Raw genomic sequence first — 57,671 nt, forward strand, 5'->3', positions numbered from 1 at the left:
CATCAAAAAAAGAGGCTGTATAAAACAATTACAACGCTGATGATAGAATAAAAAAGAAAAAATGATACTCGAAGACAATAAAATCTATTCCCATCCCTAAGGCAAAATCATTTTCAGGAACACCCTAGTAAACATGGATAGCAATACTCAATTACTGTATAACCACCTTTGTCCTCACTATCTGAGCACCTGAATTTATTTCAACAATGTAAGTGCCTTTTGGCCATTGGCTTACGTCAAAGGATTTTGAAACCGTGTTTGGAAACGCTGATATATTAGCTTCAGAATATATCCGGCCCTCTATGGTTGAAATTTTCACATAAGCATCCTGTGCAATATTCTTTATTTCAATTATAAAACTCTCATTGGCAGGATTTGGGTAGAGTGCATAATTTATGGAAGTTGGATTATTGATTCCAATATATTCTATAACAGTGGTAACCATGGTATCCCGCCCTGTACATCCGTTTGATCCGTTAAGTGAATAGATGATCTGATAAGGGCCACCAACACCTGCCAGCAACGGATTAAATACATTTCCATCAATACCTGGTCCGGAAAACGTACCACCCGAAGGTTCACCAAAGAGGGTATCCGGAGGGCTCTTCCGGTAATAGAATGGTTCCAATCCTGAAAGAGAAACTGTGGGAGTTGGTTTAGCATTAACGGTGATAGATATGGAAGTATCGCACTGGTTATTTATTTCAGTGGCTGTTACCAGAAAAGATATGCTGGTATTAATGGGAACTGAAATAGTATCATTTGCTCCATCAGCCGGAATCATTCCGGGCAAAATGGGTGTCCACTGATAGTTAAAGGCACCCGGTCCCAGGTTTTCAGCTACAAGCATTGTCCGTTCACCGGCACAAACATTAGCTGGATCTGCATGAGCTTTTATTTTCGAATGATAGATAACTGCAACAACCGGAGTTCTGGGGCCCGCACATCCTGACTCATTTGACTCCACCCAAAATGTAGTGGTGGACGTTAAAAAGGGTGTGGTAAAAGGGGAGCCGGATCCCAGCTTATTGCCCCCTGTTTGTGAATCGTACCAATTTAAAGTTCCTGTGCCAGTTGCCGTAAGCTGCCCCTGGCCTGCATTACAAATTGAGGCGCCAGTTGCAATGGGAGCCTCGACAATAATGACATCGATCGTAACTGAATTGGAGAAAGCAACTTCTCCACCGGAACTGCAGGTAACTTTAGTTCTATATTGCGTAGATTGATCAAGTGCAGGTGTGCTATATATATTAGACGTTGCATCAGAAATATCTATCCAGGAAATACCATCTGTTGATTGCTGCCATTGCAGGTTAACACCTTCCTGGTCTGAATATCCGGTTGCAGTAAGTGTGGCGGAATTTCCAATCCCGCATAATTGAGACACGTTTGCCTGCACAGTACCCGCCTCTGGTGTTCCAGTACAAGCCGTTTCAGAAACAAAATTAATAAGGTAGTCTTCTGTCTCACCGTATATCAGCACATCGCAAGCATCATTTTTTGTTAAAGTAGTATCATATGAACATCGAATGCGCATGCGGTGAAAACCAAGGTCTGATTTATCCGATATAGTAATGGAGCCGATAAATTTACTTGAATCGGCGGTGTCGGTAGAGTATACAAATTCCCCGGCATCATCAAAGTTTCCATTATTGTTATAATCAATCCATACCCCAAAGCCTTCGGGTTCAGGGCCTGACTGTAAGGTAATCGGGTAGATTTTACCCGGTATAACCGCAGTGGTAAAAGAATTTACAGGTGAGTAAAGCGTATAGTCAAACGCTTGTCCACTGCAGCCACTTCCAATATTGGAAAGTGTATTAAACGTGACATTATCAATATAGTCACCGGATAAACATAAATTAATAAAATCGCCCGTACAAAAAGAATTTACAACTGTAAAACCGGCCGGAGCCGTAACAGAAGGGATAATGGTGCCTGTGGTTCCTGTAAAAGTAACAGAGGTAATTTCGGCATCCAGGTAATCCCCACCGATCGCCGTGCTTGTTAAATCATATGCAAGCCAGAAATAGTTATTACCAGGCTGCAGCATCTGGGTTCCATTAATTGATCCCGATGAAACCGGCGTAGATCCGAATAATAAATTTGATGAAAAAGCAGAATCGCTGCCTGTCCAATATATCTTGGCTTTAAGCACGTCAGCTTCATAATCGGTAGTGCCATTACTATTAAAAGTAAATGAGGTAACGCTAAATGGATCTGAACTGCCTGTTGTAACTATCTTAATTCCAATTATTCTTTGGCTCTGATTGCCAGGGCCCGCTGTAAGGTTAGGAGGCTGAAAAGCGGTACAGGATAAGAGTGACATCTGTACACCAGCAGTAACAGCAACTGTGTAATCGTGAGTTTCACCGTAAGTATATAGAGCACATGGATCCATAAGCGGAACATTATATGCATCCCTTACGCGTAAACGGTGACTACCAATTGTTGCGGTTGAGGGGAGTGTAAAGCTTACAGAGTAATCCTGAAAACGGCTGACACAATGAAAGCCAGAAATAATTTGTTCAGCGGAATCAAAAATGTTATCATTATTATAATCAATCCAGGCAGTTATATAATCGCCAGGCCATCCTACACTAAAGGTCATGGTATACGTAACTCCTTGCTGCAAGGTGGTAGAAAGACTCGTATAATCTGAATAGCCCGCTTCCCCGGTGGCACAGCCAGAAGCCATCTGTTGAATGGAACCCAGGTAGAAATCATCTATGTAATCATCATCTGTACAACCCTGATCGTATAAACCCGAGGTACAATACTGAGCATTAGCATCTTTGATAAGTGGGAAGAAAAAGGCAATAACTGTAATAAATAAAGCGTAACGGGAAAATTTCATAAGTGAACAGACGTTAAAAAATAAATATGTGTATTAAAAAATAAATATTTTAAAGAAAACCCCAATTATACGAGAAAAATACCTTCGAAAAAAATTAAGCCTGATTGATATGGGACCTGTAAAGGAATGCTCAGACAACAATAATATTCATTAGTTTAATCAATAAAGCAATTACTTTACAGGTGAGCATAAATTACTCCTGCAATCAATGCGAACAGAACAAGAACAGGCACTTTGATTCTGGTAAAGTTTAATAAAAGAAAGGTAGCGATTACAACTATAATATTAATGATGTGAAATTCTACATTTGTATAAAGAATGGCAGCTGCAGAAAATATTAATCCCACCGATGCTGCATTAATTCCCTCCAGTGAGCGCCGTACGAAAAAATAGTTTTTCAGGTATTCCCATAAAGGATAAATAATAAATGCCATTAAAGCGCCCGGAAGAAATATCGCCACTATACCGATAATGCATCCCATTAATTGAAACGGCGCGCCCATACCTTTTAAAGCCATTCCTCCCGTGAATGCTGCAAAAGCAAATGATGGCCCTGGAATAGCCTGACTTATTGCTAACCCTGAGACAAATTCATCGGGAGGCATATAATGACGGTGTTTCACAAACTGCTCAAACATCATAGGAACCAGAACATTACCACCGCCAAAGGTGATGGTGCCAAACCGGAAAAAATTTTCAAATAAAATAAAGGGAAGATCTTTAGTTACCAGCGCCAGTAGCCCTACTATTATAAAAATGCAGATAAATAATCCCAATCCGAAATAGACGTGCTTCCAGTTAACAACCCCGGAATGTGTTTCTTTTACCGTTTGAGCCTTGCCGGTAATATTAGTAACTATCGCGGCACCGATCAGCACTAATGGGAAGGTCCAGGGTGTGGTAATAGATAAGGCAACAATGATTGCTAGTGACATTATTATTATCCCGGTGCGGTTCTTTATTAGCTGGACTCCCAAGCTATAACCTGCGTAAGCTATTATGCCTATAGCCATAGGCTGAATAAAAATTAAGAAGTTGGTAGGCAGATCGCGGGTTTCAAAAATAGAAAAGATCAGTACAGTAAAAGACATTATTGCTGAAGCTGGCAGAATCCATATCAATAAGGACAGAAGCGCCAGTATAAATCCACCTTTCTTCTGAGATAATACAATAATGGTTTGAGTAGAAGCCGGACCAGGCAGCATCTGGCAAAGCGCATTTACCTCAAGGAGTTCATCATCAGTAAAATACCTTCTTTTCTTTACGAGTATATTGTGCATTACTGCTAAATGACCCTGGGGCCCGCCGAATGAAGTTACAGCGACTATAAAAATGTCCTTAAGATAAATAAGGTCACGTGCCCGCATTATTTGGCTTTTTTCAAACCAATTTCAATAAGGCGTTCATCTAAATATTCGCCTGCACTGGTAGGATCATATTTGCGTGAATTTTCAAGAGAAACACAAGTGCTGAGGCAGTCAAGCCTCATTTCGCTTCTGGGATGAAGGAAAAAAGGAATAGAATAGCGGGAAGATCCCCACATTTCTTTTGGAGGATTTACTACTCTGTGAGTGGTGGACCTTAAACGGTCGTTTGTCAACCGCTGAAGCATATCTCCTACGTTTACTACAATTTGGCCTGGTAAGGCAGTAACCGGAATCCAATCATCATTCTTTGACTGAACTTCTAACCCTTCTGCCGAGGCCCCCACGAGCAAAGTAATAAGGTTGATATCTTCGTGCTGCTCTGCACGCAAAGCGGATTTAGGGTCATCAATTATTGGCGGATAGTGGATGGCGCGAAGAATACTGTTTCCATTATGGATTTTTTTATCGAAATAATTTTCAGGAAGTTCCAGATAGATGGCGATTGCATTAAGAAGATGCCTGCCGCAAATTTCGAAGCTCCGGTAAGAATTTACACCGATTTCATTAAAGCCCGGCAATTCTTCCACCCAAACATTTTCCGGATATTGTGAGGCAATCGCATCTCCATCGGAAACTATTTGTCCGAATTGCCAGAACTCCTTCAGATCGGCTACATTACTGCCTTTAGCATGTTCTTTTCCAAAAGAAGTATATCCTCTTTGTCCTGCCAAATCCGCCCGTTCATACTTCTTCTTGATATCATAAGGCAGCGAAAAAAACGCTTTCACTTCACGGTATAATTCTTCAATCAGCTTTTCGCTGATACCATGATTTTTTACAGCTACAAATCCTACTTCGTGATATGCATCACCTAATTCCTGCACAAACCTCTTTTTCCTGCTATCGCTGCCAGAAACAAATTCTGCAAGATCAACCACCGGAATTGATTCCATATTTCGCTTTTTTTAAAGTGAATAAAGTTAGCGGAATAAGTTAAAAAGTCAAATGATTTTCAGGTAGTCCGTTCTGTAGCGAAGCACAGTACATATATAAATCAACCGGCAGCATTTATTTCAGTGGTTTATATTTTGATGCTGTTAAAATTTTTTGTGCATCCTGCTCAGCCATTAACTGGTTTAATTCAATGGAAGAATTTTCTCTCATATATTTTGAAATGATACGCCACCCTAACCAGCTTCCTATATTACCCGGAGCTTCCGGCGGCATACCTGAAGTATTTGGCCCCTCACTTACATATTTTTCATATTCAAGGGCATCCTGACTGTACAATAGTTTTTTTGAAATGAAAAATTTCCAAATTTCCTTTTCATTCTCATTAAGCCATTTCAGATTACCAGCTGAAAACCCGGTAATGATTGAATCAGGTACCCCGGTCATCAGTTTTTGTTTCAGGTAAAGAATTTTTCCTTTATATAGCATCGCGTCCAGCAAAGCTTTCGACGCGTTGCTTGGTTCATAATTTCCTGTGAGAAAAACTTCTATAGCATTGGAAGCCATATATTCTGAACGGAATCTTCTTAACAAATACTGCGGGATAGGATCTGCCTCATTTTGATATAGTGGGAAATCAGGCCCCAGGTATTTATCCGTGCTGATGCAAATAAGGTCGTCCCCTATTGTAAAAGCAGGAGGTGCATTAATCACCAATGCTATTACAGGAATTTTAGCATCCGGAAAATAGTATTTATAATACTTAAATGCGGTTTGTAATTGCTTTTGTAAAAATGAAAGATCATTATATCTCCGCATCGAGGAATCATACAAAGCTTGAGAATAGGGATGCATTACATAATGGAGGATACTGTCTTTAACGTTAAGAGAAGAATTTTCATTTACCTTCCATCCGATCAGCTGTTCAAAATAAAAAGGAAACAATACCGGATATTTTATCTGAAGGGAATCAATCCTGTATTTATAGTTGGAAGTATCGATGGCAAATAAATCTTTATCGAAGCGCAGTAACTTCAGGTTGATTTGTATATTCGAAATATCAGGCTTCTGGTTTTTACAGGCAAAAAATAAGGCAGAGAAAAAAAAAGATCTAATGAGAAATGCTGTTAAAAGGTTACTGCGTCTGTTTATAAAATGAATGACTATTCTATAATTTTTTAAAATTGAAGCATTCCGACTATTCACCTTTAAATTGTGGTTTTCTTTTTTCCATAAACGCCGCTACTCCTTCTTTGTTATCAAAAGTAGAAGCTGCAATATCCTGGCAATATGCTTCATAATCGAGCATTGTATTCAAGTCTGAATGCATGGCTTTGTTCATCATCTTCTTCATTAATCCAATTGCTTTTGTCGGGGCATTTGCAAAATAATTGGTATAAAAATCTATGGCAGTATCCAACTCTTCCGCTTTTACAACTTTATTAATAATACCCAATTGAAGACCTTCAACTGCTGTCATTTTTGTTCCCATTGCAGCAACCTCGAATGCTTTTTGATACCCAATCAACCTTGGAAGGAAATAAGATGAACCTGAATCGGGTACCAATCCAATGTTTACGAATATCTCTATAAGAGATGCTTCTTCCGAAGCAATAATCATGTCGCAGGCAAGAACGATGGAGCAGCCGGCGCCTGCAGCAACTCCATTTAACCTGCAGATAACAGGTTTGGGCATATTCCGGATAGCGCGTATGATTGGGTTGTATCTCTCATGGATAGATTCAGAAAAGGTGCGATCAGGATTTGCTGTTGCTTCTTTAAGATCCTGTCCTGAACAAAAGGCTTTACCCGCTCCTGTTAATACTGCCACCCGGACTTCTTTATTTTTCTCGCATTCCTTTAAAGCATCCTGAAGCTCATAAGTAATGACATCATTGCAGGCATTGTAAACTTCAGGGCGGTTAAGGGTGATGGTAGCGATTTTATTAGAAATATTAAATAAGAGATATTTGAACATAATTTAAGTTTGAACCTCAACTTTTATTCAGTTGTACAATTAATAATACGGCGCAAGCATCAAATAAACGATCACTCCCGTTACCGCTACATATAGCCATATAGGGAATGTCCATCGCGCGATTTTTTTATGCCGGTCAAAACGAGTTTGCAGAGCGCGTGAAAGTGTAATCAGCACCAGCGGTATTATCACTGCTGCGAGTACAATGTGCGTTATGAGGATAAAAAAATAAACATTTCGTACGATTCCCTGACCACCGTACAAAGCAGGCGGCGTAAGCGCATGATAAATAACGTAGGAGATGAGAAAAAGAGAGGACAGGAAAAATGCCGCTATCATGCACATTCTATGATAGTGCACTTTTCGGTTTAGAATAAAATATAAACCTAAGATCAGTAGAATAGCCGTTGTAAAATTTAAAGAAGCATTGAGAGCAGGTAAGATGCCCAGATTTAAAGCCGGTATATTTCGATGAGGAAGAATGTAGAAAAGAGAAAATACTGCAACAGGTATGGCAATAGAAACAACAACTATTGCAATGTTGATGGATCGCTCTTTCATAGCGGCAACGTGCCCTGCAGTTCAACCAGCAGCTTTGCAATATTGTTGTTCAGCGAATCGACTCTGTCCTTTTCAAAACCATTATAAAAACCCCTTATCATTCCATTAGCATCCACTAAAACAATTCGTTCCGAATGTGCAAATTCATCACCTGCCATAGGATGGTCGTTGGCCACCACCGGGAGCTTAAAACCTTCCTCCGCCATTCTTAATACAGAATCTTTCTGACCTCGCAGAAAATACCACTTGCCATCCCTTGCTCCAAAACGCGCCGCATATTGCTTAAGGGCAGGAACGGAATCCCGCTCGGGATCAACTGAAAAGGATACTAATTTCAGCTTCTGGTTATCTGTGAAATTGGTTTCAATGTCCGACATTGTTTTTGAAAGGTTGGGGCACATACTTCCGCAATTGGTATAAATAAAGTCTGCAACGTAAATAAAACCTTTTAAGTCATCAGCAGATAAAGAATCTCCGTTTTGTGTCTGGTATTTGAAATAAGGCGTATTCCAGAATGTCTGCACCGTTTTAGCCTGATGCGGAAGCGCATCTATTTTTTGTTTATAATAGAAAAAAAAGCCTAGAGGAAATCCAAGCAATATGAGTAATGCTACGGCCCGGGAATAAAACTGTCTGTTCATCATTTATAGTTGCAAAGCTACAGCACTAAATGTGAATAGAATTATTTAAATCCTCAATAATAGAAGTACGTATCAGACAATATTTATCTTAATTTCTTTTGGCTTGATCCAAAAGAAACAAAAAATCAAGGCTGTTGAAAAACAGCAGTCCTACCCAGCCATCGCTCGGAAAAATAAAAGCCATTACAAAGTTTTTACTTAACTTATTTTTCTGCCATCAATCACACAATTTTTCCATTGCCCTACTCCAATACTTCACTCATGCTGCTGTTTTTCAAAGGCCGATCTGACATGGAAGATTACAGCGTCTAATAAATTTAAAGAAAATTCACCTGCTCTATATTAACGTGCCTGAGAAATACAATCCGTATAAAGCTGAGAAGATACAGTTAAGCAGAAACCCGTACTCAATAATGCCTCATGATATTCCAGGAATAACCTTCGGCCAGCAGGGTGAGCACTGCAAAAAATAAAAAGGTCATGGGGATCAAAATGGTGACAGCAAGGTATTTAATTTCAAACCGGAGGTGCATGAATACAGCAACTATGTAAAAAGCTTTAACACCGCTCATCAGCACATAAAAAATATTGAGGATAATTTGCGGAACGTGACCAGTTAAGCTTACCGCACAAATAATTTCTACTACTGTAACTACCAGCATGATCCAGAATGTCCTCCAGATCAGCTTCACCATGTTAAGCTCTGTCCCGTGTTCGTTACTCATAATTTATAGTTATAGTTTATTAATGTAAACCTTATTTGCTACAGCAGATAAAATGCCATAAACACAAACACCCAAACCAAGTCGACAAAGTGCCAGTACAATCCAATTTTTTCGACCATCTCATAGCTGCCCTTACGGTCATAATCTCCTTTTGTTACTTTTCCAAGAACGATGCAATTAATCGTAACTCCGGTTAATACGTGGAATCCATGGAAACCAGTGATAGTGAAAAAAAGCCACCCGAATGCCGGTGCACCAAATGGATTATGAGAAATGGTCATACCTTCAGTAATAAGGTGCGTCCATTCCCATGCCTGGCTTCCCAAAAATGTAATACCTCCAATTATCGTAAAGAACAACCATTTGGCAACTTTTTTCCTGTTTCCCTCATGGGTACCGTAGTGAACCGCCAACACCATAGTAACACTGCTCATAATAAGCGTAAATGTCATAAAGCTTACAAACATAAGTGGCAGCTTTATTCCTTCTAAAAATGGAAACGATTCAAAAACCTTATTAGGAGTGGGCCATGCATCATAACTGAATCGCAATGCCCCGTAGGTGATCAGGAAAGATGCAAATGAAAAAGAATCACCCACCAGAAAATACCACATCATCAGCTTGCCCCAGCTCACTTTAAACGGAGATCGTCCACCATTCCATACCGAGGGTTTAATTGCTGCAGTTGTATAAAGTGCTTCAGCCATTCATCAGTTTTTAAAACAGATTAATTTGAAAAAAAATAAACAAGTAAATCCATAATATGCCTACAAAATGCCAATAGGTAGCCATCATTTGCAGGTTCACCAATCTGTTAGGATTGAATGGTTTCACAAATGCTTTTATTAATGTAATGACCATAAGCACTAGTCCACCGAGCAAATGAGCGGCATGAACTCCGGAAATAACATATACAAAAGAGCCGGAAGGGTTACCATTAATATATATTCCTATCTTACCCAATTGCAACCATCCTGCGTACTGGCCTATTAAAAAAAGGCATCCTAATAAGAAGGTAATACTTAACCAGGTCCGGTAGGCGGATTCTTTATACCGGGTGAAAGCTTTTATCGCTTGTCGTAATGTGAAACTGCTGGCAATTATAATAGCGGTATCGAGCCAGAATATTACGGGCATTTTAAAATCAGTCCAGTTGCCCTGTGCCTTCCGGACAATGTAAGCACTCGTTAATGCAGCAAAGAGCATTACAATACTCGCAATGCCGAGCCATAATCCAAATTTCAGAGGATGAAAACGGTTGGTCTCTTTTATGGTCGCGCTATTCATATTCTGTCAAAATAAAGAGCCAGCAATACAACAGGCAAATAAAAAAATGAACCAAACATTAAACGCTTAGCAGATTCAATAGTGCCACTCCTTAAGAGCTCAATGCTCTGCAAAAGGAAAATAATTCCGCAGGCAAAAACCAGCAATGCAGAAATAATTCCGGAATAACCCATATAGGCGGGAAACAAGCTCATAGGAATAAGCGCTATGATATAAAAAACAATCTGGATGGCGCTGAATTTATTCCTTCCTTGTTTTGAAGGAAGTAGTTTATATCCTGCCTTCAGATAATCATCCCAGCCCACCCAAGCGATTGCCCAGAAATGCGGGAACTGCCATACAAATTGAATTCCAAACAAGATAAAGGCAACAGGAGCCCAATGGTTCACTGCTGCTACAAACCCGATTAATGGCGGGAGCGCACCTGGTAAGGCACCCACAAATACTGCGACAGGGGAAAACCTTTTTAAAGGAGTGTATATAAAAGCATATATCAGAAGAGCAAGTGCGCTTAGCAGTGCGCTCATTTGATTGAAGTATATCCAAAAGATTGATATACCTGCAACCCCTAAAATTCCAGCTACCAGCAAAGCCTCAGCTACTGACATACGATCTGTAGGAAGCGGGCGATTTGCTGTTCGCTTCATTAACCGGTCAAAGTCTTTTTCAATCACCTGGTTTAAAACATTGGAGGAGGCAGTAGTAAAAAAACCTGCCAAACATAACAATATGAGCTGACCCCATTCTATCTCTCCCTGAATAGCCATAAGGTATCCGATAACAGATGAAAAGACGACTAAAAGAGCAAGGCGAAGCTTTACCAGCTGAGCATAATCCCTAACCTTAAATGAAATTGATGCACTAAAAGTGTTAGGTAAGGTTCTTACTTCAGTTATCATTTTCTCTCTGATCTTTAATCCTTAAGTTTTGTTAACCCAAACAAAAATATTGTTAATGCATTCCTGTTTCCCCTTCCCGCAGAGGTACATTTTGGGGAATAAATTCATCTCCATTCTTACTGTAATCATACGGCCAGCGATATACCGATGGAATCTCGCCTGCCCAATTGCCATGTCCCGGATTTATAGGAGTGGTCCATTCAAGCGTATTAGACTGCCAGGGATTTGCCTCTTTCACTATCCTGCCTTTAAAAATGCTGAAGAAGAAATTCAAAAGAAACAGGATTTGACCGAAGAATACCATCATTGCGGCAATAGTAATAAACTCATTTAAGGATCCGAACATATTAAAATTTTGGAACGCATCGAACGAATAATAGCGGCGGGGCACACCTGCAAGACCCATATAGTGCATGGGCCAAAAAATCATATATGCACCTACTATGGTAATCCAGAAATGAATATACCCTAACGTATTGTTCATGAACCTTCCAAACATTTTAGGAAACCAGTGATATACTCCAGCCAGCATTCCAAAAAAAGCCGAAACTCCCATCACAATATGAAAGTGAGCTATAACGAAATATGTATCGTGCAATTCAATATCAATGGCTGAATTACCCAGAAAAATTCCAGTTAATCCCCCTGAAATAAACATGGATACAAACCCGATGGCAAAAAGCATGGCAGGCGTAAAGCGGATATTTCCCCTCCATATAGTTGCAATCCAATTAAAAACTTTAATAGCAGAAGGGACCGCAACCAAAAGGGTAAGAAATACAAATACAGAAGCAACAAAAGGATTTAATCCGGTCACGAACATATGATGGGCCCACACTACAAATGCAATAACCGCAATTGCCAAGAGGGAAAGAATCATCGCACGATACCCAAAGATGGGTTTACGTGCATTCGTAGCAAGCACTTCAGAAACGATACCGAAGGCAGGCAGAATAATGATATAAACTTCCGGATGACCGAGAAACCAAAAAAGATGCTGGTAAAGTATAGCGTTTCCGCCACTATGCGGCAATGCATGACCATTTATAAAAATATTATCCAGATAAAAGCTGGTACCGATAGTTCTGTCAAACATAAGTAAAATGGCTGCTCCCAATAACACAGGAAAAGAGAGTAAGCCAAGGATAGCAGTAATTAGAAGTGCCCAAATAGTAAGCGGCATTTTGGCCATGGACATTCCACGGGTGCGCAGATTTAATACCGTGGTGATATAATTTAAGCCTCCTAGCAAGCTCGAAAAAATAAACAGAGCCATTCCCACAATCCAGAAATCCATGCCTGCGCCACCGCCTGGTGCTGCTTCCCGGATGCCACTGAGAGGAGGATAAGCTGTCCAACCAACATCGGATGCGCCTTCCGGCAGAAAAAACGAGCTAAGCATTACTACACTTGCCAAAAAGAAAAACCAGTAAGAAAGCATGTTAAGAAACGGAGATGCCATATCCCTTGCCCCTATCTGAAGCGGGATTAAAAAATTAGCAAATGTTCCGCTTAAGCCGGCTGTAAGTACAAAGAAAACGAGTATGGTTCCATGCATCGTTATCAGCATGTAATAGAATTCGGGGCTGATGATTCCACCCGGAGCCCATTTACCAAAAAGTGTTTCCAGGATTGGAAATGATTGATTTGGAAATCCCAGCTGCAATCGAAAAATTACCGACAGCAAACCGCCGATGAAAGCCCATATGATCCCAGTAATTAAAAATTGTTTCGCTATCGTTTTATGATCCTGACTAAAAACATATTTGGTTATAAAGCTTTCTTTATGATGCTCCGGACCATGACCGTTCTCATGAATTTCTCCAAGCGAATCCTGGTGATGCACCGAATCTCCCGTAAAAACCGGATGGGAGGGATTAAGAACTTCGTTACTCATTGACTATTCTTTTCATTAAGTTAAGAAAAACTTCTCACGCCGAAAAATGAGTTTTCATTTTGATTTTGGTTGCTTTATTGCAAGTACTGAAGAATTAGTTCCGGCAGAGCTTAACATAGTGAACTTCTTTTCTGTTTCCGTTCCCTTTATTGCTGAATCGTAGAAGGAAGGTTGAGATGCTGCCCATTTATTATATTCTTCCTGTGTTTCTACCACTACGTTCATCTTCATTGAAAAATGCCCTTTGCCGCACAGCTGATCACAAGCTATTTCGTAGTTAAAATCAGGATTACCATTTTTAAATCTCATATCAACTGTTGTTGTGATCGGAACAAACCAAAACCGCGTTGTAATGCCCGGTACAGCATCCATTTTTACCCTGAAATATGGAATACCAACATCATGAATCACATCACGTGACCTTATACGAAGCAATACGGGTTTATTCACTACAAGATGCATTTCATTCGGCATGAAATCATCTTTGCTGGCAGGATCGGTAAAATCCATGCCTACAACATTAATATCGTCTACATATTTGAATTCATTGTTTCCCAATTTGCCATCCTGACCAGGATACCGAAGCATCCAGTTAAACTGCCTGCCGGTAATTTCTATTACGCTGGAATCTTTTGGCTCAGGTCCTGTAATTTGAAACCAGCGATACAATCCTATTACCACAAGCGTAGTAAGCACTATAGCTGGTATAATTGTCCACCACATCTCCAGCTTGTTATTTTCCGGATAATAATATGCCTTCGCACCTTCACGGTGCTTGAACCTCCATGCAAAATAGAAAAGCGCAATTTGAGTAAGAACGAAAACAATGGCAGTGAAAAATAAAGTGACATTAAACATACTGTCGATCCATTGCCCATGCATGGATGCAGCGTTCAGCACCATATCCTTCCTGAAATATCCCACAGACCAGAACATGGCTGCTAATCCCAAAATGAGAAAAAGTAAAAAAAACCTCGCATGAATACGATCCGATTCCAGCCTGGTCTTTTCATCTCCCTTTAATATAGATACAAACTCTGTTGTTTTCGCCAGCTGGAATAAAACCAGTGCAAACAATACCACAGCTACAATCAGAAGAACCGTTGAATTCATATATAATTAATTCAAAACTATTAAGTTGTATGATGTAAACTTTCTCCTAAAAAAGGATGGTGGCGCGCTACTAATGGTGCTCTTGAAAGATTTGTAAAAACAACATAAATAAATAACCCCGCAAAAAACAAAGGGGCTAAAAGCTCCATAATTCCAATTCCGGCCTTATCCCCTAATGAAGACGGCATCACCATCAAATAAAAATCTAAAAAATGGCCAATAATTATTATCCATGATGCAATTATAAGCCAGGTCATTTTCCTTTTAGCATCCCTGCTCATCAATATCAAAAACGGAGCACAAAAGTTTAAAATAAAATTAGTGTAAAAAAGCCCCATGACATGATCATAACGCTGACGGAAATATTCCGTTTCTTCAGGAATATTCGCATACCAGATAAGCATGAACTGGTCGAAAATGAGATAGGTCCAGAAAATGCTGAATGCAAACATTAATTTTCCAAGATCATGGAGGTGATTTTCGTTTACAATGCTCAGATATCCTTTGCGCTTAAGGTATACCACTATAAGAGTAATAACTGCAATTGCCGTTACCCAAAAACTGCTGAAAGAATACCATCCATACATGGTGCTGTACCAATGCACATCCAGCGACATGATCCAATCCCACGCAGTAACCAGAATATACACCGCAAAGAATACCAAAAAGACCGATGCCCATTTTAAATTATTCCGGTAGTGAGTAAGCCCGCCGTCAATATCCTCTTTAAGAGAGTTTTTTCTCATTAAAAACATCAGTGCAGTAAGTATGCCTACAAAGAAAAAAAAGCGAATGAAAAAGAAAGGAAGATTGAGATAACCTGTTTTTCCTGCTATAATGGGGTCATGGGCAACCACGTTAGGATCTGTCCATTCGTATAAATGAGAACATCCGGTTGCCAGCACAAGTAATAATATAACTGCAGAAAAAGGAAGGAACATTCCGGCAGCTTCCGGAACCCGTTTTAACGCCACACTCCAGCCACCATATGCTACATAGATAGCTGCCTGAAAGAATGCACAGCCCATAGTTAGCCCCTGAAAAAAAATCGCATCCAGCAATAGGTTTGCCCAAAACCGTTTTCCGTTATCATCTCCCTGGTACATCAAATAGCCGGTTATCATGCCAATAAGTCCTGCAATGATCAAAGCAAAACTTATTGTTTTTAATCGGGCCGGGAAAATAAATTTTTCATCCAGGTTCAGTTCGAGATTCATTACTTCATTCCTAATTTAAAAAGTTAAGTGTTATTTCTTTTTAGTACTGTCTTTTACAGATGAACCGTTCTTTGTTGCCGGTGAACTTGCACTCTTGTTTTTAGTTGTATCTCCCGAAGCTGCAAGAGTTCCTCCGGTAGTTTTTATACTATCGGCATAATGCTCCTGCATAGATCTTACATAATAAACCACTTTCCAGATTTGATTCTGATCAAGAGATTTTGAATAAGCACCCATAAGATTCTTTCCATAGTGTACGCTGTAATATTCTTTTCCTTCGGGAAGATTAATATGGGCTTCATCATAATAAGAAGGCGGATTGGGGAAAGGATTTTTCAATTGTGTATTCACCGCAGTAATTGATCCCTCACCATTTCCTTTTAGCCCATGGCAAACTGCGCAATAAATACTGAACAGGCGCTGACCTTCCACCCGGTCGGTTTGCGTAAATCCGTCAGGAAAGTGCAGGTAGTTTCCTGCTGAATCATAACCGGTAGGCTGCGGACTATAATGAAAAGGCATGTAAATGCCTCTTGGAATTGTTCCGCTCACAGGTATCCGGGCATTTGAACTATCAGGAAAATTAGGATTTGGTGCGTAGGTTTCAAATGCCGAGGAGTGCGTCATATCGGGCATATATTCCCAGCCAGGGCTGCTTTTGGAATAATAGCAGGAAGATTGGACACCAATAAAAATGATTAGAACCATTCCTGCTATTAAAATATTTTTATTCAAATACCCTCTTTTCATCCGATCTGTTTATTACAAGGCTTCATTAATTTATTAATAGTGCTTATTCATTTCCCTTAATTTCATTTCCACCGCACCGCTTTCCTGGAGCAACTGATACATGCGTCCTTTTTCTTCTTCGGATGTTTGTTCCGTTATTCTAAAAACAATTCCAAAAAGATGGCTGGTTGTTCGGGGATCAAGCGGTTCGCGGAATCTGCCCGGATATAAATGACACAGCACAAGGAATGCTAAAAACATGCTTATTGATGCTGAAAGAACCGTAAACTCAAATATAATTGGTATAAAAGCAGGGAATGAAAAATGTGGCTTACCACCAAATACCAGGGGCCAGTTGACGGTAAAAACCCACGTCATGAAAGATAGCGCAATAGTAGTCCCGGTCATCCCTACAAAAAATCCTCCTATGTGCAGCCTGGATTCACGCAGTCCTAATTTTTGTTCAAGACCGTGTACAGCAAAAGGCGTAACTACATCGTGGATCTTTATTCCATTGCCTTTAACTTTATCAACGGCATTTAACAGTACCTGCTCATCATCATATAATGCTAAAAGATATTGCTTCATCTTTTCTGTTTCACTGAGATATTAAATGGTTTGAGGCATGACCTCCATAGGCCTGTCCTCATGAAAAGTTGGCTCTAACTGGTTTTTCTTATGCATTTCTCCCGATATCTTTAGTATCGCTTTAACCTCCGCCATGGCAATTACAGGCATTGTTTTAGCAAAAACCAGGAATGCTGTAAAAAATAGTCCGAGAGTTCCTAAATAGATGCTGATCTCGATCCAGGTGGGTGAATACATGGCCCAGGAGGAAGGAATATAATCGCGGTGTAATGAAGTTACAATAATCACAAATCTTTCGAACCACATTCCGCAATTAATTACAATAGACATAAAAAAAGTAAACCACACATTTCTCCTTAATTTTCTTATCCAGAAGAGCTGGGGCGAAATCACATTACACGTCATCATGGACCAATAAGCCCACCAATAAGGCCCTAATGCCCTGTTTGCAAAAGCATATTGCTCATAGGGATTTTGTGAATACCATGCAGTAAATAATTCAGTGAGATAAGCACAGCCCACAATAGACCCCGTGAGAACAATGATTTTATTCATCGACTCAATGTGATCGAGCGTAATGTATTCCTGAAGATTCAGCACCTTACGGGTAATCACCATCAGTGTTAATACCATTGCGAAGCCCGAGAAAATAGCACCTGCCACGAAGTAAGGAGGAAAGATGGTAGTATGCCAGCCGGGAATCACAGAAGTTGCGAAGTCGAAGGATACTATGGTATGAACGGAGAGCACAAGAGGTGTTGAGATACCGGCCAAAACCAGGGAAAGCGCCTCATGCCGCTGCCAGTGTTTTGCGGATCCTACCCAGCCAAAGGATAAAACGCTGTAAGAGAACTTTGCAATTTTCGATTTAGCCCGGTCCCGTATGGTAGCTATATCAGGAATCAACCCTGAGTACCAGAATAGCAGGGATACGGTGAAATAGGTAGAAATGGCGAATACATCCCACATAAGCGGAGAATTAAAATTTGGCCAAACAGGTCCGCGGGTATTGGGATATGGTAAATTAAAGAAAGCAAGCCAAACGCGGCCCATGTGTATTACCGGAAATATAGCAGCGCAGATAACCGCGAAGATGGTCATTGCTTCTGCTGAACGGTTAACGCCGGTACGCCATTTTTGCCTGAACAATAATAATATTGCAGAGATAAGTGTTCCGGCATGCCCGATACCGATCCACCATACAAAATTGGTAATGTCCCATCCCCATCCAATCGTTCTGTTCAGGTTCCAGGCACCGATACCAAACCATACCGTCCAGGCTAACGCAAAAAATCCCCACAACATTACAGCTGCCGTGATGGATGTTACAATCCACCATAAACGACGCGGCTTCATTTCAACTGCAGCCACAATATCTTCTGTTATCTTCAGATAGTTTTTATCTCCCTGAATCAATGGCGGTCTGATAGATGATTCTGAATGCATGAAATTTATTTTGCCGCTAAAAAATTTTTAAAAATTCCGCTGTTGATGATAAATAAAACTATGCATTTATATTCTCACTCTTATTCCGGACTTTCCTCATATAAGCAATCGATGGCCGGGTATTTATATCAGCCAGTACATAATAAGCCCGCGCATCGTCATGCATTTTCCAAACTTCTGTATTATGGTCGTTGATGTTTCCAAATACTATTGCATCCGCGGGGCAGGCAGCCTGACAGGCTGTAACAATATCTCCGTCCTTTAAAGGACGGTCTTCTTTTTTCGCGCTTAGTTTACCATCCTGAATGCGCTGCACACAAAATGTACACTTTTCCATAACACCGCGTGACCTGACCGTAACGTCCGGATTTAATACCATTCGCGTCATAGCGTCCGTAACTTGTGGGTTTTGAATTCCATAGGTTGGCATATTCCACGGCTCATTCCAGGGGAAAACATCTGCACCGGTATAATCAAGCCAATTAAAACGTCTTACTTTATAGGGACAGTTATTTGCACAATACCTGGTACCGATACAGCGGTTATATGCCATCTGATTCAATCCTTCCGAACTATGGTTAGTTGCAGAAACAGGGCAAACATTTTCACAGGGCGCGTTTGCACAATGCTGGCAAAGCATAGGCTGAAAGGTTACCTGCACATCCTGGTAATCGGGTATTTCATCGTACTTTTTCTCTTCTGTAATCAAGCCCTGCGCGCTTGGAAAAGAATAATAACGGTCAATACGCAACCAGGCCATTTCGTGCACTCTCCGGACTTCAGTCTTTCCCACTACAGGAATATTATTTTCTGACTGGCAAGCTACGGCGCAAGTACCGCAACCTATACAGGAGTTTAAATCTATTGACATCGCCCACCGGGCACCGGGAAATTTCTGTGTCGGGTAAAGAGTTTCTCCCCACAATTTCTTTAATTCATCATGTTCATCCTTACCTTCATCGGGATTTTTCTGATACTCTGTAATGGTTCTTTCCTGGATCACATCCCGCCCTTCGAAACTGAAATGAGTCTGAGTCATTGCCAGATCCGACCTTTTACCTGTTTTGGAAACACTTACATTGGAAAGGTTATAGATACAGGTTTCCCCATTAGAAGTAACCAGTGAAAATGCGTTTTGACCGATTCCATTTCCGGAACGGCCGGCCCTGGTTCTGCCATATCCTAAGGCTAAAGAAAATGAATTATCACATTGACCGGGAGCAATATAAACAGGGACTTCAACCGACTTATTACCTGCTGTTACCTTAACAATATCAGTATTATGCTCCACCATGTCCATACTGAGCCCGTTATCTTTTGCGTACTTTGGAGAAACACACAGATAATTATCCCATACAATTTTTGACACAGGATCCGGAAGCTCCTGTAACCATGGGTTATTCGCATATCTTCCATTACCTGCACCCACTTTCTCATACAAAACTAGTTCCATACCCCGTGAACCTGCAGATTGAGAAAGCGCTGTTGCGGACTGATTTACGTCTATGGCGGAAACTGAAGTTGTTTTATCTCCATAACCTGGTGACGCAGAAGAAGCACTTATTTCAATGACTCCTTCTTTTACACAGTTATCCCAAAAAGTTTGGAAATCACTGTACATTGATTGGTTAGGATATACCGTTTTTTCCCAATTTTTCCGAATGTAAGTATAATAATCATCGGTGTTTCCCATCCATCTCATTAAAGAATCCTGAGCCTGGCGTGTTTTAAATAGTGGCCAGATAGTGGGCTGACACATGGTAAACAATCCCGAACGGGGCTCCGCATCATTCCAGCTTTCCAGGTAATGATGATCGGGACAATGGTATCTGCAATTTACCGTAGTTTCATCTGTACGGTCATTTAATGAAATGGTGGTTTCTACTTTCTTCATTGCTTCAGCAAAACCACTACCATCCATATAATCATACACTGGATTGGCACCATAAACAATTAAAGCATTAACAGCACCTCTATTCATTTCATCCAATAGCTCCATGAACCCTTTATCATCAGACTGATGGATATTGGAATAATGATTTAGATTTATTGTAGTACCATAGTTACCGAGTAAATTGTTGATTGCATTAATGGTTACCTGAACATTAACATCATTTGATCCGGATACTACCAGTGATTTTCCCTTGTTTGCTGCAAGATCCATAGCTGCCTGAGTAAGCAATTTGTCCGCTTTGGCATTTAAGGGAGCTACAGCAACAGATCCACCATTCATCATCCCGGCCAGCTTATCATATAGAGTAAGAACTGCTAAATTTTCTTCTGAGGGTTTAACAGCTATCCGCTTATCAGCATTTGAACCCGTAATGGAAAGGCGCGATTCCACCTGATAATGACGTGACATTTCTGTTTTGGCAGGAGAGACCTTTCTGTTTTGTACATATTGCCTGGCATATTCAATTGGAGAAAGCCAGGTGCCTAAAAAATCAGCGCCAAAAGAAACAATAACATTTGCCTGATCAAAGTGATAACCCGGAATTATACGCTTGCCAAAGTTTTTTTCATTTGCAACTGAAATAGCTGCGTAGGAAATAGGATCATATACAATATGCTTCGTAGTTGGGTAAATTTCCGTAAAGTCGTTTATTAACTGACGGGTCGATGGACTTAACAGACTGGGAGTAAGCAGCCTTATATTTCCATTACTGCCTTTACTTTTTTGCAACTTTTCCCGTATTTCTGAATCAACAACTTCCCACGTGGCTTTTTTACCGGTTACTGTTGGTTGCTGCGGGCGGGACATATCGTACAGTGACAATATGGATGCCTGTGTTCTGGCATTAGTACCACCGAAAAAAAAGCGATTCGCTGAATCATCGGCAATATGCTTTGAAGTAAGCGGTTCTATTTTTATGGGACGGCCATCCCGGACTTTCACTAAAACAGGACAATAATCGTTACCATCTATAAAAGAAGAAGCATAGTAATTTGCTACTCCAGGCACAATTTCCTCTGGCTTAATTACATAGGGAATGGCCCTGTTAACAGGAATACGGCAACTTGCCGCAAGGGTAGCTGCCGATAGACTGAAACCCAAATACTTTAAAAAATCACGCCGGCTGGTGGGAGCGTTGGCTATAGACGAAACGGAACTAAAAAGTTCTTCCGGCAATTCTTCCACAAATTCTTTATCCTGCTCATTCAGAAATTCCGGATCTTCATGCAATTCTTCAAGTCCTTTCCAATACTCTTTTTGTTCCATTCAAATTGATTTACACTTCATCAGTAATGACACTTTTGACATTCCGTTCCACCCATCATCTCCTCAGTAACCTTATCAATTTTGCCATCTTTAAAGTCATGCTGTAATGTTTCATACATGGAATAGTAGTTGTTGCTTGCAAATTGAACTCCGGTCTGGCGGTGGCAGTTAATACACCAGCCCATAGATAAGCTTGAATACTGATTAACCACATCCATAGTTTCTACGGGTCCGTGACAGGTCTGACATTTTACTTTCCCCACAACCACGTGCTGTGAATGGTTAAAATAGACATGGTCAGGCAGGTTATGAATTTTAATCCACGGAATCGCCTTATTGTTGTCGTAGTAGGTGTAAATTTTTTTTATTTCCTGCGTTCCTGCATCACTTTGCCCGGCTTGTACGCCTGCATGGCAATTCATACAAACATTTATGGAAGGTATGGATGCCACTTTACTCTTTTCAGCTCCCACATGACAATACAAACAATTTATCTGATTGATACCGGCGTGCAACTGATGAGAAAAATGTATGGGCTGCTCAGGCGTGTAATTTTTTGAGTGACCAAGGCGCATAGCACTGTCTGCTATAGTAAACCCAAAAAGAAATACACCTGCAATCACATAAAATGCAATGGCAGGCTTGGTGGTAAGTCTTCTGCTTAAAGGTCTTTCTTCCGGAATGGGTTCTCCCAACTTCTCGAAGGCGAGCCGCTTAAGTGTGGTATTTACCCTCATCAATAGAAAAACGAGTATGCATAACACAATTATAACGACATACATCAGGTAAGATGGTGTGGCTGATTGTGTACCAGAAGCTGCCGGACCCTGAGCTGTTGCTGCCGGCTTATTGCTTTCTTCCTTTACATAAGAAAGGATGGATTTAATATCATCATCCGAGAGGTTAAGAAAGGCTGGCATCGCATTCCTCTGATATTCTTCATATATCGCAATGGCATCTTTATCTCCCGCAGCCCTTAGTGCAGGGTTATTATGAATCCATTTGATTAACCAGTCTTCAGGCTCTTTCTCATCAATATCTTTTAGTTGAGGACCAATTAATTTTCCTTCTATTCTATGGCAGGATGTGCAATATTGTTTGAATATTTTTGAACCTTTAGCAGGGCTTACGTCGGCAAAGTTGAATTCAGGAATGAATAAAAAAATTGCTATAAACAAAAAAAAGACTCCTCTGAAAGCTGCACCAGACGTGAGTTTAAGAGGAAAAATCAACACTTGCCGCATAGCCGCTTTTTTTTGCACGGGCAAATTTAGGTCACGAAGCCCGAAGTAGGTAATTTATTGACAAAAAAATGACGAAGTAACGAGAGACCAATTATTGCTGTAGTTTCTGGCTGAATTTTTTTTCAAAGAATAATTTATTTTACCTGCATGTTTTACTTTGAGAATCTGCCATTAATTTGCTTGTATTGCATTTATTCCATTCATGAAAGGTTGCTTTATCAATACAGTGCATTGGGTATTAGTCAAGGATTGGTGCACGTGAAAATGGCTTTGCATGATCGAAGATTTTCCGAAAGGTGCTATATCGTTTTACAACCTTAGTCCCAAGGTTTTCCACAAGCTTGATCATTTTGGGGTTAAAATCTCCGATCCAGTTCATCTCAAGATTCTTATATCTCTTCATGGGTTGTATAACCCTGCCTGCAGCCATAATAACCGCACCATCAATTCCCTTTCCCTGGAATTCGGGTACCACGCCAAACAATACACCAAACATTTTATCTATTACCCCAAGGGATTTATAGTATAGAAATTTTATTTTACCCCATCCATCCATCCTTCCATTCAGGTATTTAATAACCTGGTTTATTTCCGGCAACATGACAAAAAATGCAATTGGCTTGTCTTTAAAATAACCAAACCAGATCAATCGCTCATCCATCACAGGCTTCATCTGCTTTAGTGTCTTTAAGGTTTGATCAATGGTGACTGGCTTATGGTGAGGCATCTTGCTCCAGGCCTGGTTGTATATATCTGTAAGGTCAATAGCATATTTTTCCAGGCTATCTTTTTTGATGTGTTCAAACTTAAATGCGGTACTCTTAAAAATGCGCTCTGCCTTAGCCTTAAAGATATCCGGAACTTCTTTGTTTACTTCATAATTAAAGACCAGCTGGTTAAAATAAATTTGAAAACCATATGATTGAAAAAGCTCAATATAATATGGCGGATTATAATTCATGTGGTAGGTTGGAGGCATAAACCCTTCGATCAGCAGGCCCCACCATTCATTTCGTTCCCCAAAATTAATAGGCCCATCCATTGCTTCCATCCCGCGGATAATGAGCCATTCTTTACAGGCGTCAAATAAACAATCAGCCGCCTTTTGATCATTGATACATTCAAAAAAACCCATGCCGCCGGTTACATACTCTGAAGTCCTTGAAGTATTCTCATTTATGAATGCTGCAACCCTCCCAATCGGTACATCCTTATCGTTTTTTAATACCCACCTTATTGCTTCCCCATGTTTGAATAATTTGTTTTTTCCAGGATCAAATATTGCCTTTATATCATTGTCCAGCGGACGGATCCAATGAGGATCATTTTTATAAACAGAGAGCGGCGTCATAAGGAAGTCCTTTTCTGTCTGTTTGCTATTCACTTCAGTCAAATGCATAACCGGTACACTTTTCAAATTCAAAAGTATTAAATACAAAGGCTGTTTAGTCGAAAACAACAATCTCTGTTTTTTCATTTATTGTATTTTCACCTTTTACCCTTTGAAACATGAGAAAAATTTTCTTTTCACTCCTCTCCGCTTTCCTTGTTGTTGTTTTATGCAGAGATACTTTTGCACAAAAAAATGCTGCAAGTCCGCAGCCACCGTTTACGAAGGCAGCGCAACGGTTAACCGGGTTTGAACAGCGTAAAAATCTGGAAGCAAGCTCACTCCTCTCACAAATACAATTCAGAAATGTGGGCCCTACTATAATGAGCGGGCGCGTGGTGGATGTGGATGTGAATCCAAATGATGCTACCGAGTTTTATGTTGCCTATGCGTCCGGAGGATTGTGGTATACTCATAACAACGGTTTGTCCTTCCAACCCATATTCGATCAGGAAGCTGTAATGACTATAGGCGACATTGCAGTGAAGTGGAGCAACAAGAATTCCTCAGACCAAAATATTATTTGGGTGGGAACAGGTGAAAATAATTCCAGCAGGTCGTCTTATTCCGGCTTTGGCATTTTTAAAAGTGTGGATGGAGGAAAGACCTGGATTAATTCAGGACTTCCGGAAAGTCATCACATTGGAAGGATTGTTCTCGATCCTGATGATGCAGATATAGTTTTTGTGGCAGTTCTTGGTCATTTATACAGCACTAATAAAGAGCGCGGTATTTATAAAACATCTGATGGCGGAAAAACCTGGAAACAAAAGCTGTTTGTGGATGATACTACCGGCTGCATTGATTTAATATTGGATCCGGTAAATAAAAATATTTTGTATGCAGCCGCATGGGACCGGATCCGGCATCCATGGAATTTTCAGGGCAGCGGGATAGGTTCCGGCATTTATAAAAGCACCGATCATGGAGAAACCTGGAGCTTAGTTACAACTGGAACAAATGGTTTTCCGAAGGGAACGGATATTGGAAGAATTGGTCTCGCTGCAGCAAATAACCAGGGTAAAACAGTGCTCTACGCTGTGGTGGACAATCAGTTTGCAAGAGAAAAAAAAGTTGAGGATAGCACTGCACTGACTAAAGGAATGCTGCGCACGATGAGCAGCGATAAATTCCTTTCACTGAAAAAAAAGAGGGTAGAGGATTTTCTGCGCAGTAATAGTTTTCCTGATAAATATACTGCGGATACTATTTTCACATTGATGCAAAGCAGAAAAATTTCCCCGCAAACACTGGTTCAGTTTTTAGAAGATGCCAATGCCCTTCTTTTTGAGACGGAGATTATAGGTGCAGAATTGTACAGAAGCGACGATGGCGGAGCATCATGGCAAAGAACTCACAGCTACCATCTCGATGATCTCTTTTACACTTATGGATATTATTTTTCCCAGTTACGCGTGGAAAAAAATAATCCTAACAACCTATACATCGTAGGATATGTAGTGCTGAAATCAAACGATGGCGGAAAAACATTTCAGAATATCTTAAAGGAAAATGTTCACGTTGACAACCATGCACTATGGGTTGATCCTAACAGACCGGGTCACCTGGTTTTAGGAAACGACGGCGGGGTAAATGTAACTTTTGATGATGGTAAAAACTGGCTCAAATGCAACAATCCCTCTGTAGGTCAATTCTATTCTGTGAATTACGATATGGATCATCCCTATAATGTATTTGGCGGGTTACAGGACAATGGGGTTTGGTATGGTCCAAGCACTACCGAGAATACCATCGACTGGCACCAGACAGGACAGTATCCATATAAAGAAATTCTTGGTGGCGACGGAATGGACATTGCCGTTGACCAGCGGGGCAACAGCGTGGTGTACACGGGTTTTCAGTTTGGGAATTACTTCCGGGTAAATGTGCTGACTCAAAGTACGAAGGACATTACTCCTAAGCATGAACTTAGCGAACGGCCTTACCGGTGGAACTGGGAATCGCCGATTCAAATTTCCACCTATAATGAAGACATCCTTTATTTCGGCTGTAATAAGCTGATGCGGTCTTTCAATCGCGGTGATAATTTTAAACCCATTTCACCCGATCTTACAAAAGGTGGTAAAAAAGGAAATGTCCCTTATGGTACCATTACTACATTGAATGAATCAACTTTGAAATTTGGATTGATTTATACAGGAAGTGATGACGGATTAATTTATGTAACAAAAGACGGAGGCAATAGCTGGACAAAGATTTCAGACAAACTTCCGCAAGATTTATGGGTGAGCCGCATACAGGCATCTCAGTTTTCTGAATCGCGCGTATATGCCTCATTAAACGGGTACCGCTGGGACGACTTTAACAGTTATCTCTATGTATCCGAAAATTACGGCGCTTCATGGACGAGACTTGGTACTGACTTGCCTGCCGAGCCAATCAATGTGGTACGGGAAGATCCGGTAAATGAAAACATATTGTTTGTCGGAACGGACCACGGTGTGTATGTTTCAATCGATCGGGGTAAAAAATTTATGCGTATGAGTGGTGGTTTACCTGCTGTCTCCGTACACGATCTCGTAATTCAACCTCGTGAGCATGACCTGATTTTAGGAACTCACGGCCGCTCGATATATGTTGCTTCGATTCAGGAATTAGAAATGCTGCGTGACAGCATTCTATCCAAACCCTTGTATGCTTTCTCAATCAGCAGCACCCGGTATAGCAATAACTGGGGTAAGAAAGATTTTACATGGGATTCCATTAAAGGACCCGAAGTAAAAATTCCAATTTATTTAAACAGGCCAGGTAATGTGAAGATTACCATCTATGCTGACAGTAATTTGCTTTTATCGCAATTGAATTATGAAGGGAAAAAAGGACTGAATTATATTAAATACGATCTTTCCATCGATTCAACTCGCAGGCAGGATTATGAAGGCCAGCTGAATAAAAATTTAAAAGCAGATGAGGAAAAAATAGCTGTTAAAAAGGCAGATAATGGTAGGTATTATCTTCATCCCGGGGAATACAAATGCGTGATAGAAACTTCCGGTTACAAGGCTGAAAAAAAATTAGTAATTGAAAAGCCGCACTATGGCAGTTCTACCGCTCCATTCCCGGAAAATCCAAGTGATCGATAATAATAAACAATTTTGGTCTTGCACCTGTTTTGAAAATAAACAGCTATGAGCCTGCACTCTTTAAAGCAACAACAAACGCTCAATATATCATTAGATGAGGCGTGGAATTTTTTTTCATCTCCCATTAATTTAAATATCATTACGCCACCGTACATGAAATTTAAAGTGCTCTCCGACTTTAGTTCAGAAGATAAAATTTATCCGGGCATGCTGATCAATTATACCGTAAGCCCACTATTCAACTTACCTCTAAACTGGACTACAGAGATTACTGCGGTTCAAGATCACCATTACTTTATCGATGAACAGCGTTTCGGCCCTTTTGCCTTTTGGCAGCATCAGCACTTTTTTGAAGAGATTAATGGATCAGTTTTGATAAAAGATGCTGTTCATTATCGTATTCCTTTTGGATTTATTGGTGATGTGGTGAATGAAATTACAGTGAAAAAGAAAGTGGAAAGCATCTTCAATTTTAGAAGAAAAAAGCTGGCGGAATTATATCCATCTGCACTAACCAAGGAATTTATTTATTAATTACTTGTAGTATTCCGCCTAATTACTTACAAGCCCTTTAAGATTATAGAATTAATTTCTTGTAAAAAACTGCTTTTATTATAAGGCGGTTTTTTTTATGCTGAACCTGGATTATTGGATATGGTGAGTTGCGATATTCAATTTGGATAAATCAAAAAGCCGCATTAGATTCGTGAGAGTAAGTCCGCTCGCCTGCTTATCAATTTCTTCCTGTTTTAAAACTTAATTGATGAAAAAAATTTACCACTTCTTCCTTATAGAGTTGATTTTCTTCTTATTTTATAATACTACCCTGCTTGCCCAAACTTCTCCGGTTCCTGATTATTTATGCGGCAATGGTTGCAGGCTGCATCCTGTAATTAATGGCACTCGTTATTACGGACAAGGCGATGCATGGGATACCATTAGCTGGAAAAGACTGACCACCAGTAAATTCAATAACTAAATGAAAAAAGGAGTGCTGCAGATAAAAGCGATTCCTTTTGTAACCTATGGCAAGAATAAGGTTACGTATTATTATGACGGATCAAAAGATACATCCAACTTCTATATGGATATCTTCTTCCCGGAAGTTTACAATGATCCAAGTACGTGTACAGGCTCATGCGGCACTGATCCCTTACAGGGTTCCGAATCTTTTTCGGATAGTGATGATGAAATGGATGACAGTGAAGACTCAATAGTGCTCTACACCGATGATCAATCGGATGATGAGGATACCACCAGTCAGAGTGATTCTGAATTGGATGGTTTAAATGGCCAGGCCAATGGTGATGCTTTAACTGATGTCATTGTCTGCAAATATCCTGTGATGCTGTTTCTGCCCGGCGGAGGCTTCTCCTCCGCTTACCGCGATAGTGTAGCCGCTATAGCCGATTCACTGGCAGCAAGAGGATTTATTGTAGCCACTATAAATTATCGTACCGCTCCTCATGTGCAGTGTGACGATACGGCCAATAATTACGTGCTGCTTCGCGCGGTACAGGATGCACGTCTTGCCTTGCGCGCTCTTGTAGCCGTTGAAAAGGGAAAATATAGTCTAAACGCCTTGGGCTATAAACTAAAAATTCCTTTTCTTGATATGGATAATATTTTTATTGGCGGCTCCAGCGCCGGAAGTGTGACAGCTCTTACTACTGCCTATTATGACGAATGCGATATTAATGATGCCTTAAGCCATGATAATTCTTTAAAAAAACGAAGCCTTGAGCAACAAAAAAACAGCCATCATGATATTATATGTGGAAATGCAACCAAGACCATCTATTTCGACCTGGATCAGCAGCCTAACACCTTAGGCGATGATAGTGTGCATTTATACTTTACAGTATCTGCCAGCAACACCGCAGCCCCCATTGACAAGATACAGGCAGTGATGGAAATAAAGGGCGGCGTTCCTGATAATGGGTTTCAAATCGATTCCGTCGATGCTAACAATCCCAACACGCTTCCACCGTATGTAGCCGATGATGGAACGGAAGATGATATTCCTATGATTGGCTTTCAGGGGGTAAATGACGCAACAGTTCCCTTTTTATCTAATGCAGAAACCACGTTTGTGCTCGATGCAGGTGGCACCGGAATGTGCCCTCCGTACCTAAATGATAAACCCTACGATTTCTGCAGAGATAACGTTGTGGATAAGTGCCATGCTAATGGGCACCGCCATGTTTTTGGCAGCGGTTTTCTCTGGGGCTCGAAAAAGATTTATGATGCTTTGAAAGATGCCAGTGTAAAAACACAACTGTATGCTGTACCGGGCACAGGGCATAGCTTTGAAAAGAGCGGAGGCAATAAGTATCCCTTTATTTTCGCGCAATCTGCCATTTTTTGCGGAAACGCCTTATGCAATAAAGGTGCTATTACGAGAGATTTCGACAGCGTGATGAATTATACGGTGAATGCGAGCAGTATTGCATTTGATAATGATTGTTTTGATCCTACTCGCATTAGCATTCACTTCAATCTAACGAATAACAATAAAGCAGCAGTTATAACCACTTTATCTGTAAAACCTCAAATTTTTCAAAATGGTGGGAATCAGAATTTAGTGGACAACCCCTCGGGATTTGTCGAAATCCCTTATACCGCTTCTGATTATTTACCTGTTGGGAATACCGGAGAATTTATTATTAATCAAATTGCTCTTACCCCAAACTCAACTATTTTTGGTACAATCAAGATTGTTTTAAGTATTAAAAGCATTAATGGCTTTGCCGATTCGGCTTTTATTGGCCCCTCTACGCATAAGCTCGATTCAGTAATAAGAAATAAAACCGGCACCGGATGCTTTAATACAAGGTTGGAACAAGCAAGCAATGATTTTTATTGTTATCTATATCCCAACCCATCCGGATCATCTTTTCAAATAGATGCAAGCGAAACTCCGATAGCATTTTTTGTATATGATCTTCAGGGAAGATTGGTAGAGCTTGGGGGTCAATATTTTCCCGGATATGCTATCGGGAAAAATTTACCCCGTGGAGCATATCTTATTAAAATTGCTTTTTCCAGAGGCAACACGCAGGTGCTTAAAGGTTTCAAAGAATAATCTGCCCTTTCCTTCATTCTCTCATTAATCTATTCTTAAAATCTTCAACAATGAACTCTATCTTAATTAAGGAACCTGTCTTAGTAAGTATAACTATGATTTTTCTTGTATTCAGATTATTCTATCAGCCAATGCCCAATCGCCGGAAATTGTCTGGCAACATTCCTATGGCGGAAGCGATTATGATGCGGGAAATGCCATTCAGTCTACAGCTGATGGCGGTTTTATTATTTGTGGTTTAACGGTGTCAATAGATGGAGATGTAACTCTAAATAAAGGGTTCTCTGATGTATGGGTTTTAAAATTGGATGCCGCCGGTAACCTGCAGTGGCAAAAAACATACGGAGGCAGCCGTGATGAAAGTGCCGCGAGCGTTGAGCAAACTTTAGATGGGGGTTATATAGTGGCCGCGGGAACGAACTCCTTTGATGGAGATGTAACCGGCTTTCATGGAGATTCATCGAACTATGCCAATGATGCGTGGATCTTGAAATTAAATGCAGATGGTAATTTAGAATGGCAAAAATGCGTGGGGGGCAGTCAAAATGATGGTACAACTTCTATAAGACAAAGCGATAATGGTGACTATATATTTACGGGTTCAACGTATTCGAGCGATGGAGATGTTACAATGAATCATGGCCTATCCGATGGATGGGTAGTTTGCTTAGACCAATCGGGAAGCCTCATATGGCAGAAAACATTGGGCGGTAGCAATACGGAAACTTTTTACTCATTACAGCTTACATTGGATGGTGGAATTGCAGTAGCAGGATATACAGCTTCAAAAGACGGTGACATAACGAAGCATCATAGCTTTTTCAATGGTCCGCTGGATTACTGGCTCGTAAAGCTCGACGCCAACGGCAATAAGCTATGGGACCGTTGTTACGGCGGCGCTAATAATGATTTTTGTTATTCCGTAAAGCAAACTACTGATAATGGTTTTGTCTTATGCGGCCACAGCTATTCGTTCAGCGGAGATATCAGCGCCACTAAAAAGCGCGGCGGTGCAGATTATTGGGTGGTAAAGACAGACAGCATGGGTAATATACAATGGCAAAAATCTCTCGGAGGTACCATTGATGACTTAGCTAAGGATGTGGTTCAAACAAAAGATGAGGGATATGTAGTAATCGGTGATGCAACTTCTAATAATAAGGATGTTCCAGGCAATAAGGGGTCTTATGATTATTGGTTATTAAAATTAAGTAAAAGAGGCAAATTAGAAGGCAGCGTAAATTTGGGCGGCAGCGGAGCCGATGTTCCGTTTTCTATGGTACAGACTGAAAACGGAGATTTTGTGATAGCCGGTCTAAGCAGCAGCAATGACGGTGATGTAAGCGGTAATCACGGAGGAAATGATGTTTGGGTGGTGAGGGTTACTGAAGGCGCAACGGATAAGGAAAGCACGGAAGAAATTGCTGATGCTGCAAAAGCTTCTGAAAATTTATTCACGCCACTTAATACGGCTTCTTTATATCCCAATCCAACAGCCTCGACATTTTATATTCAGGCAAATGAATCTCCACAAGCCGTTTTTGTATATGACTTACACGGCAAATTAATAGAAGCCGATAACGATTTTTCGCGTGAAAATGCAATCGGTGAAGATTTGCCCTCAGGTTTTTATTTAATTAAAGCATTCTTTGCGGATGGCCACATTCAAATAATGAAAGCTCTTAAAGAATAGATCTTCCTTTTCCTTTCTATAGATTCTCATTTTAAAAAATTCTCTAAATCTACAGCCATGAAATTATACTCAATAACCACAATCACCGAGGAGTTATAATGAAGGATGCAATTTATTACCGCGTTCCCTTTGGCTTTATCGGAGATGTGGTGAATGAAGTTACAGTGAAAAAGAAAGTAGAAGGCATTTTTAATTTTAAAGAGAAAAGCTTACAGAATTATTTCAATCCGTACCAACTGCCAGGTTAATTACTGCGAGGTAATGGCTCTTTTTTTGCAAACCATGCAGCCCAGGCAATCAAAATAACCTGTAATGGCAAACGGATCAGTAAAAGTGTTTGTGAATATTGCGGAAATTCCCCTGAGGTGTACATATAGACATTGGCAGGGAGTACGGCAATAAGCAGCAATATCAATCCTATTGCAGCGTATCGGCGAAATCTCTTTATCAATAAACCTGCACCCAATAAAATCTCAAATATCCCGCTTATATATACGCCCGCTAATGGAAACGGAACGTAAGGCGGAATAATTTTCAGGAAATTAGAAACATGAATAAAATGGTTGATACCTATTCCAATAAACAACACCGACAATAAATACAAGCTCAGATTCTTAAAAATTTTCATGATAGATCTTTTGTACTTACGAAAAATAGGTACATATGGAGGTTGGCAAAACTCTCAAGTCAAAATGTTTTTCAGAACTTTGAACCATGAATTCCGAGGAGTTTAAATCGCTTTATGTAAGCCTGCCTGATTATCCCGGGGTTTACCGCTTTATCGATGCGGATGGTAAGCTCCTATATGTTGGCAAGGCAAAAAATCTCAAGAAGCGCATTGCCTCCTACTTCATTAAGAACCACTCAAATTTCCGCACCCAGGTAATGGTACGTCATGCAAAGCGTATTGAATATACAATTGTAGAAACGGAGCAGGATGCCTTTCATCTCGAAAACAGCTTTATAAAAAATTTTCAGCCCCGATATAATATCAATATGAAGGATGATAAGTCGTATCCCTTCATCTGCATAAAGAATGAAAGTTTTCCGAGGATTTTTCTTACGCGGCGGCTGGAACGGGATGGCTCAGAATACTTTGGTCCCTATACTTCGGTGGTAAAAGTTCGCGGCATCCTGGATTTTATTAAGAAGATGTACCCGTTACGAACCTGCAATCTCAATCTGATTCAGAAGAATATTGAAGCAGGAAAATTTAAGGTGTGCCTGGAATTTCACATTGGCAATTGCAAAGGGCCCTGCGAAGCAAGGGAGTCAAAAGAAGATTACGATAACCGGATTGCGCATATCCGGCAAATCTTAAAAGGGAATCTTTCCGAAGTGATCCAAAATTTAAAGATGCAAATGCAGCAATACGCAGAGGCTTATCGTTTTGAAGAAGCAAATTTATTGAAGCAGAAATTAGATGCGATGGAAGCTTACCAGAGCCGCTCATTGGTAGTGCATCCGAAGATCACCAATGTAGATGTATTTTCATTTAAAGAGGATGAAAAGAATGCCTATGTGAATTGCATGCGTATTGTCAATGGATCGGTAATTCAAACACAGACAGTTGAGCTTGTAAAAAAGATCGAGGAAGAGAGTGAAGATATTTTACTGTACGCAGTTCATGAGTTGCGTCAGCAGCTTCAAAGCAATTCAAAAGAGATACTGGTTCCGTTTTTTATTCAATCGCCCGAAACCGACGTTACCGTAACTGTTCCCGTAATAGGTGATAAAAAAAAGCTGATTGATCTTTCAGAAAGAAACCTGCAGTATTACCTGCTGGTGAAAGAGCGTGAACGATCTGACTTTAAGAAAGAAACTCCCGCGCAACGAATTCTTTCCCAGTTAAAAAAAGATTTCCGGCTGACAGAAATACCTGTTCACATCGAATGTTTTGATAATTCGAATTTCCAGGGTTCTTTTCCGGTAGCATCCCTCGTAGTTTTTAAGAATGCGCATCCCGCTAAAAAAGAATACCGTCATTTCAATATCAAAACAGTGGAAGGGCCCAATGACTTTGCTTCCATGGAAGAGATTGTTTTCCGAAGGTATAAGCGCCTCCTGGATGAGCAGCAGCCTTTACCCCAACTGATAATGATCGATGGAGGAAAGGGCCAACTCAGTGCTGCCATGAACAGCCTTGAAAAATTGAACCTGGTGGGGCGAGTTGCCGTTGCAGGCATTGCCAAGCGACTGGAGGAAATTTATTTCCCCGGCGACTCTATTCCTCTTTACATCGATAAAAAATCACCGGCACTTCGGCTCATACAGCAGGTACGGAACGAGGCACACCGGTTTGCAATTACGTTTCACAGAAATAAAAGAGACAAGAAAACTTTGCGTTCAGAGCTGTATGACATTAAAGGCGTTTCAGGGAAAACAGCAGAGAAATTATTGCGTCATTTTCATTCCGTAGAAAAGATTAAGGGTACGCCTGAAGAAGAATTAATAAAAGTTATAGGTAAATCAAAGGCGAGACTGATTATAGAATTTTTTAAACCATCTGTTTCCGTCACAAATGAAATAGTGCAGCCGTCTCAGGAATAAGTCTTCCCACCTGATTATTACTATCTGCCGAATCGTGAAATTCATCTCTCTTTGGGATTCTAATCCTGACACCGGTACGGTATTTTTCGCAATAACTATTTTATAGTTTTAACGCGGAAAATTAACCTGCATCATGCTTTTGTATAATGTTACTGTAAAAATTGATAAGGATATTGAAGAAGAGTGGCTGCAGTGGATAAAAGAAAAACACATTCCTGATATGATGCGAACAGGTCAATTTACAGAGGCGCGTCTATGCCATCTGCTTGATCAGCCGGAAGATGAAGAAAGTACTTATGTAATTCAATATCATTGTGAAAACAATGAAAAATTTAACCGTTACGTCAATGCTTTTTCTTCTACAATACGAGATGAGCATGCTAAACGCTATAAAGAAAAATTTGTCGCCTTCAGAACACTCATGGAAATCATTGAAATCATTAAATAGCAAGACTATATACTCCGGATTTTAATCCCTCACAATGGTTAGAGAAGCAAATGATTCCATTAAAGCAAAAGATTACCAGAAGGTGCTTCATTATATTGATAAGTACTGGACTAAAATAACTTGCTATCATCCGGAAGATAAATTCAAGCAGTTGGGTCTGCCCAATAAATTTATTTCACCTAATCACGGAATCTTTAAAAATGATCAGTTTTACTGGGATAGTTATTTTATCATCCTTGGTTTGGTTAAGTGCGGTAGGGCGGATCTTGCCAAGGACATGGTGGATAATTTTGTACATCTTCAGAAGCGGTTTCAAATTATTCCTATGCGTAACCGCTTTTATAATTTAGGAACTTCGCAGCCACCCTTTTTAACTTCCATGGCAAGAGAAGTATTCCAGGAAACCAATGATCTGGCATGGATGAAACGAGTGATGAAAAGCGCTGAGATTGAATTGCAGGATTACTGGATGAATAAAAAACTGACAGAAATTCATATTGTATTTGAAGGTCTTTCCCGCTATTGCGATCATTACATCACTCATTTAGCCGCCGAACATGAATCCGGCTGGGACATGACTTCGAGATTCAAAAACCATTGTCTGGATTATATTCCCATCGATCTTAATTGCTGCTTGTATAAATATGAAACGGACCTTGCAGAATTTTATAAAAATACCGGAAACCGGAAAAAGTACAATCAGTACCTCATCAATTCAGAAGCACGGCGTGAAAAGATGAATAAGTACATGTGGAATTTTAATAAAGGCTTTTTCTTCGATTACAATTACAAGTTCAAGCGTCAAAGTGCTTTTTATTCTGTTGCAGGATTTTATCCGTTATGGGCCAAGCTGGCAACCCATACGCAGGCAAAAAAGGTTTTGGATCACCTCGTTCGTTTTGAGTACAAAGGCGGCCTTGCCAATACCCAAAATAAAAATTTACTGAATGGATACCGCCAGCATGATTATCCCAACGGATGGCCCCATCAGCAGTGGATTGTGGTGAAAGGGCTTTATAATTATGGATTTAAGAACGACGCCCAACGAATAGCAAAGAAATTTCTGGATTTAAATAAAAGCATGTTTGAAAAAACCGGGGAACTCTGGGAAAAATACAATGTTGTAAAAGGTGCTGCAGCTACTTCCGAGAGGTATATTACACAGACCGGCTTTGGCTGGACCAATGCCCTCTTTATCCGGCTATTGGATAAGTTCACTAAAAAATAGCCAAACATGCGGATTATCATTGTCTCTAATCGCGCACCGGTGAGCATTGTAAAAGAACCGGATGGATATCATTACCAGGAGAGCTCAGGTGGCCTGGCATCAGGCCTCCGCGCTTTTATGGAGAAAATGAAGAAGGATAAATCGAGCCATACTGAGATTACCTGGCTTGGATGGCCGGGAGCAACAGTGGATGATCCCGAAACAGTAAAAAAAGAAATTTACCGGCAATTCGGAACCCATTCCATTTTTTTTCTGGAAGAGCTGATGGATAAATTTTACCTCGGCTTCTGTAATAAAACCATCTGGCCGCTCTTTCACTATTTTCCCGTTTTCACGGAATATAATAAAGAGCAATGGGAAGTGTACCGCACAGTAAATGAAATGTTCTGTAAGGAATTAATGCAAATCTATCGCCCCGGTGATTTAATATGGATACACGACTATCACCTGATGCTGCTGCCTGGCTTAATCCGGAAAGAAATTCCAAATGCTGCAATTGGATTTTTTCTGCACATTCCCTTTCCCTCCTATGAAATATTCCGGTTGCTTCCCAGTAACTGGAGAAAAGAGCTGCTGCAGGGAATTTACGGCGCCGACCTCATTGGATTTCACACACACGATTACCGTACGCATTTTTTAAACAGCACGCTGAGGATACTCGGCATTGATGATCATATGGGTGAAATTATGTTTGAAAACCGCGCGGTAAAAGTGGACTCCTTTCCGATGGGCATTGACTATGAAAAGTATAGCGATGCCGTAGAAACACATTCAGTTCAGGAAGAAATAAAAAGGCTTAAGAAAATTTTCGGATCGCTCAAACTTATTCTATCTATCGACAGGCAGGATTATTCCAAAGGAATTCTAAATCGGCTGCAGGGTTATGAGCTGTTTTTAGATCAGCATCAGGAATGGAGGGAAAAAGTAGTGCTGATGATGGTAATTATACCGAGCAGGATTGGAGTAGAACACTATCAGCTAACAAAAAGTCAAATTGATGAATTGGTCGGACGAATTAACGGGAAGTACGGGAACATGCAATGGACACCTATCCTGTACCAGTATCGCTCTCTCTCTTTTGATGAATTGATCGCTGCATACGCCGAGAGTGATGTTGCATTGGTGACTCCGCTTAGGGACGGTATGAACCTGGTTGCCAAAGAATATTTGGCCTGCCGGAATACAAAAGCCGGAGTTTTAATCCTGAGTGAAATGGCAGGGTCTGCAGAAGAGTTACCTGAATCGATAATTATCAATCCTAACAATACAGAGGAGATTGGTGAAGCCATTGCGAAAGCACTGGAGATGAAAAAAAATGAACAGCATCAAAGGATTGGTGCAATGCAAAAAAGACTTCTTCATTACAATTTGTTCGATTGGGTGAATGATTTTGTCAGCACGCTTCGCAAAGTGAAAAAAAAACAGGCAAGGCTGAAAGCAAAAGTTTTAAATACAGCGGATAGAAAAAAGTTAGTCCGTCAATTTGAAAAAGCAGAGTCATGCCTTATATTTCTCGATTATGATGGAACGCTTGTTCCTTTTTCTGATCATCCGAAAAAAGCAAAACCTGAGAAAGAATTAATGTTGCTTCTTGAAAAACTCTCCCACATCGGCAACCTCGAGGTAGTGATAATTAGCGGAAGGGATAAAGAAACAATGACCAAATGGCTCGGTCACTTTCCATTTCATCTGGTAGCAGAACATGGAGCCATTTTCCGTGAAACAGGATCAGACTGGCAATGGCTAAAACCTGTCAGGAATAATTGGAAAAGAAAGATTATCCCGATAATGAATCGGTTTACTGATAAGCTTCCCGGATCTTTGATAGAAGAAAAGGACCATGCTGTAGTCTTCCATTACCGAAAATCAGATCCGCAGCTTGCAAACCTTCGCCTTAAAGAATTGATGGGACATCTGTTAAATTTTACCTCAAACCTGGATCTCCAGGTTCAGCATGGCGAAAAAGTTTTGGAAGTACGGAATGCCGGTATTGACAAAGGGCTGGCCGCCATGCACTGGCTGTCTGCAAGCAAGGCCGATTCTATTTTAGCAATCGGTGATGATATTACAGATGAAGATCTTTTCCGGGTAATGCCACCGACAGCTTTTACTATTAAGGTGGGCATCGCCCCTTCTTATGCTAAATATAATCTTGCAAATCAGCCGGAAGTTCTTCATTTATTAAATGAATTACTACGGAAAGCTTTTCCTGTTAAAAAACTACAAAATCACCAGTGAATCTGCTGATCTTGCAGATTCACTTATGGTTCAATTTTCCTTATCGTTTTGTATTCTAAAAAGTTAATCCCCGCCATATTCTTTTCTGCTGCATTACTTATTGGTATCATATCATACAAAACATATGGAATACCCTATGATGAGCCCGTTCAGCGGGATCTGGGTCTGGCAACATGGGCTTATATACAGGGTGAAAATGATTCGCTGTTACACCTCATAAATAAATTCCACGATGCTGCTTACGAAGTTTTTTTAACAGTTCCTGAAAAAATATTTCACCTGCAAACAGGGGCTGCTATTTACCATTCGCGGCACTTCATAAATTACCTTATTTTCTGGATTGGCTCTATCTTTTTTTTCCTGCTGGCAAAAAAAATATTTATCAATCACTGGCTTAGCTTATTGCCTGTGGGCATGCTCTATTTAACGCCAAGGATCTTCGCACATGCTTTTTATAATTCAAAAGATATTCCGCTGATGGTCTTTTTTATTATCAGCATCTATTGTATGGTAATATTTTTGGATCATCCCTCTTTTAAAAATGTTTTTCTGTTTGCGCTTGCTTCCGGATTTTTATTGGGTCTAAGAGTAGTTGGAATCATTGTGCCTGCATTTGCTGTAATTTTTTTTTTATGGAATTTAATCTTTAGGAATAATGAATTGCGGAATTTAAAATACCTGCTTTGGTATTTTTTGTTATTCGTAATTTTTTCCTATGCCTTTTATCCGGTGCTATGGAAAGAACCGATTACAAATGCAATGGATGCTTTTACAATAATGAGCCATTATCCTTTTGACACCCGCATGCTTTTTATGGGTAAGATGATTTCTCCTCTGGAAGTGCCATGGTATTATATTCCGGTGTGGATGGGAATTACTATTCCATTGTTTTGGCAGGTGGTTTTTATAGCAGGAATTAGTTTAATAGTTTTTAATGGTATTAAGTCGGTCGCATTTCTAAACCATCATTGGAAAATTATTCTTTTAGTTGCCTGGCTTTTCATCCCCTGGCTGATGGTGGTTTTATTGCATTCCACCATTTATGATGAGTGGCGTCATCTCTTTTTCATTTACCCGGCGTTTTTACTTATCGCTGTTTTCGGCATTCGCGAAATATGGATGTTTCCATCTGGTAAACATCCTTTGATCTTTCTAAGTATTAAAGTTTCTTTCTTTTTTCTCTTGATTTGGCAAATCATGGATGTGGCTTCTTTCATGATTAGAAATCATCCGCATGAATATGTATACTTCAACGCACTTGCAGGAAATAATGTTGGAACAAATTACGAGCTTGATTACTGGGGACTTTCTTACCGTGAAGCATTAGAGTATTTAGTACAGCACGATAAAAGCCGCGAAATAAAAGCATGCTGGCAAAATGCTCCCGGATATTATAACTTAAGCTGGCTGTCACCCGCAGAGCGAAGCCGTATTCATGAATTGCCATATGATTCCTGCAAATATTTCCTTACCAATTACCGGCTTCATCCTGATCAATATGCTCACCCTGGCTGGTACACCGTAAAAGTGAATAACCTTAATATTCTTACTGTAGAAAAATTACATTAAGTAACATTAACATTGCTGATCACAGTTTTCGTTTTTTTTTGAAAGATTTAAAGAATACAAATAAATTAATCTAAATGGTAAACAAATCAGAATTGCAGCATATCAATTGGTGATTGATAACTTGAAGGTTTTTAAATGATCTGAATTCTAATTAAATGCAGCTAGAAGAATTTGAAACTGATATTACAGTATTTGCAGAAGTGATACTTCCCTTATCACTTCAAAAAAACTATACATATGGCATTCCAAAAGAATTTGAAGACACAGCTGCTATTGGAAAAAGAGTGGAGATTCAATTCGGGAAAAAAAAGATATACGCGGGAATTATAAAAACCATTCATAATGAAGCTCCTAAAGAATACAAGATTAAACCCATCCTTTCTGTGCTGGACGAATATTCTATCGTATCTAAAACGCAGCTTACCTTTTGGAAATGGATGGCAGATTATTATGTGTGCGCCGAGGGTGATGTAATGAATGCTGCGCTGCCATCAGGTTTCAGGCTAGAAAGTGAAACCAGTATTATTTTGCATTCCTCCATTTCAGAGCAGAATCCAAGGGAAAATGCTGACTTCAGCCACCTTTCAGACAAAGAATATTTAGTGGCTGAAGCGATGTTAGTGGAGCATGAACTCAGCATAGATGAGGTAAGCAAAATCCTACTTCAGAAAACGGTTTATCCTGTTATTCAATCATTGCTTAAAAAAAATATAATCACGATTAAAGAAAAACTCATTGAAAGATATCACCCTAAAATGGAAACGTGGATCAGTCTAAATCCCGATGCAGCAAATGATGAAAAATTAAAATCATTATTCGATGAGCTGGAGAAAAAGGCACCGGGGCAATTGGCGGTATTGATGGCATACATTCATCTCTGTAACCTGCAAAATGATAAGGGCTACCGTGAAATTCTTAAATCTGATCTTATCGAAAAATCGAAAGCAGGAAATGCAGCTTTGAACGTACTGGTAAAGAAAAAAATATTGTTTCAGCATAAAAGAGAAATAGGAAGAGTAATCGACCCAAATACAGAAAGTGAAGCCTTTCAGCTCTCTTCGCAACAAGCCGCAACACTGCAGCAGATCAGGAAAGAATTTGAAAGTAAAAATGTGGTACTTCTTCACGGAGTAACTGCAAGTGGAAAAACAAATCTCTATGTGCAGCTCATGGAAGAGGTAATGGCCAGGGATCAGCAAGTCCTGTACCTCCTTCCTGAAATAGCGCTTACCTCACAAATCATTGACCGGCTTCGAAAATATTTTGGCAGCAAAATCGGTATCTACCACTCCAGGTTCAATACTGCCCAGCGTGTAGAGATCTGGAACAAGCTTCTGAATGGTGAATACCAGGTCATCATTGGCGCGCGGTCCTCTTTGTTTCTTCCCTTTGAAAATTTAGGGCTATTAATAGTGGATGAAGAGCATGATTCTTCCTACAAGCAATATGATCCTGCACCACGCTATCATGGAAGAGATGCGGCGATTTATCTTGCCTCATTGTTTAATGCGAAAACTATTTTAGGAAGCGCCACTCCTTCTCTCGAAAGCTATTACAATGCGGACAAAAAAAAATATGGCTTTGCAGAATTGACGGAGCGCTACTCCGGTATAGAGATGCCTGAAATTGCCATGGCGGATTTGAAAGAGGAGAAGAAAAGGAAAACAATGCATTTGCATTTTAGCAGTAAGCTATTAGATGGAATGAAAGCTGCATTGGATAGAAAAGAACAGGTCATCTTATTTCAAAACAGGAGGGGATATGCTCCTTACCTTCAATGCGAAAATTGCGGCTGGGTTGCCATGTGCCCCAATTGTGATGTGCACCTGACGTATCATAAATTTCAGCATGAGCTGCGATGTCACTACTGCAGCCATAGAAAAAATTCATTCCGTCAATGTCCTGCATGCGGCAGCAGCCACCTCACCGTTTCAGGTTTCGGAACAGAAAAGATTGAAGAGGAGTTGCAGCTATTTCTGCCCGGTACCATCATCAGCCGTTTCGATCTGGATGCTATCAAGGCAAAGCACGGTTATCAAAAAATTATCAGTGATTTTGAGAGAGGTAAAATCCAGGTTTTGGTGGGGACGCAAATGGTGACCAAGGGGCTTGACTTTGAGAATGTTTCTCTTGTCGGGGTAATGAATGCAGACCAGTTGCTTAACTATGCTGACTTCAGAAGTGCTGAACGCGGTTTTCAGCTGATGTCGCAGGTGAGTGGGCGCGCAGGAAGAAAAAAGAAACGCGGAAATGTAACTATACAAACCATGCAGCCGGATTTACCACTGCTTCAGCTCATAGTGAATCATGATTACAGAGGTTTTTATAATGCTGAAATCATCCACCGGAAAAAGTTTTTTTATCCGCCGTATTCCAGGCTGATTCAATTACTTTTTAAACATAAAGAAAAGAAGAAAGCCTGGGAAGCTGCGACCATTATCGGTGATGCATTACAGAAAGAACTGGGAAAAAAAGTATTGGGTCCGGCGGTGCCATCAGTGTCCCGCATTAAAAATTTATACCTCTTTCAGTTGCTGGTCAAGCTGGATCGTTCGGGTGCATTGATACTTCATATTAAATCTCTGATCCGGGAAAACTTGCTAAAGCTTGGAGAAAATACTTTGTATAGAAGTGTGGATGTGGCGGTGGATGTAGATCCGAATTAAGCTTGAACTTAGGGGTTAATCCAACCTGCTGCACTGAAAAAATTCCGGTAACTTTGAAAATAAATTTCAATATGAAGTTAACTCTCGTGGTTTATCAGGGCGAAGACGGGTTCCTTGTAGGTAAAATCAAAGAAATTCCGGAGGTAATGTCTCAGGGCACAACGAAAGAAAATTTAAGAATGAATATTCTTGACGCGCTGAATACTTATTATGATGATTTGAGAACCGAAAGCGGAATTGAACCCTCAGCATTATCTACTGAAGAACTTACGCTGTCAATTTCATGAAGCATAAAAAGTTCATCAGGCATTTGAATGATCATAATTGTTTCTTTCACCATCATGGGGCAAACCACGATATTTACAAGAATAACTCTAATCAGAGGAAAACCACAGTTCCCCGACATACCGACATTGATAAATTTCTCTGCAAAGAGATATGCAAACAACTCGAAATCGATTTTCCTAAAAGCTTCTGAGAAATAAACCGCGCCAGGCATCCAGACGAATAATTCCTTAAGCTCATATTAAACTTTCTGAGAATTTTCAGCTCTTACTTTACTAATGTTGCCACCACTAACCTGTAAACGTACCCATTGTGAAAAATTTTAAGATTCTGCTTATTGCAGATGAAAGGAAAAATGTTTTGCAAACAGGAAAAGAGGTGAAAGAATAGCTTATAGTTTTATTCCGCATTTCTTCCATTAAACTATTGATCGATATTAAGGTCTTCAGGATGACTTCAATAAATTTATAGATGAAGACACCAATACTTTCCTTCCTGTTTCAATTTTTAATTTTTCAAATAGCCTATGCTCAGGTATGGTCACCTCTGCAAAACGGAGTACAAGCAAAAGACAGCATCTTTGATAAGTCAACTGTTCTAACCCTTTTTTCGGATACTATAAATCTCCATATTGAAGCATCAAGCCTCCACAATGCAACCGTCACTATTTTAAACCTGTTCGGGCAGGCTGTGATGAAGCAGCAGTTTTCCGATAACGCATCGATTAACATTTCGACGCTGGCAAAAGGAATATACCTGGTAAATATTATGGATGAAAGAAGAAATGTTTTGAAGGCCGAAAAAGTATTAAAGGAATAGCTAATAGCTTTACTTTAATTTCTTCCGTTAAACTTCTGATCCATATTAAGGTCTTCAGAATGATTTCAATAAATTTATAGATGAAGACAACGATACTTTCCTTCTTGTTTCAATTTTTAGCTTTTCAAATAATCTATGCTCAGGTTTGGGCTCCATTAGGAAATGGTGTAACGGCGGAACATAAGAATGACTATGCTAAGGTGAATACCTTTTCTGAAGATACCGTTAATCATCTATTATATGTAGGTGGTGATTTTTATTATGCTGGAGATACGGTATCGAGATACTTAGCAATTTGGAATGGAATAGAATGGCATACTGTTGAAAGCGGCGATATTTCTATTTCTGGCCCTGTGACCGGCAGTTATATGCTTCATGACACTGTGCTTTACTCTAATTCTCATGGTATAGGGCGATTTCATAATCATAAATTCCTCGAGGATTTGCCAGGTGTAGGCGGCGCGGTACGTGCCTTCATGATGTACCATGATACTCTTTTTGCAGCAGGAAGTTTTTTCGGAGGCATTAAAAAATATAATGGAAAGAAATGGGAGATAGTAGGCGGAGGTGTATATAATGCCTATGATCTGTGTATTTATAATGATCAGTTAATTGTTGGGGGTTCATTCACTGAAGCTGGTGATTCGGTTGCACATGACATCGCCGCATGGGATGGAAATACTTGGCATAGCCTTGGAAGTGGAACAAAATATAACCAGTTTCAAACTTCAGGTATTATTGAAGCTTTGACCGTCTACAATAATACAATTATTGCCGGTGGATTATTCGATCACGCAGGTGATAGCACAGCTCATTATGTAGCGCAATGGGACGGAGTAACATGGCATCCGATGGATGGATTATGTGACGAAGTGGTGGATTTGTTTTCAGATGGGAAGCATGGTGTATATGCCTGCGGATGGTTTGGGATGAATAAAAGCGGTAAGTGTGCTGCCAATAGAGTTGCATACTGGAATGGGAGTGAGTGGTCAGATTTAGATTTTGGTGAAATCGACCCGGTATTTTGCATGAACTTCTTTGATAATGATTTATATGTCGGAGGAATTTTTACACGAGCCGGTGACGTAGATGCCAACCATATTGCGCGGCTTGAAAATGCAATTGCTACTTCTTCACCATCGATCACTCATAACCAAACCTTAGACTTCTATCCCAACCCCGCCACCGACCAACTGCATATTGAAACACCCAACATCCACAATGCAACCGTTACCATTTTAAACCTGTTAGGTCAGGTTGTGTTGCAGCAGGAGTTTTCAGATAACGGATTGTTTGATATTTCAAATCTGCCAAAAGGAATGTACCTGGTAAATATTATGGATGGAATAGGAAAGGTTTTGAAGAAGGGGAAAGTAGTTAAAGAATGAAATTATGAAAAAGTTTTTACTCCTTTTAAGCTTTTTATTTTTTCAATACGCCTCCGTAGCCCAGACTTGGATCCCTTTGGGTGTGGGAATAGGTAGCGGGATTGTAGGTGCCTATATCAATACAATGGTTTTCGATTCCACCCATAATTACCTTTATGTAGGAGGTAATTTTTCTTATGCAGGTGATAATCCTGCAAACAGCATAGCCTTTTGGGATGGAACTGAATGGAATAGCTTGGAGATAGACACAAACTATGAAGGAGAATATACGAAACTTTTGAATTATGATGATACCATTCTCATTGCCGATCCATTCGGAAGAATATTGAAACTTTATGATACCAGTATTGTCGGACGAGTAAGTTCATTGAATGGGAAAATAAGAGATCTTATAGTTTATAATGGTGAATTATATGCCTGTGGTGATTTTATTTCAGACTATGATGATCATCCCTTAAATAAAATTGCCCGATGGAATGGAGAAAAATGGCAGTCCCTTGGCATAGGCATACAAGGACAGTATATTACTTCTATGAATATTTATAATGGGAATCTAATAGTAGGAGGAATATTCGATAAGGCCGGAGACTCATCAATGAACAATATTGCCGGTTGGGATGGAAAGAATTGGTTCTCACTTGGTAAGGGCATTACCTGGACACAGTCTACCGCTGTTGTGTCAGCTATTGAAATCTATAAAAATGAATTATATGCAGGAGGGGTCTTTGATTCGGCAGGAAATCGCTTTGCAAAGAATATTGCAAAATGGAATGGGGCAAATTGGGATTCTGTAGGAGCTGGTCTGCTAGGAGGAGTACTTTCATTATTATTTAAAGATAGTAGCTTGTATGTTGGGGGAGGCTTTAGAACTTATGGTGTGTATATTGGAAATAGAGTAGCCCGTTGGGATGGAAATCATTGGTTCGATCTGGATCTTTCAACAAGTGGAACTGTACATGATCTTATTCCTTTTAAAGGGAGTGTCATAGCTGGTGGTAATTTTACAAATACGAATGATGGTAAAACTGTAAATAATATAGCTGAATATTCAACTATTACCAATACGAATTATATATCGCCTAAAGCGGCTAAATTTTATATCTACCCCAACCCTGCCACCGATCAACTGCATATTGAAGCGACAAACATCCATAATGCAACTGTCAATATTTTAAACCTGTTCGGGCATGTTGTGTTGAAGCAGCAGTTTTCAGATAATGCATCCATTGATATTTCAAATCTGCCAAAAGGAATGTACCTGATAAACATTAGGGATGAAAAAGGAAATGTTTTACAAACAGAAAAAGTGGTGAAGCAATAATCACTTGCGGTAACAAAGTATCTTAAGCTATCATATTCCTGTTTCCCACCCACACAAACCTCTTGATCACAAACTCGGGATTAACGAGCGATGCATTGCCGGCTGGGTTTCCCCCGGTTACATGAAAATCAGAAAACGCCGCATGCTGATTCACCCAGTAAGGTCCGGTAAGGTTAAATGTGACCGGTACAAACACTTCATTCATCTCATCACAGATCATCTTCATCACAGAGTCATTAGTAGTGTATGCAGCACAAGTAATGGCACCATGCTCCGCGGCCAGTTCTTTTGCAAGCCGTAATGCTTCCACCGTATTCTTTGTTTTAATCACTATAGAAACAGGTCCGAATAATTCATTTTCAAACAGCTGTGCGTCCGCAGAATCTGCTTCCATCAATAAAGGTGAAATAGTCCTTGCATTTAAAAATTCATCGTTCTTTACAGCCATTGGCTCTAACCAGATTTTCTTGCCTCTGCTTCCGGTGTGCTGTGCCCGCTCCAGTGTTTCTTCATTTTGTATGGCGCCTAAAACTCCTGAGCCCATCTTCGGGTTGCTCACCAGCCCGCTTATAGCCTCTTTCAGCTTCGCAGCCACCACATCAAAAGACAGAACCTGGTCGCCTGCCCTTACTGTTTCAGGAATAAAAAAATTTTGAGGCGCCGTGCACATCTGCCCCGAATACAGAGAAACGGAGAAGGCAAGATTCTGCAGCGCTGCATCCAGGTCTTTTACCGAATCGATGATCACAGCATTAATGCCGGCCTTTTCCGTGAAAGTAGTTTTGCCGGGAAGTGATTCTATGTAATTTCCGAAGGAAGAACTTCCGGTGTAATCAATCAATGTTATATAAGGATGTGAGGCAATCTCTTTGGTATTTTGACTGGAAGAAGTATCTGCTGCCAGTTGCACTATGGAAGGATCGTAGCCATTTGCTGCTAATGTCTGCTGAAGCAAAGACACGCATATGGCAATAGGTAAAACGGACCTGGGATGAGGTTTTACAATTACGCTATTGCCGGTAACCAGGCTGGCATAAATTCCCGGTAGGGAGTTCCAGACAGGAAAGGTGGAACACCCTATTACCAGGCTGATTCCCTTTGGAACCGGCTGCAAGGTTTTTTCTAATCTCACAGAAGATTTTCCCATCGGTTTTTCCCACATCACTTTTTCAGGAAACCGGGTAAGCTCTGCATAGCCCATAGCAATTGCTTCCAGTGCCCGGTCTGCTGCGTGCGGCCCCGATGCCTGGAATGACATGATCCATGACTGGCCGGTAGTGTGCTGCGTGGCAGATGCAATATCAAAGAAATGCGCCTTCATCCTTTCGAGCGATTCTACCAATAAACCAGCGCGCTCAGAAGGTGAAATTTTTCGCCATGTGTGAAACGCAATTTTAGAATTGGAGACCAGGTCTTCAACGCTGTATACGGGATAAAGAACCCCGAGCGGCTCATTAGTATATGGTGATACTTCTTCTCCTAACCAGTGCAAAGGCGAGCGCTGTGCTTCCAGGTCAAAATTTTTATTAAGTAACCCCTGGAATGTTTCTAATCCCTGTGCCGGGGCATCTTCACTAAAAGCCTTCGGATTGTCCGGATAGGCTGCATAAAAGCTGCGCTCTCTTATAGCTTTTACTGCCCGGTCAAGAATTTCGTTATGCTTCTCAAAAAGTGACATGTTTATCAGGTTTAAAAAGAATGCAAAAATACTTTTTTATACACTGCAAAAAGCTCCCTGTCTGCCTCTGTACAAACTCTCCCTTTCAAATGGACAACCCTGCCTAATTTTGTATACTCTAAAAAACACATTTCAGTAATAAGTACATAAAAATGTGGTGTATAATGTATTTTCGATTATAAATATTCCTATGCCTGTACGATCGCTTTTTATGTATATCGGCCTTTCTTTTTTTAGTCTGGTTTCAGCAGCCCAGTATCCTGATCCTTCCCTAATGTCGAAAAGTGAAAGTGCGAAATATATTATCAGGCAATTAAAACAAGGTGCTTTACTCGTGCGCCTGGATATGCGCACCAAAGCTGTTACCATGCTTCAGGAACAGGATAAGAATGAAGCGGCAGAAATTATTCTTCAGCGGCAGCGAAAAGAAAACCTGGAGATCATAAGTGCATTCAAAAGGAATTTCAATTTTTGTCCTGTTTATTTTTTTCTTTCAGATTCAAGTGATGCGGCAAGGGCAAGTCGAAGATCAGGATATTTTTTGAATGACAGCATGCAGGCAGATCCTGCTATAACTTTGAATGAAAATTATTTCTTAATTGCAGAAAAAGGAATGCTTGAAAAGGAGATACCGCAGGATAAAACACAAACCAGCCAGGAGCCTTCCACCAGAGGTACCATGGAAGATGCCCTGGTTATTCGTGACAAAAATTATAATCTGTTAAAAGATCCGTTTCCTTACTGGGTTCACCTTGGCAACTGGGACACCCGTGTTAGAAAGCTGAATAAAAAATTTTTGAATTTCTATCAGCATTAAATTTTACTTCGTAACAAGTATATAAATATCCGCAAAATCAGGAGCTGTCTGCAAATATTATTTATGGTTTTTCCCCGGAATATGATACTAAGCATAGCTTATCGCCTTTCAGGCTTGCCGCGATCCTGTAAAATTTAGCAACAGGGGTGCCTGCAAAGTCGGCCACCTCAACCCAGCCGTTTTTATCCAAAAAGGGCTTGAATTTATAGAGCTTGGAGCCGTTACCCATAAGCAAGGTTCCATCCGGCAGCCAGCAGTAATCCTCTGTACCGGGCAGGCACTTTACCACGGTTGCAGTGGCACCGGAAATAGCATCGCGGGTATGAACGGTCCATTGCGTGGAATCATCACTTTTCTGGACATAAGAAAAAGCGTTACGGTTTGGCACTTTTTGAAGACAACGTCCTATATTTTTCCCCACAATTTTGATCTGCCCTGTTCTCACATTTCCGAGCTGTAACGTTGAAGTATCACCTAATACAAACATGGCTACCACATCATTGGTTGCCCAGCAATAGTAGCCCACAGGTTGCAGTTTCGGGAAAAGCACGGTTGCATTGTCATCCTTATTACTGAACTTAACAAGTATTTGAGTGCTATCGTCTTCCATTACACGCACGCAAGAAATATTTAACCGGTCCGGGGTTAACTGAGGTGAATATTCTGCAGTAAGCGGAGTGTTTATTTCCGGAGTAGTCCGGTCTTCCTCCATGTTGTAGCGGAAAATATCTGCTTTCCCGCTTTCACGCACGGAAGTATAAAGAACACTTTTTCCATCAGGGGTAAAAGAAGGTTGGTTATCGTACCCTTTCCAGTCAGTTATTTTTTTTGCCTCGCCAAATGTTGGCAGCCCTTTCACCATTTTTATATCTATCAGGTAAAGGTCCGTTGCAGGAAATTCATTTTGCGCAACCAGTAATCCCGGAGAAAACAAAACTATAATGAGTGAAAAAAATCTTAAAAATTTCATAAGTAAAAGATTAAAGTGTAAAATAACAATTCTATGTTGAGATGAAATAACGGTGTGAAGCATAGTGACCGTATTTTTCCTTGCAAAAAAAAGCAGTAACGCATTGCTGCGCTGGATTTGTTTCAGCAGTACTCGGCGTGACCGTGAATGAATTCTGAAATATACACGAAACCATCGCTGAGCAAGAACACCATTACAATGTACCTCTCATTTAACCGCCTTAAAGGTAGCATGAAGACCGTTGCGACAATAAGTCGTATCTGCTTTATTCTAATTCAGAATAAATAATTGGAACATTATTATTGGACTTCTAACCTTTCCCGTTGCTTTAAAATCGCATCCCTCATATAATTGAAAAAACGGCTGCGCTCTTTTTCGTTTACAGAACTAATCGGAACCGATTTTTTCATTAAATTAGAAAAATAGATCTCCGTAATCTCACAAAAATGATCATCGCCAGTCATAATATAATTTACTACGGCATGATTAAGGAAGACTAACTTTTTTTGATCAAGAATCGCCAGGTAACTGTTGTCGCCGATCACCACTTCATTTACATACATTTCATACCCTGCTATGGCATTTGACTTATTTGCCTGGATTGAATATTTTTTGCCCAATTCTGCCTGCTGTTGAATGTGATGAATCAGTCTTAGTAACTGGTCGTGAAGCATAAGTGCATCCTGCTTCTTTTCAAACCAGCCTGTGTAATAGCAGAAGTCGATCTGCCGTAAAACATTTGTAATGGTTTCATAGCTCCAGATTTCCGTACTCGGACATCGGTTATAAAGCTCCAGCATGCGGGCAACAAGCGGAAATGACGATGAAGCAAAATCACTTCTGAATTTCACTTCCTTCAGGGAAGGAACAGCCACAATGTTCTTCATCCAGAAATACAGCTTAAACGCAGTTAGTTCCGGAATATTAAAATAATGGAAGATAGGAACATCCTTAGCTGAGCAAAAAATAGATTTTTCATGCGATTGAGTGATGGTTTCTAAATGAGCGGAGATTGTTTGCATGTGATGGAGGAAATCGGTTTCCTGCTGACCAACTGCTTTTCCAAAAAACAGCAAGGTCTCCTCATTAAGCTGTAAAAGCTGATCAATGGAGAAATGAAAATGATCGGCAAGCATTTTCAATTCTTCCAGTGAAACTGAAATTTCACCCCGTATCCTCCTATAAGCACTATCGTTACTGATATTGAGCGCCTCAGCTACTTCTGCCGGCAATGAAAGATGCGACGGCAACTTGGATTTAATTGCTGCAAAAAGATTTTTCTGAAGATTATTATTTTCTTTCATCAGGGGCGAAAAATTATTAGTAATTCTTACCAATATATCAATTAATTATGGCAGATATTTCTAATTTATTTAATCGAGCCCATGTATTGCCGCAAGAATCGGCGGGCTTACGAGTTGGGTAGTCCATTGTAGTAATTTCTTCCAAACGTCCCAAAAACTGCCCCGTAATGCCATTTGACAAAGGTATATCACGCTGTTAGCTTTGACTTAAATTTTCTTAAAACCTAATTAAGATTTATTTAACCAATAATCAATAAAGCAAAAAAACCATTTCTATGAGAACAATTATAACCATTATCGTTGCCATTATGGCAATCACTTTACACTCAAATGCGCAAATCTCCCTCGGACTTAAGGGCGGAGGAAATTTATCTTCTGTGCATTTTAAAGACACATCTGAAAATCGAATAGCGAAATCCATAGTATCATTTTTTACGGGTGGAGTTATGAACATTCCGGTTTCAAAACAATTGAGCATTCAGCCTGAATTGCTTTTTACTCAAAAAGGATTAAGTATTCCTGATGCCTGGATTGATTCAAGGTTAAATATGAATTATCTCGAAGTGCCGGTCCTTCTTAAAAGAACTTTCAAAACTAAAACTGTTAAAATTTGCGTTAATGGCGGTCCATATGCCGCTTATTTAGCAGGGGCCAATGCAGTTGCCACATTGGATGGCCAAAAAGAGCGTGTAAAAATGGAGGCTGAAGATATTAATTCTACTTTTCAGCGATTCGATTATGGAATTGTTGGTGGTACAGGATTTCTTCTAAAAACTGGTCCCGGCGACATCACTTTTGATGCACGCTATGAATTTGGCTTGGGCAATATAGAAAAGAGCGATCCTGAGATGGAGGTTAAAGATGCTGCCCATAACCGTGTATTCTCGCTATCTGCAGGTTATTTGATCCCGATAGGAAAATAAGATCTGATAAGTAAGGAAATTTATTTATCAAACTGAATCCAGTTACTCAAGAATGAAATTTCTCTGCAAAGTCTTTTTTATAGAGCAACAAAATCAAATTTTATGAAAACAAAATTTCACATGCTCGTCATAATTGTGATCCTTACATTTTTTGCCTGTGAAGAAAAAGAACAACCCCTCATGCCATATAAGTGCAGTTGCGAAATAACTACGCTTGATTGGGAATTCGGGGGCACAGATACCGGAACGGACACAACAATAGTGATGGCCAGTTCTTATGCCGATGCAAAAAAGAAGTGCGCTGAATTAAATTACGAGGCTGGAGAAGAGAGCAAGGATTGTGTGGCTGTACCATGATCATGTTCCATTTTGAAATGCGGTATTTCATTCGGTTACAAACGGAGAAAGTGATTGCAATAGGCAAACTGGTGATAAGCTAAAGGAAAAATGGTGACATTCTGTTGACTACAGCTGGGGCCGCTTGCATTAAAACAGTTTTGTATTGAGAAAGTAAACAGGCAAAAGCTAACTGTCTCTTTAGACTTAAACCAAATTAACTTGAAAAACTCTTTATGAAAGCTTCACAATCATTAAAAGTTATGCTGCTTGTTGCTGTTTTAGCCTTCACTGCATGTTCCTTTTATCTCAATCCTGCCTTCAAGAAAACATACAGTTCTGTAAACCAATTATTATATTCTGATTCCGTAAAGCGGATTGTACTTAAAGCACATTGCCGCAACGGTTATGTATACGTATTCAACCAGCCGTGGAACACTACAGAAGATCGCACGCACTTGCTGGGAGAAGGCACCGTATTTAACGAGCGCCGTCAATTGGTGAACAGCGGAGCACTCAATATGCCGGTTGATAGCATCGTATTGTTTGAGACAAATGCGCAGGTTAAATCCTTTGATAAAGGGATAAAAATTGCGCTGGGCATTCTAACGGCATTTGATGTAGCTGGCCTGGCTTTTTGTCTCATCAACCCTAAAGCATGCTTTGGTTCTTGCCCTACCTTTTACTTACCCGGTGACAATGGTATTATGAGCGCGCGCGCGGAAGGATTTTCAAGCTCCATTCTTCCCTCCTGGGAACAGGCTGACCTCGATGAATTACACAATGATGAATTGCACACGCGAAACATTTCATTGCTAATGAAAAATGAAGCGCTTGAAACTCATGCTGTAAATTATGTTCATCTGATGGCGGTGAAGAGAGAGCCCGGTGAACAGATTTTTCACGATAACAAGAATAATTTTTTTGCCTGTAATCAGGAGCATGCCTCTGAGTATGCAATTGCCGGAGATTCAGATGTTACTGCATTAGTAAATGCATTTGATGGCAAAGAATATTTTTCAAAAACTGATTCTTTTGATTTGGGTAAGACGGAAGAAATGATTTTGAATTTCAAACGAAATAGTTTTCTGAAACATCAGGGATTAGTGATCAGCTTTCGTCAAACACTGGTTACAACGTTTCTTTTTTACTCAATGCTCGGTTACATGGGAAATGACGCTGGTGATATCCTGACTGATTTGGAATTGCATCCCGATCAACGGGTAAAAGCGAAGCACATTCAAGCGCGGCTTGGAAGCATTAATGCTTTTGTTTGGGATGATCTGAACCAGAGATGGATGGCTATGGATAGCGTGTTTGAAGTGGGTCCGATTGCACGTAACACCGTTATTCTTCCTATACCCCACAATCAATCAACCACTTCTAATCTCAAAATTAAGTTAGTAATGGCCAAAGGATACTGGAGAATTGATAACGTTTCAGTTACTCAAATCATCGGGCCACGCAGGCCGGAAGAACTTATCCCTCAAGCTGTTTTAAAAAATGGTGAGCTAGACGAGGTGGAGCGGGCATCTTTATTTTCCGATGATGAACAAAGAACGTGTTCACTGCCCGGAACCGTATTTGAGCTAAAGTACCAGTTGCCTGAGGTACACGACTATGCACTCTTCGTTCAAAGTAAAGGCTATTACCTGGAATGGATGCGCCCTACCTGGTGGAAAGAAAAAAATCTTTTAAAACTGAAGCGGATGATAGATGGGGATGAAAAAACATGGCGCAACCTCGCTGTAGAGTACAAAGAGCATGAACCTCAGATGGAAGCAACTTTCTGGGGATCGAAAGTAATGTAAATAATAAAAAAGAACGGTAGTATGAAAATTAAACCGAAAGAAAAAGGCAGGAAAATATTGGCCCTAAAACGAACATTTGGTATTATCATGATTATATTCCTTTTTAATTCCTGCGGCACGCAAAAACAATTCTCGCTTTCAAAAACGAAACCTGCCATACTTCCTGAAAAAGTGACCGGAACGGTGGCTATTGTGTATCTGGAAAACAAAAAGAAACGTCCTTTGCGAGGGGAATTGATAGCGGTAACTAATCAGGAAATTATTCTTAATTGTGAGCAGGGATTAACGAAGATGCCTCTCGATTCTTGTAGCCACATAAAGCTTTTAATTTCCAAGGCGGTAAATAACCGCAGTGCACTTACTGCATGGGCAGTAGCTTTACCCTTCACAACCGTTATACATGGCCTTATTTCGGCATATACTTTTCCGCTTAATGTTATTGTGGTTGTTCCAACAATTGTAGCAATAAACAGCAATTATAAGGCACTATACCCAGATCAAATGAGTAAAGAAGTGCTGGCAATTTTTGCCCGGTTTCCGCAGGGGATGCCAGAAGGGTTTAAAATCAATTGATTCAATAATGCACCATATAAAATCTATGTAAGAATATGGATCGCGATGTTATAAAAACCATTCTGCCGCTCCTCACCCGTGAGACTATTTTACATGTGCATAATGTAGTAGGAAGCGAGCCGGTATCCTTCGCCAAGCTGCGCCATGAGATGATTAAGCAAATGATAGAAGATGGATTAAAAGAGGAAATCCGCGACGAAGAGATTGCAAGAAAAGCAGGCGTATGCAAAAGAACCGTTGAAAGATATAAACGTAACCAACTGCTCCGCTTTAGAACCGCACTCTATTGATTTTATAAAATGGTAGCGATGGTTGAAAAATTTGTATAAGACTAAAATAGTTTAAGGTTAATCTGTTCCATTGACATTGAATAAAATTTACGATCAACTTAAAACTATTACTATGAAAAAACAAGATATTACTCTTTTAGTCATGCTTCTCCACATGATTTTTATCTTGACTGCTGCTGCACAATGCACTGGCTGGGCCAATACTGCTTCAGGAGTGAACAGCAATACTGCATATGGCATCACGCTCGATGAAGAAAATAATTCTTATGTAGCTGGTTATTACAATGGACCAACTACGTTCGGGAATATCACGCTCAATGATAATGGAATGTATGTTGTCAAGTATGATTCTCTCGGAAGCCAGCTTTGGGTGAAAGCTTTTCCCGGCTCCTTCTTCGGGTTTCCTGCATCTATCAATTATTCCAACGCGGCGTTGTTTTTTGTTACCACCTTCATAAGCAGTGCGACATTTGGAAATATCACACTCAACACTGCGGGGTATTATGGTATTGCTGTAGTGAAGCTGAATACCGATGGTGATGTACTATGGGCAAAAACTTTTTCAGGCACCGCTACCTCTTTAGGTTATGGTATTTATAACACTTCTTCCGGAAAAGTTCTGATCACCGGAAAGTATAAAGGAACACTTACCATGGGCAGCTATACGCTTACCGGTTCTGCTGTTCTTAACGGTGAGTATAACATTTATATATCTGATTTGGATGATTCTTCAGGTGATGTGCTATGGGCTCAGAGTTCCGTTGTTCAGGCAAATTTTAATAATGGACGGGGTTATGCTATACGGACAGACATTCAGGGGAATATTGTTTTGTCGGGTTACTATTCAAACATTTTACAGTTCGGAAATCAAACACTTAACAACTCGGGAGACTTATATGCCTACGCTCCCTATGTGGCCAAGTTTGACAGTAATGGAACGTGCCTGTGGATCAACGGTGGTATTGGTCCGGCAACATTTGATAATGTTTACGCGCTTACAACGGATTCGCTGAGTAATATTTATTTCGGCTGCCCCATTGATACCACAACTATTTTTTCAGGGGAAACATTCCACCCTGAAAAAGGAAATTTTGTAATAGGGAAGTACAACTCTTCAGGTGCCTTATTATGGGCAAAACAATGGGGTTCACATGTTACTGACTCAACTAGTCTGGTAACCGTACTTCACCTAAACCGTAATGGTACCTTAACAGCTTACGGCTGGGGAAGGAATGAAATGATCTTTGATCAGGATACATTAACAAGTGTGGGGGGTGAGGATATTTTTTCTGCCAACTTTGATACCAATGGAAATTATCTTTCTTCATTCATTACGGGAGGAATTTATGGTGAATTTTTTCACGCCGCAGCTTTTGATGAATATGATCATGCTTATATTGCCGGCTCCTTCTTTGGTAACACTACTACGCTGGGTGATTTCAGTCTTCACGGGGAAGCTCCGGTAGATTCTAATTTTTTCGTCAACATATTTGTATGGAAGAATTGCCCGGCGGGAATAGGTACCACCGTTCAAACCGTACAGGAAAACCAGATCACAGTTTTCCCAAATCCTTCAAATGGATTGTTTTTCATTGCCGGAGTTCACGAAGAAACCTACCTGATCCGCAATATTGAAGGGACTGTTATATCTCAAGGGAAAATATCAGATCATGAGGCGATTGATCTTTCAGGTATTGCTTCAGGAATTTATTTGCTCAGTCTTATTGATAAAAATTTTATGTATCAAACTAAGATTTTCATTCAATAAAGGAAGTGCCTTTTGTATAAAAGTCCATTAAAACAGTTCAAGAGCTAAATAGGAATCCATTACAAACAAAATCACTAATACAGAACACAATTGAAATAATAAAACAGAAATGTGAAGTCCCGATGCATTGGGGAAAATCAAAACAAATGATGAACAGGTAACTATTAATAAACTCTAACTTAAAAATTTACCACAATGCGGAAAACCTTAAATAAAAATGAAGAAGTGCCACAATGCTTATCAGGATCATGGGGAAAAAGGACAATGTTTTTTATCAACGTGGTGGTTCTTTTGCAAACTGCATACTGCCTGCTGCCAACTATTTCCTGGAGCCAAAAAATTGCAGGTGGCAGTGGCCATTCCCTTGCCGTTTGCACCGATAGCACAGGAAGGGCGTGGGGTTACAACGCCGATGGTGAATTAGGCGATGGAACCAACTTTAGCAGCCCCGTGCCTGTGCAGGTGAGCGCTCTCACAGCCATCGCAGCCATTTCAGGAGGAGGAAATCATTCCATTGCCTTGATAAATAATGGTACAGTATGGGCCTGGGGAGACAATGGGTGGGGTCAACTTGGAAATGGAACTAACAGCGATAGCAATGTCCCCGTACAGGTGAATTCCCTTACCGGCAGCACTGCCATTGCAGCAGGAGGGAATCACTCTTTAGCCCTGAAGAATGACAGCACCTTATGGACGT

Annotated in this window: 49 protein-coding genes and 1 pseudogene (1 of these 50 running past the window's edge); 26 read left to right on the plus strand and 24 right to left on the minus strand. The window is 40.2% G+C overall.

Features of this window, described 5'->3' with window-relative positions:
* Window positions 1–151 precede the first annotated feature (151 nt).
* The 20 genes and pseudogenes from H0W62_12825 to H0W62_12920 all read right to left on the minus strand — a co-directional run bounded on the left by H0W62_12825 (window position 152) and on the right by H0W62_12920 (window position 24,119).
* On the minus strand, window positions 152–2,857 hold the full coding sequence (locus H0W62_12825) for a T9SS type A sorting domain-containing protein (GenBank protein ID MBA3649413.1): 2,706 nt from the start codon (window positions 2,855–2,857) through the stop codon (window positions 152–154).
* Between the two features lie 176 nt (window positions 2,858–3,033).
* Window positions 3,034–4,224, minus strand: a complete 1,191-nt coding sequence (gene chrA / locus H0W62_12830; protein ID MBA3649414.1) for a chromate efflux transporter — start codon at window positions 4,222–4,224, stop codon at window positions 3,034–3,036.
* Window positions 4,224–5,177, minus strand: a complete 954-nt coding sequence (locus H0W62_12835; protein ID MBA3649415.1) for an isopenicillin N synthase family oxygenase — start codon at window positions 5,175–5,177, stop codon at window positions 4,224–4,226. Before H0W62_12835 ends, chrA begins: the two co-directional genes overlap by 1 nt.
* Before the next feature lie 115 nt (window positions 5,178–5,292).
* Complete coding sequence (locus H0W62_12840; protein MBA3649416.1) at window positions 5,293–6,381, minus strand: hypothetical protein; 1,089 nt, start codon at window positions 6,379–6,381, stop codon at window positions 5,293–5,295.
* A complete protein-coding gene (locus H0W62_12845; protein MBA3649417.1) occupies window positions 6,374–7,153 on the minus strand; it encodes an enoyl-CoA hydratase/isomerase family protein in 780 nt (259 codons plus the stop codon). The genes H0W62_12840 and H0W62_12845 overlap by 8 nt, the downstream gene beginning before the upstream one ends.
* Before the next feature lie 39 nt (window positions 7,154–7,192).
* Window positions 7,193–7,714, minus strand: coding sequence for a DUF420 domain-containing protein (locus H0W62_12850; protein MBA3649418.1), 522 nt, complete (start codon window positions 7,712–7,714; stop codon window positions 7,193–7,195).
* The gene (locus tag H0W62_12855; GenBank protein MBA3649419.1) at window positions 7,711–8,358 is read right to left on the minus strand and encodes an SCO family protein; all 648 of its coding nucleotides are present in this window, start codon (window positions 8,356–8,358) and stop codon (window positions 7,711–7,713) included. The genes H0W62_12850 and H0W62_12855 overlap by 4 nt, the downstream gene beginning before the upstream one ends.
* 404 nt (window positions 8,359–8,762) lie before the next feature.
* On the minus strand, window positions 8,763–9,080 hold the full coding sequence (locus tag H0W62_12860; GenBank protein ID MBA3649420.1) for a cytochrome C oxidase subunit IV family protein: 318 nt from the start codon (window positions 9,078–9,080) through the stop codon (window positions 8,763–8,765).
* A gap of 38 nt (window positions 9,081–9,118) precedes the next feature.
* On the minus strand, window positions 9,119–9,787 hold the full coding sequence (locus H0W62_12865; GenBank protein ID MBA3649421.1) for a cytochrome c oxidase subunit 3: 669 nt from the start codon (window positions 9,785–9,787) through the stop codon (window positions 9,119–9,121).
* Between the two features lie 10 nt (window positions 9,788–9,797).
* Complete coding sequence (locus H0W62_12870; protein ID MBA3649422.1) at window positions 9,798–10,367, minus strand: cytochrome c oxidase subunit 3; 570 nt, start codon at window positions 10,365–10,367, stop codon at window positions 9,798–9,800.
* The gene (gene cyoE, locus H0W62_12875; protein MBA3649423.1) at window positions 10,364–11,266 is read right to left on the minus strand and encodes a protoheme IX farnesyltransferase; all 903 of its coding nucleotides are present in this window, start codon (window positions 11,264–11,266) and stop codon (window positions 10,364–10,366) included. The genes H0W62_12870 and cyoE overlap by 4 nt, the downstream gene beginning before the upstream one ends.
* 52 nt (window positions 11,267–11,318) lie before the next feature.
* Entirely contained in the window at window positions 11,319–13,163 is a 1,845-nt protein-coding gene (locus tag H0W62_12880; GenBank protein ID MBA3649424.1) for a cbb3-type cytochrome c oxidase subunit I, read from the minus strand.
* Window positions 13,164–13,217: 54 nt separating this feature from the next.
* Window positions 13,218–14,276, minus strand: a complete 1,059-nt coding sequence (locus H0W62_12885) for a cytochrome c oxidase subunit II (GenBank protein ID MBA3649425.1) — start codon at window positions 14,274–14,276, stop codon at window positions 13,218–13,220.
* Between the two features lie 20 nt (window positions 14,277–14,296).
* Complete coding sequence (locus tag H0W62_12890; GenBank protein MBA3649426.1) at window positions 14,297–15,493, minus strand: quinol:cytochrome C oxidoreductase; 1,197 nt, start codon at window positions 15,491–15,493, stop codon at window positions 14,297–14,299.
* 30 nt (window positions 15,494–15,523) lie between these two features.
* A complete protein-coding gene (locus H0W62_12895; protein MBA3649427.1) occupies window positions 15,524–16,243 on the minus strand; it encodes a cytochrome c in 720 nt (239 codons plus the stop codon).
* Between the two features lie 33 nt (window positions 16,244–16,276).
* Window positions 16,277–16,810: a DUF3341 domain-containing protein gene (locus tag H0W62_12900; protein MBA3649428.1), complete on the minus strand. Its 534-nt coding sequence runs from the start codon at window positions 16,808–16,810 to the stop codon at window positions 16,277–16,279.
* 21 nt (window positions 16,811–16,831) lie between these two features.
* On the minus strand, window positions 16,832–18,256 hold the full coding sequence (gene nrfD, locus H0W62_12905) for a polysulfide reductase NrfD (GenBank protein MBA3649429.1): 1,425 nt from the start codon (window positions 18,254–18,256) through the stop codon (window positions 16,832–16,834).
* Window positions 18,257–18,314: 58 nt separating this feature from the next.
* A pseudogene (locus H0W62_12910) lies at window positions 18,315–21,482 on the minus strand (TAT-variant-translocated molybdopterin oxidoreductase).
* 14 nt (window positions 21,483–21,496) lie between these two features.
* Window positions 21,497–22,720 carry a c-type cytochrome gene (locus tag H0W62_12915; protein MBA3649430.1) on the minus strand — a complete coding sequence of 408 codons (1,224 nt, stop codon included), beginning with the start codon at window positions 22,718–22,720 and terminating at the stop codon, window positions 21,497–21,499.
* A 238-nt stretch (window positions 22,721–22,958) separates the two neighbouring features.
* Window positions 22,959–24,119: a hypothetical protein gene (locus H0W62_12920; protein MBA3649431.1), complete on the minus strand. Its 1,161-nt coding sequence runs from the start codon at window positions 24,117–24,119 to the stop codon at window positions 22,959–22,961.
* Between the two features lie 110 nt (window positions 24,120–24,229).
* Here H0W62_12920 and H0W62_12925 point away from each other — a divergent pair, with 110 nt between their 5' ends.
* The 7 genes from H0W62_12925 to H0W62_12955 all read left to right on the plus strand — a co-directional run bounded on the left by H0W62_12925 (window position 24,230) and on the right by H0W62_12955 (window position 32,240).
* Complete coding sequence (locus H0W62_12925; protein ID MBA3649432.1) at window positions 24,230–27,214, plus strand: glycosyl hydrolase; 2,985 nt, start codon at window positions 24,230–24,232, stop codon at window positions 27,212–27,214.
* 45 nt (window positions 27,215–27,259) lie between these two features.
* On the plus strand, window positions 27,260–27,748 hold the full coding sequence (locus H0W62_12930; GenBank protein MBA3649433.1) for an SRPBCC family protein: 489 nt from the start codon (window positions 27,260–27,262) through the stop codon (window positions 27,746–27,748).
* Window positions 27,749–27,977: 229 nt separating this feature from the next.
* Window positions 27,978–28,193: a hypothetical protein gene (locus tag H0W62_12935; protein ID MBA3649434.1), complete on the plus strand. Its 216-nt coding sequence runs from the start codon at window positions 27,978–27,980 to the stop codon at window positions 28,191–28,193.
* Complete coding sequence (locus tag H0W62_12940; protein ID MBA3649435.1) at window positions 28,194–30,299, plus strand: hypothetical protein; 2,106 nt, start codon at window positions 28,194–28,196, stop codon at window positions 30,297–30,299.
* Between the two features lie 50 nt (window positions 30,300–30,349).
* Window positions 30,350–30,541 (plus strand): hypothetical protein, encoded by a 192-nt coding sequence (locus H0W62_12945; protein ID MBA3649436.1) that lies wholly within the window; start codon window positions 30,350–30,352, stop codon window positions 30,539–30,541.
* 2 nt (window positions 30,542–30,543) lie between these two features.
* A complete protein-coding gene (locus H0W62_12950; protein ID MBA3649437.1) occupies window positions 30,544–31,992 on the plus strand; it encodes a T9SS type A sorting domain-containing protein in 1,449 nt (482 codons plus the stop codon).
* 98 nt (window positions 31,993–32,090) lie between these two features.
* The gene (locus tag H0W62_12955) at window positions 32,091–32,240 is read left to right on the plus strand and encodes a hypothetical protein (protein MBA3649438.1); all 150 of its coding nucleotides are present in this window, start codon (window positions 32,091–32,093) and stop codon (window positions 32,238–32,240) included.
* Here the strand turns inward: H0W62_12955 and H0W62_12960 are convergent.
* The gene (locus tag H0W62_12960) at window positions 32,237–32,620 is read right to left on the minus strand and encodes a DoxX family membrane protein (GenBank protein MBA3649439.1); all 384 of its coding nucleotides are present in this window, start codon (window positions 32,618–32,620) and stop codon (window positions 32,237–32,239) included. The two genes, H0W62_12955 and H0W62_12960, sit on opposite strands and share 4 nt — an antisense overlap.
* An 86-nt stretch (window positions 32,621–32,706) precedes the next feature.
* On the opposite strand from H0W62_12960, the gene H0W62_12965 reads away from it, so the two are divergent.
* The 11 genes from H0W62_12965 (at window position 32,707) to H0W62_13015 (ending at window position 46,504) form a co-directional block, all read left to right on the plus strand.
* Window positions 32,707–34,542 (plus strand): excinuclease ABC subunit C, encoded by a 1,836-nt coding sequence (locus H0W62_12965; protein ID MBA3649440.1) that lies wholly within the window; start codon window positions 32,707–32,709, stop codon window positions 34,540–34,542.
* A gap of 133 nt (window positions 34,543–34,675) precedes the next feature.
* The gene (locus H0W62_12970) at window positions 34,676–34,990 is read left to right on the plus strand and encodes a DUF4286 family protein (GenBank protein MBA3649441.1); all 315 of its coding nucleotides are present in this window, start codon (window positions 34,676–34,678) and stop codon (window positions 34,988–34,990) included.
* A gap of 34 nt (window positions 34,991–35,024) precedes the next feature.
* Window positions 35,025–36,218, plus strand: a complete 1,194-nt coding sequence (locus H0W62_12975; protein ID MBA3649442.1) for a hypothetical protein — start codon at window positions 35,025–35,027, stop codon at window positions 36,216–36,218.
* Between the two features lie 6 nt (window positions 36,219–36,224).
* Window positions 36,225–38,456: a bifunctional alpha,alpha-trehalose-phosphate synthase (UDP-forming)/trehalose-phosphatase gene (locus H0W62_12980; protein ID MBA3649443.1), complete on the plus strand. Its 2,232-nt coding sequence runs from the start codon at window positions 36,225–36,227 to the stop codon at window positions 38,454–38,456.
* Between the two features lie 48 nt (window positions 38,457–38,504).
* Window positions 38,505–40,025, plus strand: coding sequence for a glycosyltransferase family 39 protein (locus tag H0W62_12985; protein ID MBA3649444.1), 1,521 nt, complete (start codon window positions 38,505–38,507; stop codon window positions 40,023–40,025).
* Between the two features lie 155 nt (window positions 40,026–40,180).
* Window positions 40,181–42,691 (plus strand): primosomal protein N', encoded by a 2,511-nt coding sequence (gene priA, locus H0W62_12990; GenBank protein MBA3649445.1) that lies wholly within the window; start codon window positions 40,181–40,183, stop codon window positions 42,689–42,691.
* A 71-nt stretch (window positions 42,692–42,762) separates the two neighbouring features.
* Window positions 42,763–42,978, plus strand: a complete 216-nt coding sequence (locus H0W62_12995) for a type II toxin-antitoxin system HicB family antitoxin (GenBank protein ID MBA3649446.1) — start codon at window positions 42,763–42,765, stop codon at window positions 42,976–42,978.
* Window positions 42,975–43,169, plus strand: coding sequence for a type II toxin-antitoxin system HicA family toxin (locus H0W62_13000; GenBank protein ID MBA3649447.1), 195 nt, complete (start codon window positions 42,975–42,977; stop codon window positions 43,167–43,169). Before H0W62_12995 ends, H0W62_13000 begins: the two co-directional genes overlap by 4 nt.
* A 278-nt stretch (window positions 43,170–43,447) precedes the next feature.
* Window positions 43,448–43,795, plus strand: coding sequence for a T9SS type A sorting domain-containing protein (locus tag H0W62_13005; GenBank protein ID MBA3649448.1), 348 nt, complete (start codon window positions 43,448–43,450; stop codon window positions 43,793–43,795).
* A gap of 80 nt (window positions 43,796–43,875) precedes the next feature.
* Complete coding sequence (locus H0W62_13010) at window positions 43,876–45,183, plus strand: T9SS type A sorting domain-containing protein (protein MBA3649449.1); 1,308 nt, start codon at window positions 43,876–43,878, stop codon at window positions 45,181–45,183.
* Between the two features lie 4 nt (window positions 45,184–45,187).
* A complete protein-coding gene (locus H0W62_13015) occupies window positions 45,188–46,504 on the plus strand; it encodes a T9SS type A sorting domain-containing protein (protein MBA3649450.1) in 1,317 nt (438 codons plus the stop codon).
* A gap of 22 nt (window positions 46,505–46,526) precedes the next feature.
* On the opposite strand, the gene paaN is transcribed toward H0W62_13015, so the two are convergent.
* Window positions 46,527–48,182, minus strand: coding sequence for a phenylacetic acid degradation protein PaaN (gene paaN, locus H0W62_13020; GenBank protein MBA3649451.1), 1,656 nt, complete (start codon window positions 48,180–48,182; stop codon window positions 46,527–46,529).
* A gap of 190 nt (window positions 48,183–48,372) precedes the next feature.
* Between paaN and H0W62_13025 the strand changes: the two genes are divergently transcribed.
* Window positions 48,373–48,999 (plus strand): hypothetical protein, encoded by a 627-nt coding sequence (locus tag H0W62_13025; protein MBA3649452.1) that lies wholly within the window; start codon window positions 48,373–48,375, stop codon window positions 48,997–48,999.
* 61 nt (window positions 49,000–49,060) lie between these two features.
* On the opposite strand, the gene H0W62_13030 is transcribed toward H0W62_13025, so the two are convergent.
* Window positions 49,061–49,969: a PD40 domain-containing protein gene (locus tag H0W62_13030; GenBank protein MBA3649453.1), complete on the minus strand. Its 909-nt coding sequence runs from the start codon at window positions 49,967–49,969 to the stop codon at window positions 49,061–49,063.
* Window positions 49,970–50,268: 299 nt separating this feature from the next.
* On the minus strand, window positions 50,269–51,273 hold the full coding sequence (locus H0W62_13035) for a hypothetical protein (GenBank protein MBA3649454.1): 1,005 nt from the start codon (window positions 51,271–51,273) through the stop codon (window positions 50,269–50,271).
* A 275-nt stretch (window positions 51,274–51,548) separates the two neighbouring features.
* Here H0W62_13035 and H0W62_13040 point away from each other — a divergent pair, with 275 nt between their 5' ends.
* The 7 genes from H0W62_13040 to H0W62_13070 all read left to right on the plus strand — a co-directional run.
* Entirely contained in the window at window positions 51,549–52,196 is a 648-nt protein-coding gene (locus H0W62_13040; protein MBA3649455.1) for a PorT family protein, read from the plus strand.
* 120 nt (window positions 52,197–52,316) lie between these two features.
* Window positions 52,317–52,553: a hypothetical protein gene (locus H0W62_13045; GenBank protein ID MBA3649456.1), complete on the plus strand. Its 237-nt coding sequence runs from the start codon at window positions 52,317–52,319 to the stop codon at window positions 52,551–52,553.
* A 215-nt stretch (window positions 52,554–52,768) separates the two neighbouring features.
* A complete protein-coding gene (locus H0W62_13050) occupies window positions 52,769–54,343 on the plus strand; it encodes a hypothetical protein (GenBank protein MBA3649457.1) in 1,575 nt (524 codons plus the stop codon).
* Between the two features lie 21 nt (window positions 54,344–54,364).
* The gene (locus H0W62_13055) at window positions 54,365–54,916 is read left to right on the plus strand and encodes a hypothetical protein (GenBank protein MBA3649458.1); all 552 of its coding nucleotides are present in this window, start codon (window positions 54,365–54,367) and stop codon (window positions 54,914–54,916) included.
* A gap of 35 nt (window positions 54,917–54,951) precedes the next feature.
* Window positions 54,952–55,206 carry a hypothetical protein gene (locus H0W62_13060; protein MBA3649459.1) on the plus strand — a complete coding sequence of 85 codons (255 nt, stop codon included), beginning with the start codon at window positions 54,952–54,954 and terminating at the stop codon, window positions 55,204–55,206.
* A 112-nt stretch (window positions 55,207–55,318) separates the two neighbouring features.
* Window positions 55,319–56,974, plus strand: coding sequence for a T9SS type A sorting domain-containing protein (locus H0W62_13065; GenBank protein ID MBA3649460.1), 1,656 nt, complete (start codon window positions 55,319–55,321; stop codon window positions 56,972–56,974).
* A gap of 195 nt (window positions 56,975–57,169) precedes the next feature.
* Window positions 57,170–57,671, plus strand: the 5' end (the start) of a protein-coding gene (locus tag H0W62_13070) for a T9SS type A sorting domain-containing protein (GenBank protein ID MBA3649461.1). 950 nt of this gene lie beyond the right edge of the window; only the first 502 of its 1,452 coding nucleotides appear in the window; its start codon is at window positions 57,170–57,172; the stop codon falls past the right edge of the window.

The sequence above is a fragment of the Chitinophagales bacterium genome (assembly GCA_013816805.1).
In the GTDB taxonomy this organism is placed as follows: domain Bacteria; phylum Bacteroidota; class Bacteroidia; order Chitinophagales; family UBA10324; genus MGR-bin340.

Excerpts from the sequence above, each read along its gene's own strand:
- H0W62_12825 (MBA3649413.1), bottom strand. The coding sequence starts at position 2,857 with ATGAAATTTTCCCGTTACGCTTTATTTATTACAGTTATTGCCTTTTTC.
- chrA (MBA3649414.1), bottom strand. The coding sequence starts at position 4,224 with ATGCGGGCACGTGACCTTATTTATCTTAAGGACATTTTTATAGTCGCT.
- H0W62_12835 (MBA3649415.1), bottom strand. The coding sequence starts at position 5,177 with ATGGAATCAATTCCGGTGGTTGATCTTGCAGAATTTGTTTCTGGCAGC.
- H0W62_12845 (MBA3649417.1), bottom strand. The coding sequence starts at position 7,153 with ATGTTCAAATATCTCTTATTTAATATTTCTAATAAAATCGCTACCATC.
- H0W62_12850 (MBA3649418.1), bottom strand. The coding sequence starts at position 7,714 with ATGAAAGAGCGATCCATCAACATTGCAATAGTTGTTGTTTCTATTGCC.
- H0W62_12855 (MBA3649419.1), bottom strand. The coding sequence starts at position 8,358 with ATGATGAACAGACAGTTTTATTCCCGGGCCGTAGCATTACTCATATTG.
- H0W62_12860 (MBA3649420.1), bottom strand. The coding sequence starts at position 9,080 with ATGAGTAACGAACACGGGACAGAGCTTAACATGGTGAAGCTGATCTGG.
- H0W62_12865 (MBA3649421.1), bottom strand. The coding sequence starts at position 9,787 with ATGGCTGAAGCACTTTATACAACTGCAGCAATTAAACCCTCGGTATGG.
- H0W62_12870 (MBA3649422.1), bottom strand. The coding sequence starts at position 10,367 with ATGAATAGCGCGACCATAAAAGAGACCAACCGTTTTCATCCTCTGAAA.
- cyoE (MBA3649423.1), bottom strand. The coding sequence starts at position 11,266 with ATGATAACTGAAGTAAGAACCTTACCTAACACTTTTAGTGCATCAATT.
- H0W62_12880 (MBA3649424.1), bottom strand. The coding sequence starts at position 13,163 with ATGAGTAACGAAGTTCTTAATCCCTCCCATCCGGTTTTTACGGGAGAT.
- H0W62_12885 (MBA3649425.1), bottom strand. The coding sequence starts at position 14,276 with ATGAATTCAACGGTTCTTCTGATTGTAGCTGTGGTATTGTTTGCACTG.
- H0W62_12890 (MBA3649426.1), bottom strand. The coding sequence starts at position 15,493 with ATGAATCTCGAACTGAACCTGGATGAAAAATTTATTTTCCCGGCCCGA.
- H0W62_12895 (MBA3649427.1), bottom strand. The coding sequence starts at position 16,243 with ATGAAAAGAGGGTATTTGAATAAAAATATTTTAATAGCAGGAATGGTT.
- H0W62_12900 (MBA3649428.1), bottom strand. The coding sequence starts at position 16,810 with ATGAAGCAATATCTTTTAGCATTATATGATGATGAGCAGGTACTGTTA.
- nrfD (MBA3649429.1), bottom strand. The coding sequence starts at position 18,256 with ATGCATTCAGAATCATCTATCAGACCGCCATTGATTCAGGGAGATAAA.
- H0W62_12915 (MBA3649430.1), bottom strand. The coding sequence starts at position 22,720 with ATGCGGCAAGTGTTGATTTTTCCTCTTAAACTCACGTCTGGTGCAGCT.
- H0W62_12920 (MBA3649431.1), bottom strand. The coding sequence starts at position 24,119 with ATGCATTTGACTGAAGTGAATAGCAAACAGACAGAAAAGGACTTCCTT.
- H0W62_12925 (MBA3649432.1), top strand. The coding sequence starts at position 24,230 with ATGAGAAAAATTTTCTTTTCACTCCTCTCCGCTTTCCTTGTTGTTGTT.
- H0W62_12930 (MBA3649433.1), top strand. The coding sequence starts at position 27,260 with ATGAGCCTGCACTCTTTAAAGCAACAACAAACGCTCAATATATCATTA.
- H0W62_12935 (MBA3649434.1), top strand. The coding sequence starts at position 27,978 with ATGAAAAAAATTTACCACTTCTTCCTTATAGAGTTGATTTTCTTCTTA.
- H0W62_12940 (MBA3649435.1), top strand. The coding sequence starts at position 28,194 with ATGAAAAAAGGAGTGCTGCAGATAAAAGCGATTCCTTTTGTAACCTAT.
- H0W62_12945 (MBA3649436.1), top strand. The coding sequence starts at position 30,350 with ATGAACTCTATCTTAATTAAGGAACCTGTCTTAGTAAGTATAACTATG.
- H0W62_12955 (MBA3649438.1), top strand. The coding sequence starts at position 32,091 with ATGAAGGATGCAATTTATTACCGCGTTCCCTTTGGCTTTATCGGAGAT.
- H0W62_12960 (MBA3649439.1), bottom strand. The coding sequence starts at position 32,620 with ATGAAAATTTTTAAGAATCTGAGCTTGTATTTATTGTCGGTGTTGTTT.
- H0W62_12965 (MBA3649440.1), top strand. The coding sequence starts at position 32,707 with ATGAATTCCGAGGAGTTTAAATCGCTTTATGTAAGCCTGCCTGATTAT.
- H0W62_12970 (MBA3649441.1), top strand. The coding sequence starts at position 34,676 with ATGCTTTTGTATAATGTTACTGTAAAAATTGATAAGGATATTGAAGAA.
- H0W62_12975 (MBA3649442.1), top strand. The coding sequence starts at position 35,025 with ATGGTTAGAGAAGCAAATGATTCCATTAAAGCAAAAGATTACCAGAAG.
- H0W62_12980 (MBA3649443.1), top strand. The coding sequence starts at position 36,225 with ATGCGGATTATCATTGTCTCTAATCGCGCACCGGTGAGCATTGTAAAA.
- priA (MBA3649445.1), top strand. The coding sequence starts at position 40,181 with ATGCAGCTAGAAGAATTTGAAACTGATATTACAGTATTTGCAGAAGTG.
- H0W62_12995 (MBA3649446.1), top strand. The coding sequence starts at position 42,763 with ATGAAGTTAACTCTCGTGGTTTATCAGGGCGAAGACGGGTTCCTTGTA.
- H0W62_13000 (MBA3649447.1), top strand. The coding sequence starts at position 42,975 with ATGAAGCATAAAAAGTTCATCAGGCATTTGAATGATCATAATTGTTTC.
- H0W62_13005 (MBA3649448.1), top strand. The coding sequence starts at position 43,448 with ATGAAGACACCAATACTTTCCTTCCTGTTTCAATTTTTAATTTTTCAA.
- H0W62_13010 (MBA3649449.1), top strand. The coding sequence starts at position 43,876 with ATGAAGACAACGATACTTTCCTTCTTGTTTCAATTTTTAGCTTTTCAA.
- H0W62_13015 (MBA3649450.1), top strand. The coding sequence starts at position 45,188 with ATGAAAAAGTTTTTACTCCTTTTAAGCTTTTTATTTTTTCAATACGCC.
- paaN (MBA3649451.1), bottom strand. The coding sequence starts at position 48,182 with ATGTCACTTTTTGAGAAGCATAACGAAATTCTTGACCGGGCAGTAAAA.
- H0W62_13025 (MBA3649452.1), top strand. The coding sequence starts at position 48,373 with ATGCCTGTACGATCGCTTTTTATGTATATCGGCCTTTCTTTTTTTAGT.
- H0W62_13030 (MBA3649453.1), bottom strand. The coding sequence starts at position 49,969 with ATGAAATTTTTAAGATTTTTTTCACTCATTATAGTTTTGTTTTCTCCG.
- H0W62_13035 (MBA3649454.1), bottom strand. The coding sequence starts at position 51,273 with ATGAAAGAAAATAATAATCTTCAGAAAAATCTTTTTGCAGCAATTAAA.
- H0W62_13040 (MBA3649455.1), top strand. The coding sequence starts at position 51,549 with ATGAGAACAATTATAACCATTATCGTTGCCATTATGGCAATCACTTTA.
- H0W62_13045 (MBA3649456.1), top strand. The coding sequence starts at position 52,317 with ATGCTCGTCATAATTGTGATCCTTACATTTTTTGCCTGTGAAGAAAAA.
- H0W62_13050 (MBA3649457.1), top strand. The coding sequence starts at position 52,769 with ATGAAAGCTTCACAATCATTAAAAGTTATGCTGCTTGTTGCTGTTTTA.
- H0W62_13055 (MBA3649458.1), top strand. The coding sequence starts at position 54,365 with ATGAAAATTAAACCGAAAGAAAAAGGCAGGAAAATATTGGCCCTAAAA.
- H0W62_13060 (MBA3649459.1), top strand. The coding sequence starts at position 54,952 with ATGGATCGCGATGTTATAAAAACCATTCTGCCGCTCCTCACCCGTGAG.
- H0W62_13065 (MBA3649460.1), top strand. The coding sequence starts at position 55,319 with ATGAAAAAACAAGATATTACTCTTTTAGTCATGCTTCTCCACATGATT.